Annotated in this window: 40 protein-coding genes and 3 pseudogenes; 15 read left to right on the forward strand and 28 right to left on the reverse strand. The window is 59.9% G+C overall.

Translation table 11 applies throughout. The annotated features are described in order from the left end of the window. Positions 1 to 416: 416 nt before the first annotated feature. From AAC645_RS18175 to AAC645_RS18190, 4 genes are all read right to left on the reverse strand, one after another. Positions 417 to 2,687: a molybdopterin-containing oxidoreductase family protein gene (locus tag AAC645_RS18175; protein ID WP_340317998.1), complete on the reverse strand. Its 2,271-nt coding sequence runs from the start codon at positions 2,685 to 2,687 to the stop codon at positions 417 to 419. Positions 2,688 to 2,822: 135 nt separating this feature from the next. Beyond that, complete coding sequence (locus AAC645_RS18180; RefSeq protein WP_340317999.1) at positions 2,823 to 3,155, reverse strand: hypothetical protein; 333 nt, start codon at positions 3,153 to 3,155, stop codon at positions 2,823 to 2,825. A 346-nt stretch (positions 3,156 to 3,501) separates the two neighbouring features. Further along, positions 3,502 to 4,689: a sulfotransferase family protein gene (locus AAC645_RS18185; protein WP_340318000.1), complete on the reverse strand. Its 1,188-nt coding sequence runs from the start codon at positions 4,687 to 4,689 to the stop codon at positions 3,502 to 3,504. Between the two features lie 160 nt (positions 4,690 to 4,849). Further along, positions 4,850 to 5,779: a DUF6473 family protein gene (locus AAC645_RS18190; protein ID WP_340318001.1), complete on the reverse strand. Its 930-nt coding sequence runs from the start codon at positions 5,777 to 5,779 to the stop codon at positions 4,850 to 4,852. Between the two features lie 363 nt (positions 5,780 to 6,142). On the opposite strand from AAC645_RS18190, the gene AAC645_RS18195 reads away from it, so the two are divergent. After that, on the forward strand, positions 6,143 to 7,060 hold the full coding sequence (locus AAC645_RS18195) for a LysR family transcriptional regulator (protein WP_340318002.1): 918 nt from the start codon (positions 6,143 to 6,145) through the stop codon (positions 7,058 to 7,060). Positions 7,061 to 7,086: 26 nt separating this feature from the next. Here AAC645_RS18195 and AAC645_RS18200 read toward each other — a convergent pair. Next, positions 7,087 to 7,350: pseudogene (locus tag AAC645_RS18200) on the reverse strand (hypothetical protein); the annotation flags it as partial. A gap of 206 nt (positions 7,351 to 7,556) precedes the next feature. On the opposite strand from AAC645_RS18200, the gene AAC645_RS18205 reads away from it, so the two are divergent. Next, positions 7,557 to 7,793: a hypothetical protein gene (locus tag AAC645_RS18205; protein WP_340318003.1), complete on the forward strand. Its 237-nt coding sequence runs from the start codon at positions 7,557 to 7,559 to the stop codon at positions 7,791 to 7,793. A gap of 106 nt (positions 7,794 to 7,899) precedes the next feature. Next, on the forward strand, positions 7,900 to 10,137 hold the full coding sequence (locus tag AAC645_RS18210) for a TonB-dependent receptor (protein ID WP_340318004.1): 2,238 nt from the start codon (positions 7,900 to 7,902) through the stop codon (positions 10,135 to 10,137). Positions 10,138 to 10,139: 2 nt separating this feature from the next. On the opposite strand, the pseudogene AAC645_RS18215 reads toward AAC645_RS18210, so the two are convergent. From AAC645_RS18215 to AAC645_RS18250, 8 genes and pseudogenes are all read right to left on the reverse strand, one after another. Next, positions 10,140 to 11,482: pseudogene (locus AAC645_RS18215) on the reverse strand (IS701 family transposase). Between the two features lie 486 nt (positions 11,483 to 11,968). Next, positions 11,969 to 14,515 (reverse strand): TonB-dependent receptor, encoded by a 2,547-nt coding sequence (locus tag AAC645_RS18220; RefSeq protein WP_340318005.1) that lies wholly within the window; start codon positions 14,513 to 14,515, stop codon positions 11,969 to 11,971. A gap of 406 nt (positions 14,516 to 14,921) precedes the next feature. Further along, on the reverse strand, positions 14,922 to 15,371 hold the full coding sequence (locus AAC645_RS18225) for a nuclear transport factor 2 family protein (RefSeq protein ID WP_340318006.1): 450 nt from the start codon (positions 15,369 to 15,371) through the stop codon (positions 14,922 to 14,924). A 72-nt stretch (positions 15,372 to 15,443) separates the two neighbouring features. Then, a complete protein-coding gene (locus AAC645_RS18230) occupies positions 15,444 to 16,391 on the reverse strand; it encodes an LLM class F420-dependent oxidoreductase (RefSeq protein ID WP_340318007.1) in 948 nt (315 codons plus the stop codon). A gap of 12 nt (positions 16,392 to 16,403) precedes the next feature. Beyond that, entirely contained in the window at positions 16,404 to 16,850 is a 447-nt protein-coding gene (locus AAC645_RS18235; RefSeq protein WP_340318008.1) for an SRPBCC family protein, read from the reverse strand. A gap of 85 nt (positions 16,851 to 16,935) precedes the next feature. Beyond that, on the reverse strand, positions 16,936 to 17,217 hold the full coding sequence (locus tag AAC645_RS18240; protein ID WP_340318009.1) for a DUF1330 domain-containing protein: 282 nt from the start codon (positions 17,215 to 17,217) through the stop codon (positions 16,936 to 16,938). A gap of 54 nt (positions 17,218 to 17,271) precedes the next feature. Continuing rightward, the gene (locus tag AAC645_RS18245) at positions 17,272 to 18,270 is read right to left on the reverse strand and encodes an NADP-dependent oxidoreductase (protein ID WP_340318010.1); all 999 of its coding nucleotides are present in this window, start codon (positions 18,268 to 18,270) and stop codon (positions 17,272 to 17,274) included. Between the two features lie 70 nt (positions 18,271 to 18,340). Continuing rightward, positions 18,341 to 19,255 (reverse strand): MBL fold metallo-hydrolase, encoded by a 915-nt coding sequence (locus AAC645_RS18250; protein ID WP_340318011.1) that lies wholly within the window; start codon positions 19,253 to 19,255, stop codon positions 18,341 to 18,343. A gap of 307 nt (positions 19,256 to 19,562) precedes the next feature. Here AAC645_RS18250 and AAC645_RS18255 point away from each other — a divergent pair, with 307 nt between their 5' ends. Beyond that, complete coding sequence (locus AAC645_RS18255) at positions 19,563 to 20,558, forward strand: AraC family transcriptional regulator (protein WP_340318012.1); 996 nt, start codon at positions 19,563 to 19,565, stop codon at positions 20,556 to 20,558. A 236-nt stretch (positions 20,559 to 20,794) separates the two neighbouring features. Here AAC645_RS18255 and AAC645_RS18260 read toward each other — a convergent pair whose 3' ends face one another. The 5 genes from AAC645_RS18260 to AAC645_RS18280 form a co-directional block, all read right to left on the reverse strand. After that, positions 20,795 to 22,156, reverse strand: a complete 1,362-nt coding sequence (locus AAC645_RS18260; protein ID WP_340318013.1) for a DUF6438 domain-containing protein — start codon at positions 22,154 to 22,156, stop codon at positions 20,795 to 20,797. A gap of 93 nt (positions 22,157 to 22,249) precedes the next feature. After that, the gene (tnpC, locus tag AAC645_RS18265; RefSeq protein ID WP_340318037.1) at positions 22,250 to 23,755 is read right to left on the reverse strand and encodes an IS66 family transposase; all 1,506 of its coding nucleotides are present in this window, start codon (positions 23,753 to 23,755) and stop codon (positions 22,250 to 22,252) included. A gap of 89 nt (positions 23,756 to 23,844) precedes the next feature. Beyond that, a complete protein-coding gene (gene tnpB / locus AAC645_RS18270) occupies positions 23,845 to 24,192 on the reverse strand; it encodes an IS66 family insertion sequence element accessory protein TnpB (RefSeq protein WP_340318014.1) in 348 nt (115 codons plus the stop codon). Next, positions 24,189 to 24,635 (reverse strand): IS66-like element accessory protein TnpA, encoded by a 447-nt coding sequence (gene tnpA, locus AAC645_RS18275; protein ID WP_340318015.1) that lies wholly within the window; start codon positions 24,633 to 24,635, stop codon positions 24,189 to 24,191. The genes tnpB and tnpA overlap by 4 nt, the downstream gene beginning before the upstream one ends. Before the next feature lie 24 nt (positions 24,636 to 24,659). Further along, positions 24,660 to 24,857, reverse strand: coding sequence for a hypothetical protein (locus AAC645_RS18280; RefSeq protein ID WP_340318016.1), 198 nt, complete (start codon positions 24,855 to 24,857; stop codon positions 24,660 to 24,662). Between the two features lie 208 nt (positions 24,858 to 25,065). Here AAC645_RS18280 and AAC645_RS18285 point away from each other — a divergent pair, with 208 nt between their 5' ends. The 3 genes from AAC645_RS18285 to AAC645_RS18295 are packed head-to-tail and all read left to right on the forward strand — an operon-like array spanning position 25,066 to position 27,328. Further along, the gene (locus AAC645_RS18285; RefSeq protein ID WP_340318017.1) at positions 25,066 to 25,311 is read left to right on the forward strand and encodes a DUF3489 domain-containing protein; all 246 of its coding nucleotides are present in this window, start codon (positions 25,066 to 25,068) and stop codon (positions 25,309 to 25,311) included. Next, positions 25,311 to 25,748, forward strand: coding sequence for a DUF2924 domain-containing protein (locus AAC645_RS18290; protein ID WP_340318018.1), 438 nt, complete (start codon positions 25,311 to 25,313; stop codon positions 25,746 to 25,748). The genes AAC645_RS18285 and AAC645_RS18290 overlap by 1 nt, the downstream gene beginning before the upstream one ends. After that, positions 25,745 to 27,328 carry a recombinase family protein gene (locus AAC645_RS18295; protein WP_340318019.1) on the forward strand — a complete coding sequence of 528 codons (1,584 nt, stop codon included), beginning with the start codon at positions 25,745 to 25,747 and terminating at the stop codon, positions 27,326 to 27,328. The genes AAC645_RS18290 and AAC645_RS18295 overlap by 4 nt, the downstream gene beginning before the upstream one ends. 418 nt (positions 27,329 to 27,746) lie before the next feature. On the opposite strand, the gene hxsC is transcribed toward AAC645_RS18295, so the two are convergent. Genes hxsC through AAC645_RS18315 form a run of 4 tightly spaced genes read right to left on the reverse strand, consistent with a single transcriptional unit; the run spans position 27,747 to position 30,949 of the window. Then, positions 27,747 to 28,916, reverse strand: a complete 1,170-nt coding sequence (hxsC, locus tag AAC645_RS18300; RefSeq protein WP_340318020.1) for a His-Xaa-Ser system radical SAM maturase HxsC — start codon at positions 28,914 to 28,916, stop codon at positions 27,747 to 27,749. Further along, the gene (hxsB, locus tag AAC645_RS18305; protein ID WP_340318021.1) at positions 28,913 to 30,376 is read right to left on the reverse strand and encodes a His-Xaa-Ser system radical SAM maturase HxsB; all 1,464 of its coding nucleotides are present in this window, start codon (positions 30,374 to 30,376) and stop codon (positions 28,913 to 28,915) included. Before hxsB ends, hxsC begins: the two co-directional genes overlap by 4 nt. Beyond that, a complete protein-coding gene (locus tag AAC645_RS18310; RefSeq protein WP_340318022.1) occupies positions 30,369 to 30,677 on the reverse strand; it encodes a hypothetical protein in 309 nt (102 codons plus the stop codon). The genes hxsB and AAC645_RS18310 overlap by 8 nt, the downstream gene beginning before the upstream one ends. A 26-nt stretch (positions 30,678 to 30,703) precedes the next feature. Next, on the reverse strand, positions 30,704 to 30,949 hold the full coding sequence (locus AAC645_RS18315) for a hypothetical protein (protein WP_340318023.1): 246 nt from the start codon (positions 30,947 to 30,949) through the stop codon (positions 30,704 to 30,706). Between the two features lie 701 nt (positions 30,950 to 31,650). Between AAC645_RS18315 and AAC645_RS18320 the strand changes: the two genes are divergently transcribed. Both AAC645_RS18320 and AAC645_RS18325 read left to right on the forward strand, forming a co-directional pair. Then, positions 31,651 to 32,805 carry a hypothetical protein gene (locus AAC645_RS18320; RefSeq protein WP_340318024.1) on the forward strand — a complete coding sequence of 385 codons (1,155 nt, stop codon included), beginning with the start codon at positions 31,651 to 31,653 and terminating at the stop codon, positions 32,803 to 32,805. Next, positions 32,802 to 33,350: a GNAT family N-acetyltransferase gene (locus tag AAC645_RS18325; protein WP_340318025.1), complete on the forward strand. Its 549-nt coding sequence runs from the start codon at positions 32,802 to 32,804 to the stop codon at positions 33,348 to 33,350. Before AAC645_RS18320 ends, AAC645_RS18325 begins: the two co-directional genes overlap by 4 nt. Here the strand turns inward: AAC645_RS18325 and AAC645_RS18330 are convergent. From AAC645_RS18330 to AAC645_RS18340, 3 genes are read right to left on the reverse strand one after another with little or no spacing between them, the layout of a single operon-like run. Next, complete coding sequence (locus tag AAC645_RS18330; RefSeq protein WP_340318026.1) at positions 33,301 to 33,861, reverse strand: ATP-binding protein; 561 nt, start codon at positions 33,859 to 33,861, stop codon at positions 33,301 to 33,303. The genes AAC645_RS18325 and AAC645_RS18330 overlap by 50 nt on opposite strands. Then, positions 33,861 to 34,280: a hypothetical protein gene (locus tag AAC645_RS18335; protein ID WP_340318027.1), complete on the reverse strand. Its 420-nt coding sequence runs from the start codon at positions 34,278 to 34,280 to the stop codon at positions 33,861 to 33,863. Before AAC645_RS18335 ends, AAC645_RS18330 begins: the two co-directional genes overlap by 1 nt. Continuing rightward, positions 34,258 to 35,313: an N-acetyltransferase gene (locus tag AAC645_RS18340; RefSeq protein ID WP_340318028.1), complete on the reverse strand. Its 1,056-nt coding sequence runs from the start codon at positions 35,311 to 35,313 to the stop codon at positions 34,258 to 34,260. Before AAC645_RS18340 ends, AAC645_RS18335 begins: the two co-directional genes overlap by 23 nt. A gap of 570 nt (positions 35,314 to 35,883) precedes the next feature. Here AAC645_RS18340 and AAC645_RS18345 point away from each other — a divergent pair. The 4 genes from AAC645_RS18345 (at position 35,884) to AAC645_RS18360 (ending at position 40,025) form a co-directional block, all read left to right on the forward strand. Then, complete coding sequence (locus AAC645_RS18345; RefSeq protein ID WP_340318029.1) at positions 35,884 to 37,335, forward strand: toll/interleukin-1 receptor domain-containing protein; 1,452 nt, start codon at positions 35,884 to 35,886, stop codon at positions 37,333 to 37,335. After that, positions 37,335 to 38,855: an argonaute/piwi family protein gene (locus tag AAC645_RS18350; protein WP_340318030.1), complete on the forward strand. Its 1,521-nt coding sequence runs from the start codon at positions 37,335 to 37,337 to the stop codon at positions 38,853 to 38,855. Before AAC645_RS18345 ends, AAC645_RS18350 begins: the two co-directional genes overlap by 1 nt. Before the next feature lie 274 nt (positions 38,856 to 39,129). Further along, a complete protein-coding gene (rpsU, locus tag AAC645_RS18355; protein WP_340318031.1) occupies positions 39,130 to 39,330 on the forward strand; it encodes a 30S ribosomal protein S21 in 201 nt (66 codons plus the stop codon). A 101-nt stretch (positions 39,331 to 39,431) separates the two neighbouring features. Then, complete coding sequence (locus AAC645_RS18360; protein WP_340318032.1) at positions 39,432 to 40,025, forward strand: alpha/beta hydrolase; 594 nt, start codon at positions 39,432 to 39,434, stop codon at positions 40,023 to 40,025. 314 nt (positions 40,026 to 40,339) lie between these two features. On the opposite strand, the pseudogene AAC645_RS18365 reads toward AAC645_RS18360, so the two are convergent. Both AAC645_RS18365 and AAC645_RS18370 read right to left on the reverse strand, forming a co-directional pair. Further along, positions 40,340 to 41,257 (reverse strand): annotated as a pseudogene (locus tag AAC645_RS18365) (IS91 family transposase); the annotation flags it as partial. A gap of 6 nt (positions 41,258 to 41,263) precedes the next feature. Continuing rightward, positions 41,264 to 42,166 carry a tyrosine-type recombinase/integrase gene (locus tag AAC645_RS18370; RefSeq protein WP_340318033.1) on the reverse strand — a complete coding sequence of 301 codons (903 nt, stop codon included), beginning with the start codon at positions 42,164 to 42,166 and terminating at the stop codon, positions 41,264 to 41,266. Positions 42,167 to 42,382: 216 nt separating this feature from the next. On the opposite strand from AAC645_RS18370, the gene AAC645_RS18375 reads away from it, so the two are divergent. Then, positions 42,383 to 42,541: a hypothetical protein gene (locus AAC645_RS18375; RefSeq protein ID WP_340318034.1), complete on the forward strand. Its 159-nt coding sequence runs from the start codon at positions 42,383 to 42,385 to the stop codon at positions 42,539 to 42,541. A gap of 249 nt (positions 42,542 to 42,790) precedes the next feature. Continuing rightward, positions 42,791 to 43,129, forward strand: a complete 339-nt coding sequence (locus tag AAC645_RS18380) for a hypothetical protein (RefSeq protein WP_340318035.1) — start codon at positions 42,791 to 42,793, stop codon at positions 43,127 to 43,129. A gap of 64 nt (positions 43,130 to 43,193) precedes the next feature. Here the strand turns inward: AAC645_RS18380 and AAC645_RS18385 are convergent, their stop codons facing one another. Then, the gene (locus tag AAC645_RS18385) at positions 43,194 to 43,694 is read right to left on the reverse strand and encodes a hypothetical protein (protein WP_340318036.1); all 501 of its coding nucleotides are present in this window, start codon (positions 43,692 to 43,694) and stop codon (positions 43,194 to 43,196) included. Between the last annotated feature and the right edge of the window lie 553 nt (positions 43,695 to 44,247).

Below are 44,247 nucleotides of genomic sequence, written 5' to 3' on the forward strand. Positions count from 1 at the left end.
CATCGGGCCCGAAATCATTCAAGCCGGTCCTCGCCGAAGCCGTCCTCAGCAATTCGGATGCGTTCATGGTTTCTCTCTTGGCTTTCTCTTAGAGGCGAAGTCGCCATTCAAAGTATAAATGTGAGCCGAAGATGACCCCAAGACGATGTTTGATCCTCTCATGCCCGCGTTTTCAATCCTTGCTGGCGGAGCGAGCGGTTGATCTGCGCTCATCCTCTGCGAAAACATCGACTACCCAAACGACGCCCAGACTCTGCATAATTTGTGCCGCGAGTTGCGCCAAATGTTCTGACAGCGGTCATGGTCGGCCTATCGGCTATTGAGAGACAATGTGCCGACCGAGCCATGATTGCCTGCGAGGCATAGCCCCGCCCAGTAGCCGCAACTGAACCAGTCGCGATAATCCTCCGCCGCCTTCAGGCTGACTCATGCCGCTGCACGTCGACGGGGACCGCGCTTTGCCGCGGCATGAAGTTGATGAACTCCAAGTCCTTGTCCAGGGACACCAGGCGACCGGAAAAGGCGTCGGGATCCTGCTCGCCCGGCAAATCCGGATTGCCCCAGCCGTGACACATCGAGATGACACCGGGCTGCAACCCCAAGTCCTTGCGAACCCGGCCAATCACCACACCGCCCGTTGGCGACGTCAGCCTGACGGCGCCTCCGTCCGAGACGTTGAGGCGTCCCATATCCTGTTCGTTCATGAAGATGGGATTTGTCGGATAACGACGGCGTGTCTGCGAGGCGCCGGTGTAAGCGCTGTTCATGACCTCGATCAGACGGCGGGGGATCAAGCGATACGGGTAGCCCGGGACCTCATCCTCGGTCCGCCGGACCACTCGAAGCTCGGCCTCGACGTCCTCCGGACAAAGATCGAGCCTCGCGCCATCGTCATCGGCCGCCGGTTCGATGATCGTCTCCGCCTCCTTGAAGCTCTGGCCGTGAGGATGCTTCTCCAGCTCATCATAGCTGCCGATGCCGGTATCCACCAGCCAGCGGATCAGATCCTCGGCCTTCGTGTCGTCGATCACCGCGATTTCAGGCCCAGGGATGTCGCGGTGGGCAAGGCCGTAATAGGGCCGTCGCATATGGAGCGTCTTGCCCATCCGACGCGCCAGGCCGTGGAAGAACTCCCAGTCCTCGATCACCCCTTCGGGGCGCTGAAGCAAGGGTTTGGCCATCTGCACGAACGTGGCCGGCGCCATATATTCCAGGCCGGCCATCATGTCATAATGCTCATAATGGCCGCTGGTGGCGATCTGATAATGGGCGAGACGCCCCGTGACGGTTTCGCGCGTATCGACAGATACGAACAGTTCGAGCTCACGGAAGACAGGTATCACCCGATCGGGTTCCGGCAGCGCCTTCACCAGATTGCCGCCCACCTGAATAAGGGCACGGATCTTCCCATCGCCATTGCCGATGATTTCGGATGGCAACCGCGAAGTCGGATATTCGCCGCCGATCGGCCCGATATCGACGGTGCGCAGCTTTGCCCCACCTTCCCAGGTCCGGTTGGCCGGAAATACCATCTCCCTGGTCGGAACGCCTTGATAATATCCGGTATTGCGCAGCAGATCGCCGGCACGACGATAGCCACCGCACAGCGCGGTGAACGTCTCGATCATGTGCTCGGCCAGATTCGAATTGGGGCCCATGTTGGGACCGGTGCCGGAGTGAGCCGACTTGCGCCGCGCACTGGTGAACATATCGACCACCTGCTCGAGCGTCTCGATAGCGACGCCGGTGCGCGCAGCGACATAATCCGGGCTGAACGCATCAACCGCATCCCGCAGCCGATCACGCGACATCGTGAACCGGGCGCAGAACACCTCGTCCGCTAGATTGCGTTCAAGAACCATGTGGATCAGCCCGGCAAACAATGTGGCGTCCTGCCCCGGATGCAGCTGCACATGGATATCCGCCGCCCGCGCGATCTCGGTCTTGCGGGGATCGACGACGATCAATTTCATGCCGGCCTGCTTTGCCGACCGCACATGCTTCATCGCGTTCGCCGGCGGCAGCCCAAATGATCCGTGCGAAGCAGCGGGATTGGATCCCACGATCATCAGCACATCGACATCCGGCCCCCTGTGCTTGCCCGTGGCGAACACTCCCATGCGGGCAGCCGTCACCCACTTGGCCGATTGATCGACCGTCATGCTGGAAAAGATATAGGGCGATCCGATCGCGTCCATCCACGCCTTGGCCATTGGAACGCTCAGCGCGTTGCAATTCGCACCGGTACCGGCATAGAGCGCAACCGACTCGACGCCATGTTCGGCGATGATGGCGATCAGCTTTTCGTGGATCTCGTCCATCGCGAGCTCGGCGCCAATGGGACTGAACCGTCCTTCCGCGTTACGACGCATACTGTTCAGCAGCCGATCTTCACCATTGTGGAATGCCTTGGTGGCCGCTCCCTTGATGCAGAAATAGCCCGCCGAAATCGGGTGATCGCGGTCACCGCGGATATCCGTTACCGTGCCGCCCTCTTCCGTGATCTCAAGCCCACACAGGGCGGCGCAGTTACGGCAATAGGTAACGTGTTTGGCCACTTCAGATCTCCTGTCCACGCTGATCGTCCCGAGCACCCGCAGCAGATGGTCCGGCCGCACCCGCTGCTCCAGATTTACATAGGAGAACAGCTCTCCCGGCCGCGCCACTGCAACGCTTATGAGCGCCATTGAGGGATCGTATTGCTCCTGGCACTTTCATTAACAATCCTTCCTCAAAGTCCGCGGCCTATTACGCATCTGCCCGGATGATGCAGGAGGGCGGTTGCAATTAATTCCTTTAAGCCCATACGTGGCTTCTGCTGATCAAAGGGTACTCGCGACGCCCACAAGTGCACAGGAAGCCACCAACGTTGCGACCTTGGCGAGTGATGCCGTCTCACCATAAGCAAAGATGCCTATTGCGACTGCGGCTAGCGGCACGGTTGCAGCTATGATTGGCATTAGAGAGCTTAGGTTAATTCCAGCATGGGAAATTCGTGCCAAAAGCCCTAGGCCGAGCAGAAAAGCCGCTGCCGCTGCGAGTGTAGGGAGTGGCTGCGTCAGCCCGCGGGTCAGCGGCAACAGAAATACGCCCGCTACCTGGGCGCCGATTGAAACAAGAAACATCAGTGCCATGCCGGGTGAAATGTTAGTCATATGCTGCTCCCCAATGCCTATTACGGTGATCCTCTACGAAACTCTTATTATATTCGACCAGCCGAGCCTATTTAGGCAAATTTCTGTCATTAGATACGAGACCTTTTCCAGGCCCCGACTCGTCTTGCGTTCGTCGCGCCAGTTCCAGGTGCATACCTGGCTCTCCAACCTCCACGTTCCTACGCGCTTTCATAGAAATCACGATAGCTTTCATCTAACGAACGTTCGCCTATACGCGCTGAAAACGGGAGCCTTTGCTTATCGCCTTGTCTGAGTGCCACCTAATTCGCAAAACACACCCCCCACGTATTGATTGCAAACGACAGCATCCGGCGAGCTAAGGACCTTAGACTTCATCTCGGTCTCGTCGAATTTCGGCAGCCTCGCAAACAGCTTGGTACCGCTCGCGATAGGTTCCCACAGCCGATGCCACACCCGTTTTGTCCAGACAAAAATCGCGGGGATCAAAGAGGCTGCGTCCGTGGGACTGATTGGGATTGGCCGTAATCTCGCGCTCCCACGCCGCCCGCGTTTCCGCAGGAATGGCCACATCGAATTTGTCGTAGATCCGCTCCAGACAGCCGATCGGGTCCCTTTTGACTTCCAGCATGTGAAGATCGAGAAATTGCGCTGGATTATAACGACGCCGGGCCCTCTCCATGGCTTCGAGGCCTTGAGACCAAAGTCCGACGACCTGCTGGGCTGTTTCGCTTGGCGTCAAATCGGGCTCGCGCATCTGCCGGACAAGATACATTAGGTTGGCCGTGGAGAGCATTGCATCAAAGGGCTCTCTATGTGTCTGCACCACGCAAGCGTCCGGGAAAACGGCGAAAATCGCATCGAGGCAAAAAAGATGCGTGGGGTCTTTTAAAATCCAGCGCCGCGAATCTCCGTTCGCGATTAGCGCGAGTGCCTTTTTGTAATATTCATAGGCGGAGCACTTGTCCGAATGAATCCACCAATTCTGATAGTCGGGAACATCCGCGGTTGCGCCAAATCTGTTGGAGCAGAATGTCTGATCGATAAGGTATAGACATTCGTCTGCCTTGTCCGCTGCCATGGGATGAATATCAAGCAGCGCCTGATCCATGGTGGCCGCGAAAGCGGAGAAGGCGGCATCAGCGCGCTGATAAGCCGGGTGCGATTCCCAAGTCTCGCGCGGCGGACGCGGCATGGGCCATTCCGCCAGCCAATATGGCAAATGTTGCACGTTAGGATCGCACGCGATCAGCCGATGTAATGCCGTCGTACCCGATCTGGTTAGGCCGATGATGAAGATCGGCCGTTTTATCGGCGTATCCTGGCTTTGGGGATATTGCTTCAAGCCCTTTTGGGTAACCAGCCTGCCAGTCAGTAGGCTCACCATCATGCCGGCGGTCACAGCTAGACCAGTCTCGCTCAGTCGCGGCCCCTTATCGATGGCCTCTAGATACAGGCGCATCGGCGCTAAATAGTGGCCGGAACCAAAGTCGTCAAAGCCCGTTGCGTTGCGCGCTTGCTCGTGAAACTCTCCCAATCGGTCTGCAAAAACCATTACCTCTCCTTCATCCCGCTTAAGAGCTACCACAGCGGCGCATGACGCGAAAATGTCGCACACAATATTTGGGGATCGCCTATGTCAATATTCTCTCTCACGTTGAATCATGCGCTACACTTCAGACGAACGGCCCATGATCAAAAGCCTTTGCCCCGGATCATCCGGCGGGGGCGATGGGAAGGTTCCTCACAACCCGTTCCAGAACGACAGCGGCATCCTGGTGCATTTCGGAAGAGGGATAATAATCGTTCACGGTGAACTTGAAACCCTCGGCGTAGCTTAGTATTGCTCCGCTATTAACTTCCACCTGCTCGCCCGTGAACCGGCTCATCAATGGGTGTGGGAAATTGCGAACGCTGGTACATTCAGCATACGCGGCGCACCGAGGCTTCAGCGCCTCGACGCTAGGCACATCGACGAAGTGCGGAAAGCCGCGCATAATCTCCAGGGTGCTGCGCGCATCGTAGTCTATGGGCTGGTCAAGAGGCCGATCTGAGAAATAGAACAGGATGACGGGTACCGTGATTCTGTCGAGCAACTCATGGTGACGCCTCAACCAGTTTGCGCGGCTTTCTGCTACATATTGCGGTGCCTTGTCGGGCTCCTCGTTGAAGATGCGTGTCCATGCTTCCATTGACGTGATCGGCTTCTGCGCGGCGATATCGAACAACGATTCAACGAAGCCGTAAGGCGCAAACGCAGAATTAGGCTCGGTACGGGCCGTCATCAACTGAAGAATGACGAAGCGTCCGCGATTCATAACGTCGATCAAGGCTGGGTTCATTAGGTAAAAGCCGGGCCCGGCACCGCCAAGGCCGAGGTTCAGAGACGGCACGCCGATGCGATCCGCGAGCACCTCCGGATAAGCATGTTCGATATAGACGCCCTTGGTGTGCGCTCCGCCGACGCAAGAGAAATAGTTTCCGTCGGCCATGTCCTCGGCCGGCACCAGCGGCGCCCGGAACTTAACGTCGGGCGCTTCCGGCAACTCGTAATAGCCATAATCAACGATCTCGTAATCACGCTTGGAATAATCCATGAACCATTCATTAGGGTGGTCGTCGGCCTTGAAATGATAGTTAACCACGACATTTCTCCCATAAGCGATTGTCACAATAAGGATATCTGAGGCAGGCGCGTGCCAATCGGCAGCTAAGTCACGAGGCACGCATCCCGCGCCCTCCGCGATGGTCGTTCAGTCATATTGAAGAGGTAGGTGCCTCCAGCCTTTTAACGCGCTTCGCTCTTCGGTCGCTTTCTGTGATATTCTATTGATCTTCATGCTGTCCAATGCATATGGAGTTAGAATGTTATGCGATTTATGCATAAGATGGACATGTGCAACGATTTTTGTGGTCCGTCGAACCTTCCGTAACAGCGGCCATTGCATGAGATAGCAACCGTTGATAACTGAGATGCATAACATTGTGCATTTCAGAAGGAGAGGTGGGTGGATCTTCGTACCCTGAAGCATGTTGCCATTTTGGCACGAACCCTGAACTTCACCAAGGCGGCTGAGGAATTGGGCATATCACAGCCCGCGTTGTCGCGTAGTATTCAGGCCGTTGAGCGGAATGAGCGGATATCGTTATTCGACAGAGATAAGGGAGGCGTTCACTTAACGGTTACTGGGCAGGCGTTTGCCACCCGTGCGAGCGCAATCTTGGCCGAGGTCGAGGGACTGCGGCAGCTGGCCAGAAAGTCGGCGGCCGGCGTGGAGGGAAAGTTATCGTTCGGAATGGGCCCCCTTCCGGCAAGCGTACTGCTACCCTCGGCACTTAACGAGTGCATGAAGGCGGCACCTGATCTCGATATAAACGTCAATGTTCACAGCGCCGACGCACTGTTTTCGTTGCTCGAGGCAGAGCAGATAGAGTTCTTTATCTACGCGGGAGGGCACTGTCCGAAACCGGCGATCGTGCAAGCGGACGTCCTCGGCCTTTTTCCGATGGGCGTACTGGTCCGGGCCGATCATCCACTCCTGTCAACTGCCCAAAGCGAAATCGGGAAATATCCTCTCATGCTCGCGGCGCGCGTTAGTGGGTTGCCGCTTATGCCGGCATGGTTGAAGCCCCACTTGCGAGAGGGTGGCAACATGATCGTCGAGGACAGCGCCGTGCTTTCCGATCTGGCGGAGCGGAGCGACGGGATTTGGGTAACGACACCCTTCCAGGCGCAAGAAGCGATCGAACAAGGCCGACTGCGTGAATTGCCGCTGGGCCCGGGGGAGCAAGAGACGACCTTGCAAATGATGATACATTCGTTGGCACGACGTTCGCTCTCGCCGGCCGCCACGCAGATGATCGAGCGCTTCCGCAATAAACTTAGTGACTTATGGCGCCGTACGGCCTTGTTGCCTAACTCTTGATGGGCATGATGCCCTCTTTGCCATACTCAGCCCCCCGTCATCGACATCGGCCGGGGGACGGCGCGGGTGTCGCCGCGGCGATCAATATGAAGATCGTGGCCGGTTGGTGTGCGTGTGATCGCCTCGCGGATGGCGGCGAGCATCCGCGCGTCCTTATCGGCGTGCGCGGGCAGCGGACCCCGCACGTCCGCGGCGTCCTGCTCCAGACAGATGTTGAGCTTGCCCGTACAGGTCGTCCCCACGCGACTGCAGCTTTCGCAGAAACTATGGGTGAGCGGCGTAATGAAACCGACTCGCGACCGATCTCCTCAACGCTCACATAGCGTACTGGGCCGCCGGCGCGCTTGAGCAGCGGCGTCAGCGTCCACCGCCACACGAGGTCTTCGCGGGTCCTTGACAGCGGCATACACCGGTCGGTGCAGTCATCATCAATCTCGCCGAACGGCATCGTCTCGATCAACGCGAGCGAAAGCCCCCCACCTTGCGTCCAGAGGGCATGATCGGCGATCTCGTGATCGTCGTGCGGGCCACGTGCGATCGCCTTGAGCGCCTCGCCATTCGCATGCTCGCGCCGAAGCTGAACCACAGTCTCTACAAACAACATCTGATCTCGCCGCCTGCAAAGCCGGGCCGCTACCTAGGTCATCCGAATAAGGAGGCCCTGTTCGATGCTGATCAGTTGCGCCGCCAGGCTATAGCTTTCCGGGCCGATAGAGACGTGGGCTATGCCTAGATAACATAAGTTCTACGCCAAGTATGCATTGGACAAACCATATTCCGAGTCGGATATCTGCGCAAATGCTTAACCAAAATAAGATTTTCGGGGGGGGGGGAGTAAAATGAACAAAAACATACTCTTTGTATCGGCTGCGGCGATTCTTTCGGCTTCTGGCGTCGCTTATGCCGAGCCGGTAGGGCAGGATCCGTCCGAGGGCGCATCGTCGACGCCTGCTGGGGACATCGGCGACATCGTTGTTACTGCTCAGCGTAAGGAACAGAAGCTGCAGGACGTGCCATTGGCCGTGACCGCAGTTAATGCAGACCAAGCCCAGGCGCTGGGACTGAGAAGTGTTTTGGACATAGCCAAGGTAACTCCGGGCGCGCGCTTCCAAAAAACAGCCGGCTTTTTTCAAGCTTATATTCGTGGCATTGGCACTCAATACGTAACCGTTGGTCTTGAATCGCAAGTGCCGGTGTACGACGATGGTGCATATTTAACGCGTAATCTCGGCGTTTCCGATCTTCTTCAGAATTTCGATATTGGCAGCATTCAGGTTCTGCGGGGGCCGCAAGGCACACTATACGGCCGGAACGCCACCGGCGGCGTGATCATTATCAATACAGCGGATCCGACACCTCGTGTCGAGGCGCGGCTGCGGGGTGAAGTAGGGAACATTGACCATCAATCGACCGATGCGATGATCAATTTGCCAATTACCGAAACTTTGTCGTTTCGGGGCACCGCGAGCTACCGCCACGACGGCGGATACGTTGAGGATATACCGACCGGAATCCGTTATGGTGGTGGCACAAGCTATAGCGTTCGCGGCAAGCTGCGTTGGCGGCCGAGCTCGTCCACCGATATTATTCTTGGCGGACAATATACAAAACTTCGCACACGCAATGACACGTTACGCTTGCACCCGGGATCTCGTGATACGTGCCTTGGCTGCATTATGTCGGGCGTCGATTACTCGGACACGTCCTTCTATAAGGCGAACAAGAACGCGGTGCTGTTCCCCGCGCGATCCGAGTACTACGGCGCGAACCTACGCATTCAGCAGGACGTGGGGGCGTTTACGTTGCAAAGCACGTCGACCTATCGGCGTCAGGACGTTCGTAACAACGCGTCGGATAGCGACCTCACAGGGCTCGATCTTTTCGTCTTCGATAATCGAAGATCCGGCGGCCGGACCTTCACGCAGGATTTTCAAGCGACATCTAATTTCGACGGTCCGCTCAATTTTCTGGTCGGTGCTTCGTATTACAACGATAGAGGGATATTCGATCCCGAGTTCAGGGGCAGCTTTTACTCGGCGACGCTTCCGACCCTCGGCGCGTACCCTTCCTTCGCCAATGTTGGTCGGACGAAATCATATGCCGCGTTCGCCGAAGCTTACTTTGACTTGACCGATGAGCTCAAAGTAACACTTGGCGGACGATACACAGAGGACAAGCGTTCCCTGGTCGGTGAAACCAACCCGGCCTTCGGGCAGATAGTGGGCGTTCCCGGTGGATTCACCTTCAAGGAAAATTCAAAGCAGAACGCCTTTACCCCACGCTTTGTCTTAGCTTGGGACAACGGTCCGACAAACGTCTATTATAGCTATACGCGCGGCTTTAAAGCCGGCGGTTTTCCTGGTCCGGCGGTGTTCCCCGTGAATGAAGTCCAGCCAGAAAAAATCGCTTCCCACGAAATTGGCTTCAAGCAATCAGCCCTTGATGGGCACTTAAGTCTGAGGGTGGCGGCTTTCTACCTTAAAAACAAGAATCAGCAGGTGCCGTTCCTGGATTTCAACTCTGGGGGAACGATCGTTACCAATGCCGGCGGGATGAAGAATTACGGTCTCGAGGTTGAAGGCCAGTACGATACGCCGCTTGAGGGGCTCACGATGGGGTTCTCGGGCGCCTGGCAGCATGCGCGATACCAAAACTACGTCAGCGCACCGCAGTTCTGTCAAACAGCGCCGGGTGTCCCGCTGTTTGCCTGTTTTGCGAACCTGAGCGGAACCACTCCGCCTCAGACCCCGGAATGGAGCGGTTCACTGAATTCTTCCTATGATTTTGCAATCGGGGAGTGGGCGGCGAATTTGGCTGGCCTCGTGACGTATCGTTCGGAGATCGACATTACGCCTGGCGCTGGTGGGGTTCTGAGGACTGATCACGCTGGATCGCTCGCTCTTGTTAATGTGTCAGGCTACGTCAGCCCCCCTGCTGGAACTATCCGCTTTGGTTTCTACGTAGACAATGTATTTGACGCGAAATACGTGCTCGCCGCAGAGACCTCGCCGTATGGCTTTAGCGAAGCCCCTGCTCCGCCCAGAACGTACGGCCTTCGGCTTGAGTACAACTACTAGCACTACTTTGGCACTTTAGGTTTTGCAGGGGCGCGAGAGGCTTTTCGCAAGGAGGGCATCGTCGCGGGGGCGGTCGTGCGAAGAGGTCAAGAATGGCTTGCCTGACAGCCGGCATGCTGGGTTGCGGCGGCGGGCCCGAGACTCTTTTTTTCCGTCCCGCTGCCTTGAGGCGGCGGGACTGGAGGAAGGCGTAGGCAATCATCGTCATCAAGCTATGTCGGTGTAATCCCGTCCAGGACCGTCCTTCGAAATGATCGAGGCCGAGTTCCTCTTTGAGTTGCTGATGGGCCTGCTCACAAATCCACCGGGCTTTGACCGCGGCGGCCAATGTTTTGAGTGAGGCATCAGCAGGCAGGTTCGAGATATAGTGTTTTCGTTCTCCGGTCGACCTGCGCTCACCGACAATCCAGCCTTCGTCACCGGGCATTCTGGAGACGCCCTTGTTGAAAATGCGGTGTTTGTGGCCGTCGGCGATGCGGACGCGCCGGGCGGCAAAATGGCAGACGAGCGGCCCCTTCGTGCCGCGCCGCCAGCTTAGCTTCCGCAACGTCTCGCCGGCCAACATCTCCTCGGCTGAGGCCGGCGACCTATCCGAGATGTGGTGCTTTCGCGGCTTACGGGCTTTCTCTGTTGAAAAGATCATGGCGACATCGGCTGGATAGACCATCTGCCGCCGGGACATGCCAACCGCCCAAAGGAGACCTCGCTCGCTCAGCGCATGGCGGAAGGGCGCGCTGGATCCGTAGCCCGCGTCGGCAAGCACGCAACCGAAGCGAACGCCAGACGCGATGACGCGGTCGATCTCCTCGATCGCAATCTCGGGCTTCGACAAGGCGACCTGTCGTTCGGCTGGTATCCGGGCGCGCGTCATGCGATCCGGGTCGCTCGTCCAACTTTCCGGCAAAAACAACCGGAGACCCACCATCACCGGCACTTCGCCCGATGCCAGTGTCACCGACACCAGCGATTGGCTGTTCGACGTCTTACCGAGCGAAGACGCATATTGTGGTGCAACACCGACCGAATGGCGCCCTTTCTTCGGGAGCGCTGTGTCGTCGATGACCAGAAATGCATCTTCGCCGCCGACCAGACGGTCCGCTTCTGCCAGCAAAGCCGCCTCCAAAGGAGCGCTGTCCCAAATGCCCGCCGCAACAAAATGATGGAGTTGATCGTAGCCTACATCGCCCCGAGTTGCCATCGGCTGCACGCTTTTGCGATCTCCCGGACCAGTCAACCCGGCAATATACAGGGGGCACATCCTGCGCCGTGCTGGATGCGATAGCCCCGTCAGAAACGGCTCCAGCCATCGCTCCAGATCAATCCGCCAGTTCTCGTCCACCGCCATCGCACGTGATCCGTCAGCCTACACTGACACACGAGAATCAACGAAGATTCCAGTCGGTTCCTTCAACCTGCCAAAGTAGTGCTAGGGTCGCATGGGCGGTCATGGCGCGCGGCGGCGTCTTCGAACGCGGGGGTGCGCCTATGCTGGCGGCAGCATAGATCAAGAGCTTAGCTGAGGAGATCAGCTTCAAGAGGTTGTGAGAGCGAAGGATGTGATGGCAAAACCGGTCGGACCGGGAACAAGGACAACCCAAGGACTGTCATAGGCGTAATAGCCTGCAAACCCGATCGGACCTTGTTCGCGGACCCCATCAGGGCCAGCAGCCTACACCGACTGCATCAACAGGCCTGATAGACGACTGCACCCAACGGCCAGATCATCACTTTACACTTGCAACGCGGGAGCCATCCACAGCCGACAGTCGGCTTCTCGTCGACCGTGCGAAACTATTCCAATCCCTATCGCATTGTGTCCGCTGAACGGCCATCATCGGAACCTTAAGGCGAGCGTCACGCCCCAGGTAGCCGGCTGCCCGGTAAAGCGCCCGATCGTGTCATAGTCGGTATAGATGTTGGTGAGGTAGAATTTGTTGAGAACATTCTTCCCGAAAAGCGTGGCGGTCCAGTCGCCGTCGAGCGCACCGATACCTACCCGCAAATCGACCGTCGTGTAGCCGTTGATCGTGAAAGTGTCGTCAAGCGGCCGCGATGAGGCGAAATCGGGTGTGACGATGATGCCCCTCGCACCGCCGATGTTGGTAATAGTGTGACTACGCATCGCCACCACGATACCTACAAATGGCACGAGATTTCCCATATTCCATGTATAATCGCCCATCAGGCGTAATTGATATTTCGGAGTATAGGGAATTGTCGATCCTCTATACTCCATTGGCCCACCCTGCGTGTTCAGACCCGTGAACCTCGTGATGTTGCTGTCCAGGATGCTGGTCGAGGCACTCAATGCCAATCCGGCGGTGGGATGCCATGTTGCTTGCAGCTCCCCCCCGATGATGCGAGACTTCGGTACATTCACAAGCCGGTCCAAAACACCAAATAGCGGATCAACGAGTTTCGCGCGAAGTTGCTTGTTCTTGTATGAATAATAGAATCCGGCACCGGCAAGTTCCAGCTTGTGGTCGAAGACATTCAACTTGAAGCCAGCTTCGTAGTCGGTGAGCCGTTCCTGCGTGACTGGGTTGAACTGCTCAAAGGTCGCTGCCGAGGCAACGGGAAAGCTGCCGGCCTTATAGCCGTTGGCAACATTGAGGTAGAGCAGGAAGCCGGGCCGGATCTTGTAATCTATGCCGACTCGCCAGGAAATATTGTTCTGGTTCAGCTTCGCGACATAAGCCCCCGTGCGATAGGTTGCGGGCGTTCCGTCGCTGGTGACGTTGTCAATCGCGGAGCACACTGGATCGAGAACGGGCACAGTGACCGGGGTAAGCCCGGGGACGGGGATGAAGCCGAGCTGATAGGCCGCGGAAATACCGTCCTCTATGCCCTTCAATGATCCCGGTGTTCCGGCATTTCCCTGGATATCGCCGACGCATTGATTCACGCGCCGGCGGGCATCGGTATAGCGAATGCCGGCCTTGAGAGTGATCTGACTGCTGATGTCATATTCGGCGTTGGCGAAACCCGCCAGGTTCCGCATCCGCTGCGTTGCGTTGTTGTCGGCGCCCGAGGTCGTATTGGGGTCATCGACCGGGTTGAAGGGATTGAATCCGAACGCCACAGCGGCAGCGCTGAAACCGAACAGGTTCTGCTGCTGCTCGAAGACGTTGCTCTTCTCGTAATTCACGCCCAGAATCCAGCGGAAGCGGGACTGGCCGGAGTTAGAGAGGCGGATCTCCTGGCTGAAGCTCTTGATCCGGCCAATATCCGTGATGAAGTCGTTGTTATAAAAGGGCGTGCCATCGGTTTCGTAACCGGCACGTTGCTTATAGTCGAGATAGGACGATATCGTCGTCAGATTAGCTCCATCGACGAACTCCCAGTTGGCACGGGCCGCCGCCTGCAGCAGACGGTTGTCTGCGTGGGGACGCGGATTGGGCGACCATTCGGCGGCCCGCGCCTTGTTTGGGGCGAAGGGAAAAGCCCGTAGCGCGGGAGGGGTCGTCGCCGCAATTTGGGATAGCAATGTCTGATATTGCGGCACTTGCGGATCGCTCCGGTCACGCCACCCGTTCGTACTGAAGTTGAAGCTTAGTCGATCGCTTGGCCTCCAATCGAGCAATATGCGACCGGCATAATATTCGGTTTGGCCGATGGTATCGCGGCCCGCCCGGTAGGCGGGCTGGCCCGGATTGGTCACGGTCCCGGTCACCCCCGGCAGCGCATGATCGGAATAGCTATATTGCCAGTCGTCTGCGCGCGCGCCGGTGACGGCTATGCGGCCCCGCAACGTGTCGGTGAGCGGCCCGCTGACATAGGCATTGCCCTCGAAGCGATTGAAGCGACCATAGCTGATATCGCCGCCAGCCTCGAACTCGCGGGTCGGCTTGGCGGCGATGAAGTTGATCGCGCCGCCGGTTGAGTTCTGTCCAAATAACGTACCCTGCGGGCCTTTGAGCACCTCGACCCGCTCAAGATCGAAGCTCGTGTGGGTGGTCAGCGCCGGGAACGGCAACGGCACCTGGTCCATATAGACGCTGGCGGTGGGATAAGCGGCAAGCGAGGTCTCGTAAAAGCCAACCCCGCGCAGCGTATAAACGGGGGTCGAGGTTTGCGACGGAGTGAAGCTGAGGCCGGGTATGGTGGCAGCGATATCCGCCAGCGTCGTGATGTGCTGCGCCTTCAACGCCTCCCCCGAAAGGGCGGTTATGGCGAGACCGACGTCGCTAAGCCGCTGCTCGCGCTTGTTGGCGGTGACGATGATCTCTCCGGGCTGCTCCTGATCCGGCGACGAGGTGGCGGATCCGGTCGGCGATGCCGCCTGAACAGCCGGGCGCTCGCTCTGCGCTACGGCAATGGTCGGAATCATCAACCCTGCCACCGCCACACTGTCGATCCACGCTGATATAGCCCTCACTTCCTCCCCCTTCCGCCGTTTTTCGGCATTTTCCATCCCACCGCGCGTTACCGATGTGGTCCAAGCCGTTGCTCCGCCAAACCGCCGGCAACGACCTTTTGAGTTTGCGCCTTCGACCATTGCCACAAGGCGCCATATTATCGTCCGCCGGCGTCCGCCCCGCCCTTCGCGCGGCTGGCCAACACAAGCATCTTATATGGATCCGCCCCGGCGGGGTGACCGTTCGATTGACGCAGCACGCAGATCAATTGACCGAACGCGTCATCGCGGCGCGGATCCAATAGGAGGATTTCTCCACCGCGAGGAGACTAGAGCCGCCCTCCCGCCGATTGCCAAGACAGGTGCCACCCAAACCCGATCCTTCGTCGCACCGGCCACCATAGGCCTGTTCTATTGCGCGCCCGATTCACCACCCCTGACCGAAGGGTGCAATGGCCGATGCCGAGCAGCGCAGGCTCTTGATCCGCCAGCCATCGGATGTACGGACGAACTCGTCGTCGTAATAAGCCGTCGTCCACATCGAGCCAACATCCCGCGCGTTGAAGGCGACGGCGACATGCCACCGGCCCTTCGCGCTATCGCCATTCAGCTCGATATGAGGATTGCCGAGTAGATGATAGGAATAGGGAAAAAGCGTGGCGTCATCGAACTGCGCCTTGATCGCGGCCGATCCGATGACCGGTGGAGCGCCGGTCGCCACGATATGCCAGGACGCATCTTCGGTGAAGAGCGAGCTGATCTCCGCGCCCGTATGGGGCTTCTCCGCGCTGCTGTCGGCCAGTTCGGTATAATAGGATTTGAGACGCGTGATCTCCTGAATATCCTCAATGCGTCCAATACGCTCTTCGATCGTCATAAACCGCTCCTCTTTCTGGGCACCAGCCCTTTGGCACGCGCAGGCACAGCCGGAAGTTCACTCGCCTCCCACTTATCCGGTAACCGATCTGCCCCGGGCGAACCCGGCACAGCCGCCGTCGTCAGCGAAATTCGGCAGAAGCTCCTCCGCGAACTGATCCACCGTCCGGCTCAGCACCGCTGCGTCATGAGAGTTCAGCGCGAAGATGAAGTGCGTCGCGCCCGCATCGCGGAACTGTCCCGCAATATCGGCTGCGCGCGCCATGTCGCCGCCCTTGACCGTCGAGCGCAGTTCCACCTCGGTGATCTCGGCGTCATCGAGCGCCACGTTGAACCGCATGCAGATTTCGACCGAGTCGGGATCCCGTCCATTTGCCCGGGCCAGTTCGCGAATGGCGTCCGCCTGCTCGCGCAGTTGTGCCGGCGTGATACCGGTGGGATGCCAGCCGTCACCTACGCGCACCGCCCGCTTGCTGGCGGCACGGCTCATGCCGCCAATCCAGATCGGCACCCGCCTGCCGCGATAGGGCTTGGGCGATGTACGTATGCCGCTGAATTGCCAGCGCTCGCCCTCGTGCCGGGCGTCCTCCTGGGTCCAAAGGGCGCGAATGACGTCGAGCGATTCATCGGTGATCGCCCCGCGCCTTGCCCAAGGGATGCCCAGCACATCGAACTCTTCCCGCACATTGCCGACACCGACGCCCAGAATGACGCGACCGCGCGAAATCTGGTCAAGCGTGGCGATGTACTTCGCGACGTCGAATGGACTGTGGAAAGGCAGGACGAGGACCGATGTGCCCAATTGGATGCGATTTGTGCGCGCAGCGATTGCCGACAACATGGCCAGCGGATGATAATAAGCGCCGTCACCGATACGTGCCCGGACATAATCGAGATTGATGAGGTGCTCGGATGTCCACACCGAGGCGAACCCGCGGTCCTCGGCTTGTACCGCCAGGTCGATGAGGCTTGGCGCGTCCGGAACTCCCCAGTTGTTTGGGATCGAGATTCCGATTTTCATGTTCTTTTACCTTCAAATCAAGGACGCGACGCAGTCTCGTGCCGGCAAGCCGAGGGCGGCGCGCAAATGATTGACCCGCTCGGGATAGTAGGCGGCAAGCTGAGCATCGAGTTCGGCGCCATGAGGGTTGTCCGGCGCGTTGCGCGTCATCCATTCCAGGCGGGTTGAACCCTCTCCGGTGACGCTGAGCGTCATACGGCCCGATGCGCCGATGGCAATCGGGCGACGGCTGTCTGTGATAAGGTAGTTGAGCCTATGGGCCTCGTCATCGATCTCGGTCAGCAGTTCGGTGGCCCACCAGTCGTCGAAAGCCACCTTGCGCGTAGCGCCACGGCCGGAGCCGGTCGCCTCGCATTTCCGCACCATCGGGTACCAGCGCATCAGCCCCCCGACATCGGAAACCAGCGCCCACACCTTGCCGACCGAAGCATTGACGATTGCCGTCGTTTTCACCGCCATGTTTCTCTCCCTCCTGCGGGCCCGATGCCATAGGGGCGCCGCGATTACTGCCACTCGGCTTTGGCCTGCCAAAGCAAGGCCTCGATCAGCCTTCGAACCCCGGAACCTTGGCCACGAAGAAGGTTTTCGCCGACTTGTGACGGAACGGAATCGCCGCCTGATATTCCGCGGAGTTCCACCAGCGATCCAAGGCTTCCTCATCGTTGAAGCGCAGGATGACCAGTCGGTTGGCCCCCTCCCCGCCCTCCAGGAATGCCGGCGCATCAGACGAAACCACGATTTCGCCTCCGACTTCGGCCAGTGCCACACGGGCCCTGCGGGAATATTCCATGTAGGTTTCCGGGTCCTGCTTATCGAGAACCGACACGACATATATGCTCACAGGATAGCCTTCCGCTGCCTGCGCCCGATCTGGGCGTCTTCAGATTCGGATGATCCGCTTGCCGAGATTGTCCCCGCGATAGAGACCCGCAATCGCGTCGGGACAGGAATCGAGGCCTTCCAGGATATCCTCGCTATAGTCCAACTTACCCTCGCGAACCCATGCCGCCATCTCCGCAATCGCTTCCTCGGGCCGGGGCATGTGATCGAAAACGACGAAGCCCTCGATACGCAAACGGTGGGTGAGAATGAGCCGTTCGAGCCGCGGACCGAGCGGCGGCGGATTCCAGTTCGCGACCGATGCCGTCCCGCAGATCACCACGCGCGCGAAATGGGCCAGTTGCTGGTGGGCCGCGTCGCTGACAGGGCCAGCGGTGTTGTCGAAATAGATGTTCACCGACCCGCCGCAAACCTCGCCGAGCTTGGCCTCGAAGTCCGTCGACTTGTAGTTCACGGCCTCATCGTAACCGAAGCGGCTCTTGCAGATTGCCATCTTCGCGTCGCTACCGGTAATGCCGATGGTCCGACATCCCTTCAGTTTCGCGATCTGCCCCACAGCCGAACCGCATGCCCCCGCGGCGGTTGAAACCAGCACCGTTTCGCCGGGCTGCGGATTCCCGAGCGACAGGAGAGCACGATGCGCCGTGAGCCCCGTCAAGCCCAGCACCCCAAGGCCCAGCGACAATGGCAGATCCGTCTCGATATAGCGCCGCCAGACATCGGCAGGCGTAATAACCGCATATTCCTGCCAGTTGAAGAAACCGACGAGGATCTCGCCCTTCACGTAGCCGTCGTCGCGCGATGCGATAACCTCCCCCACTGCCTGCGCCTTCATCACGTCGCCTTCGAACAACTCGGACATGTTGTCGCGCGTATCAGCGACCCAGCCCTTCATTGCCGGATCCACCGATAGGAACATATTGCGAACGAGAATTTCACCGTCGTTCAAATCGCGAAGGGGCGTCTCGACAATCCGGAACTGATCCGACTGCGGTATGCCGGGCTTCTTTGTCGCGAGCAGGACCTGGCGGTTGTTCATCGATTCAGTCTCTCCCTTCTGGTGCAGATCGCGGGCGCCCCTTCGAAAATCAGAGTCATCTTCCCGCCGTTCAATCAGAAAATTTAAACCCGCGATTGTCGCGCTCGACCCAGACCCAGTGCTTGCCGCCGAAATGGGCTGGAACGAGGCGCGCGTTCATGTCGCTGGCGAGGCCAAGAATCTCGGAGCGTGTTTTCGCCGAGAGCACCGGATCTTCGCAGAAGGCACTGCTCCAGTCGGGTCGATAGATTTGCATCGGGTGATGCAGCGTGTCGCCGACGAACAGCGCGGCAGCATCGCCGGACTGTGCGGTCATCACCATCTGTCCAGGCGTGTGTCCAGGCGCATAGGAAAGAGTGAGGCCCGGAGCGACCTGATATCCCGCGCCGACGATCTCGGCCAAGTCGGCGTCGAGGATCGGCTGAACACTGTCCTCAAAGACGTTTTGGTTGATTCCCGTACCTCGCGGCTCGGTCCGGCCCCAATTTGCCGGATCCCAGTGATCGCGATCGAGTTCCGAGAAAATGTACTTGGCGTTCGGAAAGGTGGGTCTCCATTCACCGTCCTCTCGCAGTGTGTTCCAGCCGACATGATCGACGTGGAGGTGCGAATTCACGACGATGTCGATCCGTTCCCGAGGAAAGCCGATTCTTTCCATCTCGCTCAGGAAGCCGGTGTCGAGTTGGTCGAAGAAATCGACCGCCGGCCGCGCCTTTTGATTGCCGACACCGGTGTCGAACAGAATCACCTTTTCGCCAGTATCGATTATCCAGCTCTGGACGAATGCGTTACAGGCCCCGTCGCGGAAGTACTTTGGCGTGAACTCCTCTTCGCGCGCAAGCCAGGCTTCCTGCTCGTAACCGACGAATAGGTAATCGGGCGGAAGCGGTCCACGCAACTCCTCGACGCGATACACCTTCATCGTGCCGACGCTAAAACTCTCCATGAGATACTTCCTTTCTTCGGCCAGCGCCCGTTTTGGCAATGTGCCCAGTGCCTAACCTCATCGTCGGCCAACGTGCGTCGGGGTAAACCGCGTCACGTCCAACAGCGGCATACAAGCGTTTCGGTAATCCGAGGCGTAGATTTCATTGACTCTGGACGTTCGCCGATTGACCGAACGCGCGTCCCACTGCCGCTCCCGCCGAAGGTTTGGATGGACGCATTTGTCTGGCCGGTGCGACACGCCCTTGTTCCAGATATGCATCCTTGCGGAGTCGAGGTTGTGGATCTAGTTCGTACCTATAATATTGCTGTGCAAAGCAGAATCGCTCGGAGAGGAGTGGTGGCACATGATCGAGCAAATGCCCTTCAGAAGCGAGGAGGGACTGCGCACCCCGCATGAGCTGGACAGGTTTTTCGCGCGTAACCTTTTCGCGATGGACATAGATTTTCTTGATGTGGCCGGCGAAGTCGACATGGGTTGCCGGGTCGTTCAGGCGGGATCGATCCTTGTTTCCAATTTTCGTACGTCGGGCGGCGCTACGATCCGCACAGAACGGACATGGCGTCGCATACGAGAAGACAGTGCGCAACTTTACATGCTGTGTTTTCCACTTGAGGGAGCCGTTTCGCTGACCCAGCATGGTCGGTGCAAGCTGTGCCTCCCGAACCAATTTGTCGTCTATCGCAGCTCTGACCCGGCGCGCGCGGACGCGCTGAAAAGCGAGTGCGGGGTGCACAATTCACTGTTCGTCACCATCCCCGCTCATGAAATGCAGGGGCTGTTCGCAAATGTTGACGACATGATCGCAATGCCCGTTCCGGTATCCGCGGGCATCGCCAGCTTCGCACGGGATGTCTTCCTGCGCCTGCTCTCGGAACGGCACCAATTCTCTTCGCGCAGCGCGGAAGAATTCGTCATGGCTGGTATCGGTGCAACGATCGACGCCATGGAGCCGAGCGCTGAGAAGGTTGAACTTAACAGCCTGAGCGGCCGAAGCGGAGCAAACGACATCCTGGCGTACATAGAGCGCCATCTTAGCGATCTTGACCTCAGTCTCGCGAAAGTCGCGCAGGCGTGCGGCATGCATCCGCGGCGTGTTCAGGCCTTGCTAAACGATCGTGGGATCATGTTTCGTGATTATGTCTGGAACCTACGGCTGGCGCGGGCCCATGCCAAATTAGGGGATTCCCGCTTCGCCGATCAGAATATAGCAACTATTGCCTATAGTGAGGGCTTCAAGAGCAACGCTCACTTCACCCGCAGCTTCAAGAAGCGCTATCACGCCACTCCGAGCGTAGTGCGTCTGGCACAGGTCGCTGGCGAAGCGACAGCGGAAGCCTGATTACGCACCGACACTGCAATGTCGGACTATCATCTTCGCGGTTGGCTGCAGCGCTGTCACCGCCACATGAGCCCGATTAAGGTTCCTCGCTCCGCAGGATGGCGGCCGCAGCTTCAGCCAGCAGGCCCACGTCCCGAGCTAGCAGCTCAACCGTAAGCGAGGTCTGAAGGCCGCGGAATGTCGATAATTCGTGGGAAGCTGCCGTTGGCAAGAGTCTGCGGCGCGACGTCCTTCGTCTACCGACGGTATGCCTCTGGATGGGCAGCCAGCCACTTGGCAACCAGCGGCATTTTCCGATGCTTAGCCTGCTCTGCCAAAGTCCTGACACCATCGACATCGTAGTGGCCAGCAGGACTTGCGCCAGCTTCAAGAAGGCGAAGGACGATGGCATCCGTCCAACTGCCAAAAACCATGCTTTGCCCGTCCTTGCTCATCGTTGTGGCATCTGCGCCGTGTTGAAGTAGGAAATTCAACAGGTCGAGACTTTCGACCCCATACAATGGTGTTCGTCCAAGGCTGTCGGGACTGTTGGGATTGGCTCCGCGTGCGAGCAGCCGCTCAGCGGTTTTTACGCGATCCGCTTCCCGCCCCTCGCAGGCGTAAGAACCTGCCAGTTCCGCTAACGCCGTCTTACCTTGAGGACTATCTGGGCTATCATCCGCGCTGCGCTGAGCCCCCACGTCAATATCCAGGCCTGCGTCCACTACAGCATCAACCAACTCGGGAGAGCAACCGGCAGCATATCGCGCAAATGCCTGTGCGGCGTTGGCTTTACTGATTTTTTCAACCCATCCCGACGCAGCCATGCGGCGGAACAACTTCGCTTGCCCGCGCTTGATGGCACTTTCTGTGATCAGGACACCTGCGGATTTGGTGGGCACGATTGGGGATGCGCTCCAACTGCCACTTGCTGTCGCATTGCCGTCCAGCGGCGCCCCATGATCGATGAGGCCGATCACAGTTTCTTCATCGCCGCCGCCGAATGCGGCTGATACGGCCAAATCAGCAGCTTGTTCTGAGTGAAAATCGAAGCCGTTCTGCTCAAGCCATGACAGCAAGCCTTTCGTGCCGCGCACCCATCTGTCCGTTCCGGCCACCTGATCAATTGCTTCTTCAAGTTCGGTGAGGGTGTGCGGCATGCCACTTTGCTCACCTACGTAGTCGGTCACGGTCTTTCGTGACTTCCCCGTGTCGAAGGTGACAACATACGATGGGCTGTCGGTGACGGGAGTGCGATAGGCCGCCCGTAAGCTCCAGAAACGGGCCGCTTGGAATTTCTGGATGAGCGCTGCGACGGCATCAGCAGAAACCTTGTCCTTATGGGTGCCAGGCAAGAGGACACCGTCAGATTGTGCGAAGCGTCGGTGGACCTCGTCAACGGGATCGACGGGTTCTGTGGCAGTCGTGAAAACCACGCGTCCGTCTCCGTAAATCGTGACCTTGTAGACCGGACAGGGGCCAAAGCACGCGGATCGCTCAAGCGTGATCGCAACCTTTGATTGGTCGATTGCTTTTGCTGCGCCAACCGCGGATGACGAGGCAATTGGCAAGCTGATTACCAGACATGCCACTAACGAGATTGGTTTCTTGATCGGCATAGCGCCCCCGTTGCATCGATCGGAGTATGGCGGCAGCACTGATCTGGAACAAGTGGCTCGGAATGTCCGCCTTTGGGCGAATTGCGACATTGCCTACGCGGCTTTGGCGATCGCCTGGAAGTCTGGGCGCCAGTTCCACGGCATGAGCTCGTCCCAGCGCGCGGCGGGCCAGCCACTGGCGATCTTCTCGATGACGTCAGCGATGTATGCCTGCGGTTCGACGCCGTTGAGCTTGCAGGTCTCGATGACGGTGTAGATCGCGGCGGCGCGTTCACCGCCGGCTTTCGATCCAGCAAACAGCCAGTTCTTCCGGCCGATGGCGATGGTGCGCATCGCCCGCTCGGCAGCGTTGTTGTCGATCTCAGCGGTGCCGTCGTCGAGGAACCGGGTCAGTGCATCCCAGCGCTTGCGGCCATAGGAGAGTGCCTTGGCCATTGCTGACTTGGGCGATAGGCGGCGCAAGGCATCGTCAATGGCACCGCGCAGATCCTCGATCTGTGACCGGCTTCGTTCTTGGCGCTGTCGTCGCCGGACGTCGGGTGGGCCCCCGCGTATCTCCTCCTCGATCCGGTAGAGCCAGGCGATCCGTTCGAGCAGGTCCGTGGTCAGCGGTGTCGGGCTGGTCTGGTGGTTCTCGAAGATCTTGCGCCGGAAGTGCGCCCAGCAGGCGACTTCTTGCACGCGGCCGCCCTCATAGAGCCTGTCGTATCCGGCGTAGCCATCGGCCTGGAGCAGCCCGGCAAAGGTCTTGAGCTCGGTCTGGGGGTGAATGCCGCTGCGATCGGGGGTGAACCGGTACCAGACCAACGCCGGCGTCGTGGCACCCGAGGGGCGGTCATCGACGACATAGGCCCAGAGCCGGGCCTGCGCGGTCTTCCCCTTGCCCGGCACCAACATCGGCACCGGCGTATCGTCGACGTGCAGCTTGCCGGCCTTGAGCCCTTCCTCGCGGATGCGCGTCACGATCGGATCGAGCAGGGCGGCGGCCTGGCCAGCCCAACCGGCGAGCGTTGAACGATCGAGCTCGATGCCCTGCGCGGCCATGATCTCCGCCTGCCGGTAAAGCGGCAGATGATGATCGAACTTGTTCACCACCACATGGGCAAGGGTCGCGAAGCTGGCCTTGCCGCGGGCCGCGGCCTTCACCGGGGCCGGCGCTTGAATGATCCTCTCGCAGCTCCGGCAGGAATACTTGGGCCGCACGGTGCGAAGGACGCGCCACTGCACCGGCGCGACGTCGAGCATCTCGTCACTGTCCTCGGCGAGAGGGCGCAAGGCACCACCACAATCGGGGCAGGTGCAGCTTCCGGCCTCCGGTTCAATCCGGCGCTCGGCGCGGGGGAGATGGGCTGGAAGCTGGCGAACCGGGACCGGACGAGCTGCTTCGCTGGCCGTCTCCGACTTCGCGACATCGGCGCTCGCCGCTTCGCCCTCCAACTCTTCAAGCGTCAGCTCGAGTTGCTCGATCTGCTGCGACAGCTTCTCCGACGACTGGCCGAAACTCATCCGCCGAAGCTGGGCAAGTTGGAAACGCAGCGTTGCGATCAGCGTGTCGCGCGCCGCCAAAGCGGCTTCCAGCTCGGCGAGCCGGGCGTCCATGTCGATAGGGCAAGAGGCTTGATCCGACACGACGATCTTTTAGCGAATTGCACCGCTCGGTGCCAGCAAAACCGAACAAATCTGCCGTTTTATCCGGCCAGAAGCGGCTCTGTCGTGCGCTCGGGCCGGCGCCAGTCGATACCCTCGAGCAGCATGGAAAGCTGGGCCGAGGTCAGGCTGACCTTACCCGCCTTCGTCGTTGGCCAGACGAAGCGGCCACGGTCCATCCGCTTGGAATAGAGGCACAGCCCTTGGCCATCGTACCATAGCAGCTTGACCAGATCGCCACGCTTGCCACGAAAGGCGAACAGCGCGCCGCAATGGGGGCTCGTCTCCAGTACCTGTTGTACCAGCACAGCAAGGCCGTCGAACCCCTTGCGCATATCGGTCGCCCCGCAGGCGAGGAATATCCTGGTCGAGGGCGGCAGCGCGATCATCGCTGCAGCACGGCAAGCACCCTGGCGAGGGCTTCGGCATCCACCGCAGTATCGACGGTCACCCGCACGCCGGAGGGCAACTCGATCCCGATCTGGCCAAAGCTGCCAGCGCAGGGTTGCGGCACCGCCGGCACAACTGACCCCGCCACTTCCACCTCGGCAAAGGCTGGCCCGGCCGATGGCAACGATGGCGGCACCATCCCGGTCAACTCGCCTGACATCGTCAGGCGCCGCCATGTGTAGATCAACCCGCTGCCGACCTCGTGCCGGTCGCAGGCCAACCGAACCGAGCCACCTGGGCCGAAAGCATCCCTCAGAACCGACAGCTTCTGCTCAACCGTCCAGCGTCGCCGCCCCGATACCCGGCCCACCACCTCGATCCGACTGCTCGTACGAGTGGTCGTATGACTACTCGTCCCGCCGCCCTCGCTATCCTGTGACATCGCCGCTCCCGCAAAGAGCGGCAATCAGCCTATGAAGGCATCGGCATGCAAGGCGGCCTCCCGGCCACGCTTACGCTCAACCCGATCCGCTCGTACGATCTGATCGTGGTGGGATTGAGTAGTCCCCTGCCCGTCCACGGCTTCGCTGGCGGCATCCTCGAGCTTCGCTGTCATCAGCGAAAATAGTCGCCTCACCAATTCCGCTCGTTCCTCAATGTCCATGGGCACCTCCCGTGGACACCACGGACGAGTAAGCGCGCACAGTCCAGACGCAGCTTTCCAGCTCGAGTATTCGCTCGACTTCGCTTCGAATCGGAGCATTGGTGCTATTACTGAATCGCGGCCCAGAGGTGAGGCCGCTGCCCTGATCGGTCGGACCGACAGGGCTCTGGGTGGTGGGGCGCAATCACGTGCCTCGAGGAGAACCACCATGGAAGATAATCAGCAGACCAACAGCAACGGCCCCGAAACCGCTGCCCCGCCTCGCCCGTCCAAGGCTGCTACGGTCGCCAAGCTACTCTCGCGCAATCGGGGGGCAACGTTGGCGGAGATCACCGAAGCGACGCACTGGCAGCCGCATAGCGCGCGCGCCTTCCTGACCGGCATCCGCAAGAAGAAGACGCTGCTGAAAGAAACTCGCCGCTCGGGCGAAACCTCCTACCGGCTGGCCGATTGATGGCGAGCCTTGCGGATCAACTGGCTGGGCTTGCGACACTGTCGCAGGCCCAGCTCCGCAGCGAGTGGCGCAAACACCATAAGGGTCAACTCATGCCGAACGGCCTCGGTCGCGATCTCGCCAGCCGCGCGATCGTCTGGCAGATCCAGGAGCGGGTGCGCGGGGGCCTGCCACCCGCCATCGCGCGCGAGCTGAAGCGCCTGGCGAAACAGCTTCGCGAGACCGGGGATATCGATCTGGTGAGCGACATCCAGATCAAGCCCGGCACCAAGCTGGTCCGGCGCTGGCACGGCGCCCTTTACGAGGTCCTGGTGGTCGAGGGCGGCTACCAGTTCCGCGAGCGCCATTACCGCTCGCTGACCCCAATCGCGAAGGAGATCACCGGCACCGCCTGGTCGGGTCCGCGCTTCTTCGGCCTGCAGGAAAAAGTCCAATGAACCAGCGGAGCGATAAAAAGGTTATCCGCTGCGCGATCTACACGCGCAAATCCGACGAGAAGGGTCTGGAGCAGGAGTTCAACAGCCTTGATGCGCAGCGCGAGGCCTGCGAAGCCTATATCGCCAGCCAGCGCCATGAAGGCTGGAAGCTGGTCCCCGACTATTATGATGATGGCGGTCTCTCGGGCGGTACTATGGACCGCGCTGCCCTTCAGCACCTGCTGGCCGACATCCGCGCAGGCAAGGTCGACTGCATCGTCGTCTACAAGATCGACCGGCTGACCCGCAGCCTCGCCGATTTCGCGCGCATCGTCGAGGTGCTCGACAAGAGCAAGGCGTCCTTCGTCAGCGTCACCCAGTCGTTCAATACGACCAGCAGCATGGGCCGGCTGACGCTCAATGTCCTACTGTCCTTCGCCCAGTTCGAGCGCGAGGTGACCAGCGAACGTATCCGCGACAAGATCGCCGCCTCCAAGGCCAGGGGCATGTGGATGGGCGGCGTGCCCCCGCTCGGCTATGTCGTGAAGGACCGCAAGCTGATCGTCATCGCCGAGGATGCTGCGACGGTTCGGATGATCTTCGAGCGCTATCTCGAGCTCGGCTCCGTCCTGGCGCTGGCTGCCGACCTCAATCAGCGCGGGGTGCGCAGTAAACCGCGGATGGATCGCAATGGCGTCGCCAGGGGCAATGCGCCGTTTAGCCGCGGCGCGCTCTACCTGATGCTCCAGAACCGCATCTATCGGGGCGAGATCTGCCATAAGGGCAAGGCCTATCCGGGCGAGCACGACGCGATCATCGAGCAGGCATTGTTCGATCAGGTCGCCGCGCTACTTGCATGCAATCGCAACGACCACTCCGATGCCCATGATGGCGAGACCAGCCTGCTCGTCCACAAGGTCTGGGACGGTCATGGCAGGCGGATGCGCCCTAATCACGCGTCCAAGAAAGGCCGGCGCTATCGCTATTATGCGAGCGACAATCGCGAGGCCCGGTTGAAGGAGCGCTGCTACCGTGTTCCAGCCGGCGACCTCGAGGCGATTGTCCTCACCCAGCTGCGCACGCGGCTCGACCCGGAGAGTGGTCCCACCTCCCTCCTCACGCTCGACACCGCCCCGCTGAGCGAGCAGCGCCAGGTCGTTGCCGACCTTCTCGAGCGGGTTGAGGTACATCCAGATCGGATCGACATCGCCTTTCTCGAAACGGCGGGCCAGCCAGCTATGGTGTCTGTCCCAGCGACGCTCATTCGCCAGGGAAAGGAAAAGACGCTCGCGCTGCCACCCGCAGATCGGGCGATCGGCGCACAGGATCCATCGCTCATCAAGCTGCTCGCCAAAGCGCAGATCGCGCGCGAGGCACTCGCATCGGCCGGAGATCGCAGCATCGAGCAGATGGCCGCCGAGATCGGCGTGAGCCGCGACTATTTTGGCGTGCTGCTGCGTGTCTCTTATCTGGCTCCGGATATCGTCACGGCCATTTTGGACGGCAGTCAGCCAATACAGCTCAATCGGCAGCGGCTCGCGCGAGCGACCAATCTGCCCGTAGATTGGCAGGAGCAGCGGGAGATGCTCGGTTTCACATGAAAACAGCGATGGGCAGCTTTGCGCGCCCCACCTCGGCGCTTGGCGGGATTCGGCACAGCCAAGAACCGACATCTCGTCGACGGCTATGATCGTCCGCAATGTCGGACGGTGCCGACTGTCCGGAGTCGGGACCGCAGTACCGATAAGCTGCCGTTGGCATTGGCAGCTCTGCACCCGATAGTGTTGAAGAAGTCGGCTTCGAGAGGCGATGGCGCGCACCCTGGCGGGTGCCATCGTCTCCCCGTTTCTGTCATGCGAGTGCTGGCTTCGATGCAACACTGCCCGACCGAGGTCGCCCCTTAGATTTCCTTTCGATTCTGCTTCATGTCAGCGCAAATGGGGACGCGCTGGTCAAGAGATCCTGCTGGGCTGCAAGGTGCTCAAAATCGTGAGGCATCGTCGTGACTATCGCCCGCCGTCACGCCGCATTTTCGAGGAGGGGGCGAATCGCCCGGCTATATCGGAGCTTTGCCGATGCGAAGAATCCTCCGCAGGCAGCCTTGACATCGCAGTCCTCGCATTCCGGCATATATTCGTTCTTCCAATCGCTGATCGAGCGACGCGCGAAGGGTCGCAAAGACCGATCGAGCACGCATAGCTGACTGTTGTAAATCGAGACGTTCATTCCGGCGCGATCGAGAATGCCGACCGCCTCCAGCAGTTCAGCTTGATAATCGATCGGATCGATCCAGATGCGATCGAGGTTCGCCCGCGCGAAGCCGGTTATTTCAAGCCCCATCAGGGCAATGTGATCGACGAAAAGCAGATTGCGTGCCAAAAACCGGGCGAGCGCAGTCAATCTGGGCACCGTTTGGTGTTGAAGTACGACCCTCACTTCCACGCGGACACCGTGTTGTTTCAGCGCCAGGATACCGCGGATAGTATCGTCGAACGCTCCGTCGGCCTGGACCACATGATCGTGGACGTGTGGCAGGTCTGCATAGATCGGGATACCCATCATCAGGTCGTGGTGTCGGACTGCTGACAGGTCACGGGCGAGCGTACCTGTCGCGAACAGCCTGCCATTCGACAGGATGTGAAGCGCGGTGTTTGGAAGGTGAGACTTCGTAGCCCGGACAAGTTCAATGAAGCGCTCGCCGAGTAGGGTGGGCTCGCCACCAGTGAATCCAATCTCACCGGCGCCGCGGTCAATCAACGGAAGGGCTTCGAGCACTTCGTCAACGATCCAGCCGTCGTCGACGTTACGCGGCGGTTGTGAGCACATCAGGCAATAGTTGTTGCAGCGCTCGGTGAGCATGAAATGGTTATAGGCCGTGCCCTTGCGGAACAATGTGCGCAGCCCACTGCGAGAGGGATCAAGGCGCACCACATCGCCATCGGCCAGATAGCCGAACTCTTCAGGCAAGACGGCCACGGCCGCGCCTTCCGGAACCTGCCAGATATGCTCGGCTGAATTCAGAAGATACCAGCCGAACCCGCCCGGGAGATCGCCCGCCGAATGGATGTAAGCCTCTTGCGCTTTGAGTGGTGCCGGTCGTCGCGGATCACTGCTGAGCCGTAGGACAGCCGACCCCCTCGCGTTGGCGGCTTCGTTGTACTCCACCGATCGACCACGGAGCGTGATCATACGATATTCGCCCAGCGCTCGAAGAGACGTCGCACGTTTGGATCAGCCTCCATGCGGGAGATCAGGCCACGAAAGAGCTCCATGTTTCGCGTACAAAATGCTGACAGAGGCTTCTTCCCGACAAAATCGCCCTGTGTTGCATGGTGAAAAACCGGGTCGGCGCCGCACCACGGTTCGAAAGCGCACCACGAACAACCTGGCACACTAGCAGAGAATGAGGCTTCGAGCGGATCGAGCAATGCGTCGCCAAGCATGATTTCGGCAAAATCGTGATCGTGAACGTTGCCAAGCGCAAATGTCTTGTCGTCCATCTCCGCGAGCATGCGGCTTTCATCGGAAGCGTACACGACGCCATCGTAGTTATAGACGATGGCGCCGATCGCGATGCCTGCCGGGCTCATAAGGTCGACGTAGCTCGTCTGCATGGGGGTGAGCATCTTTTTCAGCACCATGGCAGCATATTGTTCGATGAATTCGAACCCGCCCAGGTTGAGCTCAATGATGTAGTCCAGACCCTCGAAGTAGAATTGGAGCCACTTTGATTGGTCATAGGATTGATAGAACTTCGTCTTGATCGCGAACCCATAAGGCGACAGGGGCCGTAGGAAGATGCTGCCGAAGTCAAGCCGGATATACTCGTCGATAATTTCGCGCACGGAAGACAGGCTGGCGGCGGTCGTAGTCATCAGGGCGCCAACGCTGTGATGTCCCAGTACCCGGCGGGCCCGGCGAATACCATCGAGCGCCCGCTCGTAGGAATCTTTGCCCGGCCTTGGTCGATTTCGGTTGTGTAGGTCGGCCGGCCCATCGAGCGATGTTGAGATGAGGATGTCGTGTTCGCGGGCGAACGCGAGTGCGTCATCGTCAAGCACCGCGAGATTCGTCGCTATGACAAACGCGAGGTTACGCTTGGCCACCTCATTGCGTTTGTTGGCCTCGCCGACAACGAATTTGATCACGGGAAGGTTGAGCAGCGACTCGCCGCCCTGGAACTCGATCTTGATCGTAGGTGAAGGCGATCGGAAAACGAGGTCGAGCGATTTGAGCGCTGTTTCTTCGCTCATGTCGAACTCCCGCTTGCCATCGTTGGCACGCGAGACTTGGCAATACGGACAGCTGTGCTCACAGCGGAGCGTCGTGACGAAGATGTGCAAGCCGGTAAAGTTGGCGAGCGGTGACAATTTTGTCCGAACCTTCAGCGCCAGAAGGTCGAGCGCAACATCCGTATCGGCATCGATCAGGAAATGCCGCGACTTAAGCTCATCATAGAGAGGATCCGCCGATGCCAAGTGCCCCTTAGCGAACTGCGCGATCTCCGAACGCGACACGACGATATATTCGCCCGCCATGTTGGTGGCGACGTACGTATCACCCTCGAGAGGAGTGAAGCGCCAGGGCAGCATCTTGTAAGGTGCCGCCTGCGAAGCATCGAAATCCGCAAGGTCGCGGAACTTAGCCATTCTGAAGGCCGGTTTTCGAGAATGCTAGACCAAGAATAGCGTCCCGATACGGGGAGGTGCGCTGTTCAATGGAAATCCGAAGGTCGTGGTCAACCACTTCGCGCCTGAGATCGCGCTCGGCGGTGGCCATGTCGGCTTTGGGATGGGCAGGTCGAATGACGCACCTGAGCACATCGCCGCTGGCATCAATCGCCACGTCATATCGAGCCATAAGGGCATAGGCGGCCCTTTTGACGGCTTCGGCTGAAAATACCGCACGGGAAAGGTCCACGACGATGACGTCGCCCTGATCACTAGCCATGTTGAAAACGCGCCTGCGCGCAGAGCTCAGAACGAGCTGGACGAATGCGAAGCGTGGCTCGCGTGTGAGCTATGGCTTGAGTGCGACTGGTGCTGGGCCATCTGAACACCAGCTTCCGGCTTCGCCAGCGTTAGTCCATCAGCCGATGCCTGAGCAAGGTTCCGATCGCTGACGGTTTCCGCGAGCTTGATGCCAATCGAAGCATCGGCTTGCGAACCAGCGAGAAGCGTTGCCATCGATATTGCGAACGGCTTGAGAAATTTGCGGTCCATTGGAGCCCCCTCCGATTGTGGTGCAAAATACCCATCACTTAATCGCCCTCGAGTCAATTCGACCGCGTAACATTATCATCCAGAATGGACGATCATAACGAAGGAATGCTGATGCTGTTGATGTTTATATCCCGATCTGAGCTCGCAAGCAGCCGTGTGACGGCACGGAGCGGGATGCCCGCGTGATCTGCTCTGCAACGGCAGCTATCGATACTGTCTGCTTGTAAGCTGCCAGTCGTTAACAGCCCAGCTTCGGCCGTTTGATCCGATGGATACGGTGGCTGGTCATGGGCCGCTTGCCGACTGGTAGCTTTCAGCCTCGATTGTGGCATAGCAGTCGCTCATCTGGTTGAACTGAAGACATTTACTATGCGTGGTTTTGGGGCTGTGCCACGAGCCGGTGACCAATGCGCACCGCAGGCCGGGGAAAGCGATCACTTCCACCCGGTTCGATTATTTTCCGGATCCTACGGAATGAATTTCCACCAGCCCGTTAACGGCCAGGAGTTCACCTTCAAATATAATCATCGGTTCGACAGTTCGTCGAGGAGCGCGGACTGGAAATTGGCTCAAGCTGATCGCAACTGAGGACCGAACTGGTCGGGCCGGCGATCAGGGCTAGGCGCGGCGCTGTCGCCGATGATAGGTTCTACCGAGGAAAGAGGCGGCGCCCGTCGCCATGAATATCTAGGGGGGAAAGAATGCCGAACAACGGCACGATCGCGATCTGGTGCGTTCCGAGGGCGAATTCGGCCGCGACCGATCTCGAGGCACATTTCAACTATTGGCGGATCGCCGGCGAACCAGGCTTTGCTGCGAAGTCTGCCAAGCATGTTAAGGATTTCATCGAGATCGGGCTGCTCGTTACTGACATCACCCAGATCGAGAAAATCTGCATCTTCGTGCCGACCACGGTCCAGCGCGCCGCGGTCGAGGATTGCGCGCCCTATCTCGCCCACTCGCAATTCGCGCAGGGCATCTTCAACGAGGTGTTTCAGATCACGGCACCCGTCGCGGGCGGCCCGGGCTGCATCGTCCTGCACGACACCCCGACATCGGTCTTCTGCCGCGTCCACAGCTTTGCGCAAGGCTCCCAAGGCATCGAGCCGAACGAGTTGACGATCGTCGAGCAGCACGACGGGACGGTCTTGATGATCGGGCCCGATGCGATGCTGGAGGCGTGCAACCATGCAGCGCCCCCGGCGCCGTCCTATTTCCGGCTGCGCATTCATCTGAAAGCCGGTCGGGAGGAAAATCCTTTCGTCAAGGTGATCCAGCCCCATGACCGGCGTTTCCAAAGCGGCTATGACGAGATCGAATATATCGACTTCCGGATGAACGAGGCGCGCACCCTGCCCGCGGGGATCGAGCAGCGGATGCGCAACGACCGCGCGAAAGGCGGCGACGTCGCCTTCAAGCTGGTAGCCTTCCTCACCGCGGTGCCGGTTCATTCCGAGCTCAGCGTCTCGAACACGCCGTCACACAAAATGCGGCTGCTCGAGCAGAGTTGGAACGGCTATGTCGCCTCGGGCATTCCCGACGGCATGGTGGTCTATCACTGGAAACGCCAAGCCCCGATCAGCGACTTTTCGGCGTTCGTAAAGCTTCAGACGCGGCGCAGCAGCCGCAAGATTTTGGTGATCTATCTGGTGATCGCCTTCTTGTTCGGTTTAACCGGCAATCTTGCGGCAACGGGCATCCAGGCCGGCTGGGAGTGGTTCGGGGCCGACGTGCCCGCGCCGGTGGCGCCGCCACCTAAGGTCAACTTGCTTCCCCCTCCCGCCGCACGGCTCACCCCGCCCGCCGAGGGAGAGGCTAGGCGCGACGGGACAATTCAGGTAGAAAACAAGTCGTGATCATCGACCCCCAGACTTTCGGCGCCGGATCGCCCTGCCAGCCTTCCGTCAAGCTCGACGCCGCGGAAGCGCGCGCGCTTTCCTTCCTGCTACCCTTGTCCGAAGATTACCCCAGCATCGCCCGCTGGTTTGCGCACAAGGTGGTGCCCGGGGTTCGTCGGGGAAGTCGACTGTTGCTGCCGGTCGAACGGGATGGCGCGATCGTGGGGCTCGGCATCGCCAAGAAGGAGGCCGATGAGCGCAAGATCTGCACGGTGCGGGTAGCACCGAGTCATGTGGGCCGCGGGATCGGCGTGCGGCTATTCGACGGGCTGCTCAAATGGCTTGATGATGACCGGCCGCATCTGACGGTCAGCGCGGCGAAGCTGCCCCAGTTTGAGCGCATCTTCGACCACTATGGCTTCGACGTAACCTCGGCGCATGAAGGTCTCTATGTGCCGCGCATGACAGAATTGGGCTATAATGAGCCTATAATGACGTCGCTGACCACGCCCATTATCCTGATCGGGCCGGACACGTCGCATCGAGAAGCGCATCTAGCGTGAAGCGTGGTCCGGCGTCGGCTATGACGAGGCCGATGCTCAGAGCTTTGGCATAAGCGGTGACAGTCTCGCGTTCGGCGGCGATTTCAAGGTTGATCGCGGCTAGGTCACGCAGCGGTCGGCGGCGTTCTGAATTTGCCCGCCGCGCCGCTACGGTCTCCGGAGAAGCCTCAAGCAGGATTAGTCGATGGGGCTTCAGCGCCGCGATCGCCGAGGAGGGGACGCGGACCAGCTCATGGTCGTTATCGATCACACCATGCGCATCGACGAGGACGTCGCGCTCTTCGCGGCCTGCCCGAAAGGCTGCTAACGCTGGGCCGAGCAGCGCCTGATTGTCAACGATCGCTCCGGTCGCCGCGGTGCGCAGCGTTTCAGCGCTGCTATTTCGGGCTGCTTTGAGCAGCCCGCTGGCGCTTATGAACAACGTGTCGGGATGAGTGGCGACATAGGCCTCGCAGGCGCTGGTCTTGCCGACGCCCGATACGCCAAAGACCAGTACGCAGCGGCCGGCCATTACAGCATGGCAAGTTGGCGGGGCGGCGGACAGCCGGCTGCAGCGGCGGCGACATACATATAAGATTGGGGCGGAGTAAAATTGTCGAACCAGTCGCTCGGGCAGATCGGCTCGTCATAGAGCCTGAGCGCGCCGATCTGAAGGGCGAAGCCGCGTTGGCGACCCTCGAAATAGGCGTCGAAGAAATCCTTGGAAATGCCTGATCCGCTCGCGGTTGATGCCCACAAAGCTTCAGGCTCATCCTCGAGAATATCGGCGATGTCGAACTCACCGACTAGGCGGCCGACGGGCCGGGTGCAGTAGATCAGAATGGTGCGGATGTCGCGGCGGGTGAATATTCGGCGGCGGAATTCGAAGGTCTTGGTGCCGCGCCGGATATTTTCGACATGCTCCGGCTTAATCGACAATAAGACGCGCATTGACTTCCCCCAGTTCGAGTATGCGATCGAGCTGCTTGTTCTTGAGCGCGCGAAGGTCCCAGCGCGGCTGTTCGCTGACCACGCCGCCGTCGAGCAACTGCCCGCGCGTGGTCCGCTTCGAGAAGGCCGCATTATAAGTCATTTTGGCCACATAGAGCCTCTTCCACGAGGTCCATTGGTCACGTAGTTCGTCCTCGGTGAAGACGGAGCGCGGTTGGGTATAGGCGAGAAAGGCGTCGATATCGGCGAAATCCTTCTTGGCCTTGACCTCTTCGACCACGCATATCGAACTTACCACCGATCGGAAATAGGCCGGCCCCTTTCCGTCGGTCGTCCGGTAGAAAATGACGATGTCTCCCGGCGCCATCCGGCAGAGCGAGAGCCGTCCGATATAGACCTTGTGAATTGTGTTCGTGTGCGAGACGTCCTGGACGAGTTCAGCTGGCTCGTTGTTGAGGATGGAATCCGGCAGAAGCCGGGTGTGATATTCGGGGTAGATCGCCAGCAGCCAGGCCTTCTGGCCCTTGCGATGGACAAAAGGATAGTCCTTCAACAGATCGCCGGTGAAGTCGGTCAGCGAGCGTACGAGCACTTTCTCAATGCCATCAGTGGACGTCTTGGTAGCCTGCTCGACAAAGCCATAGCGCTTGAACAGCGCGATCAGCTGCTCGTGCAGCTCAAAGACGGTGACATAGATGCCGTTCGCGCCTGCGGCGATAGCGGTGTCGAAGATCTTCTTGATCACCCGCTCTCCCAGCTTCGTGCCCTTGCCGTCGATCTTGAGCGTCCCGACCTTCATCCAAAAGCGATCGGGCAGCGGCGGATCGACATCGTCGACTGGGCCCTTCTCGTCCTTGAGATAGATCATCCCGCTCAAGTCATCTGTCTCGCCGTCAACGACGGCATAGACTGGCTCGTTCGATTTGCTGGCGAACCATTTCGGAAAGCCGTTATAGCCCGCCTTAAGGCTGTCAAAGAAGGGATCAGCGAGCGACAAATCGCTGAACGTGGTGAGCTTCAATTGGCGTGACATTGTTTGGCGGCTCCCCCCGAAACCATCGCATTATACAGGCTCATTAGCGTTGTAAGCTGCGGCAGGAAAGATCGTGTAAGATCGGGGCTGTGCGATCGCGCTGCGGCGGCCAGTCTAACGCCCCTCCGCCGATCATCATAGTCCGTGAACCTTCGGGCGATGCGATAGCGGCCTTCTTCATATTCGGATGGCCGACGTGCCGCCGCGTGCTCTCTTTAAGGGCGGGCGTTTCGGGCCCATCGCCGAGAGGTCGATCGCTCGATCCTTCGACGCCGGGCGGAGTTCATGCGCCAAAGTTGGGTTCGGGCAAGACCGATGATATGATGACGACCGTGACAGGCGGGCCGGAGCGCCTCCTCGACCTGGATCTGATCCGGGGCATTGCGCCTAGGCGCACAGCGGAAAGAGCGGCTTGGTAGCTTGTGGGCCGTAGCAGACCGTCGGCTTAGCACCGCAAGAGAGAAGGCGGACCTTCGTCTAGCGCGCTTCGCGTGGGGCGAGCAGGGGTTTTGCAACCACCCTGGAGACACCCGCGGTGGACGGGAGTCGTTTCGGCGGTCATGATGAACCATGGCCGATGCCGAGACTCCTTCCCTGTCCGATGACAATGCGATCGCGCTCGCGAGGCGCACGGTGTTCATCAGCCATGCCAACCCCGAAGACAATGAGTTCACTGCCTGGTTGGGTACCCGCCTCATCGGCGCCGGCTACCATGTCTGGAGCGATCTGCTCCGCCTCATCGGCGGTGAACCTTTCTGGCGCGATATCGGCGATGCGATCAAGGACCATGCCGCGGTCGTCGTCCTGGTTCTCTCGCGATTGTCGGTGCAGAAGCCGGGCGTCCTCGACGAGATAGCGCTGGCGGTCGCCACCGCGCGCAAGCTGAACAACCCGAAGTTCATCATCCCTGTGCGTCTCGACGACCTTCCCTTCGATGAGTTTCCCGAACAGGTGATCAGGCTCAATGCGATAAACTTCAATGGCAATTGGGCCGAGGGCCTTCACCAGTTGCTTGAGGCGATCGACGAGCGCGCGATCCCCAAGATTGAAAGCGCACATGAGCAGGGCATCGCTGAGTTCCGCAATTTCCGGCTGCGGCAGAGCGCGGCGATCGCGCAGGAGCCGGAGTTTATCGAGGGGAGTTGGCTCAAGATCGAAACCTTGCCCGGCACCGCCTATCTCAATCGCTATGCCGGCGACCCCAAGGCGGTCGCCAAGGTGCTCGGGCAATTCAAGATGCCGGTGATTGCTTGGGACCGGCTTGGGCTCGGCTTCGCACGCGCCAGCGAGATCGTCGGGGCCGAGGCACCGGACCTGGCGGTCGAACATGGCTACGTGGTCGACCTGCAAAGGTTCGTCGCAGGCCAGGCTGACGATGCGCCCAAGCTACGCAGCGTCGATGCGCGCCGGATGATCGCCAACTTGTTGCGCCAAGCCTGGGAGGCCTTTGCGGCAGACAAGGGCTTGCTGCCCTATGAGTTTGCGAACAGCACCGGGTGGTATGTTCCGCGCGGGCTCATCGAGAAGGACACGATCGCTTTCGATGATCGCAGCGGCAAACGACGCCGCAAGCGGCTGAGCGGCCGAAGCGAGAAGCGCGGTGTGTATTGGAGCTTCGCGGTGACAGTCCATCCCGTTGTCGGCCGGCGATGGCTATTCGAGCTTAAGCCCCAAGTCGTTTTCACCGAGGATGGCCGCAAGCCGATCGACAGCAAGCCTAAGATGGCGCGGCTGCGTAAGAGCTTCTGTAAGAACTGGTGGAACGACCAATGGCGGATGCTGCTCAACGCCTATGTCCGCTTCCTCGCCGATGAGGATGGCACCGTCCGGATTCCGCTGGGTGGCAGCGCCGAGCTCACCCTCGCCGGCGAGCTAATGGTATTCGAAGCGCCGACTCGGATCGTCGGGGACAGCATCGACCCCGCCGAGGCGGAAGCGATCGAAACCGAAACTGCGGCCGACACGCTCGACGATGGCGACGAGCGCCCCGATCTCGACGATCTTGGCGAGCGGGAAGCCTGATGGTCCCGCTTAAGCTCCTCCAGCTTCCAGAACCGCTGCTCGGCTTCGGCTATCAGCAGCGCATGGAGCATCCCAAGGATGGCCTGTTTCTGTTCGGGCCCCTCCAGGATGGTGCGCATCCCGCCGAAATGCGGATCGGTGTCATCGGCACAGCCGCGGGTCTCGCCCATTTCAGGACATGGGCAAAGCGGATCCGCGGCCACATCCCCTCCGCCAATCCGGATGCGGCGCATCACGCCAGTTGGCCCGGCTTCGAAGCGGTGTTTGATACGCGCTGGCCCGAGCGGCCGATCACCGAGATCTCCGTCGATGCCGCCGCGTTGGCGAACGCCATCCGAATTGAAAACCGGCATGAAGCCATCTCGAAGGCAGTCGGGATCTTTGAAGCCCCGATCCGGCGTCATCTCCGACAGGAGGAAGCGCCGCCGACAATGTGGTTCGTCGTCATCCCCGAAGATGTCCACCGCTTCGGTCGCCCAAAATCGATTGTGCCTCGCGGCGAGCGGGTCAAGGGAGATGCGCGGCTCAGCCGTCGCGCCGGCAAGTTCGTACTCGAGACGGGCTCGCTCTTTGCCGAAGAGGTGGAGGCCGCCGAAATCTATCGTTTCGAGCTCAACTTCCACCACCAGCTCAAGGCGAAGCTCCTAGACCAGAAGGCCGTGATTCAGATCGTGCGGGAGACGACGCTCGATCCCGACGCCTTTGTCGATGACAACGGCCGGGTAGTGCGCGCGACCCAGGATCCCGCGACGATCGCCTGGAATCTGTGCACCACCGCCTTCTTCAAATCGAGCGGCAAGCCCTGGCGGCTCGCCGATGTGCGACCGGGCGTCTGCTATGTCGGCCTCGTTTTCAAGAAGGACGACACCGCGCTAGGCGGCGCTAACGCCTGTTGTGGCGCCCAGATGTTCCTCGACAGCGGCGATGGGGTGGTATTCCGCGGCGCGGTCGGGCCGTGGTATTCGGAAGCGGACAAGTCCTTCCATCTGACTCAGGCCAAAGCCGCCGAGCTCATGACCCTGATCGTTGAGGCCTATCGCGACATGCACGGCATGCCGCCGGTCGAGTTATTCATTCATGGCAAAGCGCGCTTCAGCGATGAGGAATGGGCGGGATTCTCATCAGCTGTTCCGGCCGAAACCAGCCTTGTCGGCGTTCGGATCCGACCGACGAGCGAACTCAAGCTTTTTCGGCTTGGCAAGACCGCTGTTCAGCGCGGCACCGCCTATATGGTGGGCGATCGCCTCGGTTACCTTTGGACTAAGGGCTTCATCCCGCGACTTGCAACCTACCCCGGCTGGGAGGTTCCCAACCCGCTGCTTGTGGAAATCCACCGGGGCGAGGCTGAGCTCACTCGGGTCATGATTGACGTCCTTGGCCTTACGAAGATTAACTTTAACGCCTGTGTGTTCGCTGACGGATTACCGGTCACCTTGAAGTTCGCTGACGCGGTGGGCGATATTCTGACAGCCGCTCCAGTTGGCGATTTACCTCCCCTGCCATTCCGGCACTATATTTGACGGAAAGTAGCATTAATTCGCGGTTATATGCCCGGCCGGTGGCGACCGCTTTCAGGAAATAAGCGCGGCCTGGCGAACGACCGACATGGCGCGCATAGCTGCCGATCCGCCGGTTGTAGTCCTCGCCAGCCCTCGCCGCTGTCCGGGGTGAGCGCCCCCGCAGCAACGCCATCTCTGCGGTTTACCGGGAGCCTGTTCCTTGGCTTACAGACCCTCTGGCTGTAGAGCCGCCCGAAGTTGATCCCGAGCCACACCATCTGGAAGCCGAGCTAGCATGCAAATCATTGTCCGCGACAATAACATCGATCAAGCGCTTCGCGCCTTGAAGAAGAAGCTGCAGCGCGAAGGTGTTTATCGGGAAATGAAGCTCCGTCGGCATTATGAGAAGCCGTCGGAAAAAAGAGCGCGCGAGAGAGCGGCAGCAATAAGCCGTGCGCGCAAGGCCGATCGCAAGTGCGCTGAACGCGACAAATGACGAATTGAGCGTTTCCGCTGCAGTCTCTCAAAGCTGAAAGGATTACCGTGTCGCTCGACGGTCCCCGCCTCGCCCCTCTCTCCGGCTCGAGGCCGAATGCCTTGATCATTTTGATCCACGGCTACGGATCGAACGGAGACGACTTGATTTCGTTGGCCCGCATGATCCAGCCGGCGCTTCCTGGCGCCGCGTTCGTAGCGCCCAATGCACCGTCGCCGGTCCCTGGGATGGCCGGGGCCTACCAATGGTGGCCGATAGAGACCTTCTCGATGGCCGAGCGTGCTGCCGGCGCCTCCGCAGCCGCGTCGGGTCTCGACGCCTTCATCACCCAAGCACTCGCACAGGCCGACGTGCCCAGCAACCGCGTCCTCCTCGTAGGCTTTAGCCAGGGCACGATGATGGCGCTGCATGTTGGTCTGCGTCGCCAGCAGCCTCTCGCTGGCATCGTCGGCATCTCGGGCATGCTCGTCGCGGCTGAACGGCTGCAGGCGGAAATCAGAAGCCGCCCACCCGTGCTGCTGATTCACGGCACTGAGGATGACATTGTGCCGTTCAACTCTATGGACCTGGCGTCGACAGCGTTGACCGCTGCCGGCGTCGCCGTCGAAACCCACGTCTCCTCCGGCGTGGGGCACAGCGTCAGCCAGGATGGGCTCGCCGCTGCCACCGCATTCGCCGTGCGCGCTATTAACTGAGCCCGGTGCCTTCCGCTCCGATCAATCGTCAAGGGGAGCGCACGGGCTAAAAGTACTGAACGTATGGCTGCATTCGGTGCCCGCCGCAGCATAGTCGAATGGCTACGTTGAAGGCGAAAGCCGCTCCTTTCTGAGACTTCCCTAGGAGGCATCGATCCTAGCCTTTGCCGAGGTGGACAGGCGACGTATTCCCAGCGCACGGGCCGTATCGACGGGTAGCGGCCGGATCTTCTGCATACGTGCGCGGCGAACGTCGATGGCGAGCTCGAAGCTGGCATCCGCCTCCTCCGCGATCTGCCTGCGGGCGGCCGCCATCGCCTGAACTCATCGGCGGTCAGCGTCATCACCTGCTGCCGGTCGCTGCTGTTGCGGCGATAGTCTTTGTAGCGGAAGGTGACGCCGTCCTCGTCGAAGCGGATGAGCCGACTGTTCGAGATGGCGACCCGATGGGTGTAGCGCGATAGATAGGCGAGGACGGCCTCGGGCCCGGCGAATGGCGGCTTGGCGTACACCACCCACCGCTTCTTCCTGACCGGTGACAGGTGCCGCAGGAAAGCCCGGCGCTCAGCGAGATGCGCGATGGCGCCGAAGAAGCCGAGTTGGCCGCCCTCGTAGAGAGCGAGCAGCCGGGTGAGGAAGAGACGGCGAAACAGCGCGCCCAGCACCCGCACCGGCAGGAGGAAGGCAGGACGTGCCGAGATCCAGCGCGCGCCGTCCAGCGAGAGACCGCCTCCCGGTACGATCATGTGGATGTGCGGATGGTAGGTCAGCGCGGAGCCCCAACTATGGAGCACGGCGGTGATGCCGATGCGTGCTCCCAGATGCCTCGGGTCGCCGGCGATGATCTGCATCGTCTCTGATGCGGTGCGGAACAGCAGATCATAGACGAGCGCCTTGTTCTGAAGCGCGATTGTGGCGACCTCGGCGGGCAACGTGAATACGACATGGAAATAGCCGACCGGCAGCAGGTCGGCCTCGCGCTCGGCAAGCCAGGCGCGTGCGGCCGCGCCCTGGCACTTGGGGCAGTGCCGGTTGCGACAGCTGTTATAGCCAATCCGCCAATGGCCGCAGTCTGTGCAGGCCTCGACATGGCCGCCTAACGCAGCCGTGCGGCAATGCTCGACCGCCGACATGATCTTGAGCTGGTGAAGGCTCAGATGCCCAGCATGTGTGGCCCGATACACAGGCCCTGCAGCTCGAAAGATGTCGGCGACCTCGAGTGAAGGTCGCATCCTGCCTCAGCCGCCAGACGAGGTTCCCGACGGCAGCAGCAACTTATCGAGCGGACTGGTCACCGCCCGGACCGTCTTGGTTGCCACCTGCGTGTAGAAGGCCGTGGTATTGAGCTTGGCGTGGCCGAGCAGCGCCTGGATGACGCGGATGTCGACGCCGTCTTCGAGCAGGTGCGTCGCGAAGCTGTGCCGCAGCGTATGCATACCGACACGCTTGCCGATATCGGCTGCCTCAGCGGCTTCGACGACGACGCGATACAATTGTCGCGTGCTGAGCGGCACCGTCATGTTCTGGCCGGGAAAGAGCCAGCCGTCCGCGCGCATGATGCCCTGCTGCTGTCCGGCTCTCCACCACTCTCGCAGCAAAGTGAGCAGGCCTTCCGGCAACATGGCGTTGCGGTAACGTCCACCCTTGCCCCGCTCGATACGGAGCAACATCCGCTTACTGTCGATGTCGCTGACCTTGAGGGCGGACACTTCGGACACGCGCAGCCCCGCGCCATAGGCGACCGACAGCGCCGTCTGGTGCTTCAGGCATGTCGTGGCGTCGAGAAGCCGCTTCATCTCCTCCATGGTCAGCACCACCGGCATTTTGCGCTGATGGGAGGTGCGGACCAGTTTGCGGGCGAGCTCGGGCCGGTCGAGCGTGGGGGCGAAGAAGAGCCGCAGCGCGGCGACGATGCTGTTCATCGTCGGTGCCGGAACACCAGCCTCGCGCTGGTCGATCTGGAACTGGCGAACATCCTCGGCCGTCGCCGTGTGGGGTGAGCGTCCCAGGTAGGTCGCAAACCGCCCGACGTCGCGGATGTAATTGCGCTGCGTCTCGCGCGAGAACCGACGCATGGTCATGTGGTCGACAAGGCGCTGGCGAAGCGGGCTCAGAACAGAAACGGGAACAAGGTCGTTCATCTTGAGGCTCCTCAGTCAAAGGAACCTCAATGGTCTGCCGGGACTTACGACCGCTCAACTCAGGCGCAACGTCCGCCGTCTCATCTTAACCTCACCGCGGGCGCCACTCCCGCGCAGCGGGTTCGTGCATCGGCCCACTGTCCGCCGTTTAGGCCCGTCGCAGCATTTCCTAATAGCGGACATGCACCACGTTCAAATATCGGTTACGTTTGCGACATGGCTAAGCAGAAGCAGACCTTTCACAACCCCACCGACACGACACTTTTCCTCAATCTTGAGCTATCCACCGCGCGTTTCAGGCTCGACCCGGGCGAAGAGTTGATCCTGCATTACGATACGGACGATGGGCCACAGGACTGGCACGGCTCAGTATGAAGGATCGAGCTTGTCCGAGGTCAGGATGGGGTCGAGTTGGTGATTTGGACGATGGAGCAGGAGATGTTCTATCCTGATGGGCGCGCTGCGCCTCAAGACTTTGGCCGCGCAACACGTCCGTTATCGTCTGATGGAGCCTGAAAGCGGACCGGGCGCTTTCCACCCCATCTCCGCCCCAGGCAACAAAATGGATCGAACGGCAGGAGTCGCCCCACTTGCAGACATGCGTGCGAGGTATAAAAAGGTGAGATGCGAGGTGTCAGTAACATCGCTTTAGGATGTGCGGCGGCAGCCTACATCGTCCTGATTGCGGCAGGTGCAGCAGCCGCCATCTGGGCAGGAGGCGCGCAGAATGAGTTGCTTCGCATCGCAACTCGATACCCTGACGCTCTTTGCGTCCACGCTAAAACTATGTTTTCGTTTGCCGACATGAAGATCGAGCAATGCGTCGCTCGCACCGTTGCGGAACGGTGGGACTTTCTGTCTCAAGTTTCGACGGCGGGCGCAATTGCGTCCGCGACCTTAGTGATCGGCGGCGTGCTGCTAAAACGATTCGTGAAAAAGTTGATCGAGGCGAACGGCAGCTAGCCGCCCGTTTCCACCGTTTTGGGTGAACCTGAGCGAGATGGCTGCTCGCTGCCGCTGCGGAAGTTCAAAGTTTGTTGGTTACGGTCTTCAAATAGGAGAGAACCGCTTCCACCGTCTTGACCGACGCGAGATGCAATCGGCCGTCCAGATGCCCCAGCCCCATCTTTTCAGAACTGGCCCAATCGAGATATGCGACGGCTTGTTCGGCAGGTTGCCCCCCCCGTAGCAAGCTCACAATGTGGAGAAGATACCCATCATATTCATCAGCACACGCTTCGTCCCACGTACCATCGGCATTGGCGAGGCCAATCGGGTCCCAATGCTTCCATCCGATCTCGCGAAGCCGGGACAACTGCATCTTCGGATACGTCGACATAGCCCAAAGATAGCGGGAGAAGCACGCGCGTTGTAACATTTCCGGCCGTTCGCACCATTTCGGATCAATTGCCCGCTGTGACCCAATTGCAGACCTTCCCGAGATCGGGCAGCCTTCCCCGATGGTGACCCCCGCGATCCTGATGTTGGCAAGTAGTGTTACTGCCGAACCGTGCGACCTCGCCGCCATCAAGACGGCGCGCGCATCCTATGAAGCGCTTAGCCGCCGCGCCGTTCAGGTAATCGCTCTAGCGGTACCGAAAAGCAGCCGATCGGGAGCCCGCTTGAAAACATTGGTAGACCCATCGGCGTCCTTCGCCCTTGGTGCCGGAGACGTTGGTCGTCCGCTCGGGAGCGGCATTGCTGGCGTTAGCGCACTCGCTAGAACCATGAACGCAGATCGTTTCCAGTATCAAGGCTGGGACTACATGGATGGCCCTGCGGAGGCCTGCGCCAGTCAGAAGGTGACAATCGATTTTCTGAGCAGTGCTGATCATAGTATTTCGCGGGTTGAGTTTACGTTCGACCGAGGTCGCATGGCCTCAGGCAAGGGTTGGCAACGCTCGTTGGAGAGCGGTCCCATTCCTCAGCAAGACAGTTCCTCGAAGGGCCGCTAACCAGCCCACCTCAGCCATACCTCACTAGAATGAATGGAACGGCAGGAGTCGACCCGATTCTGTTGAAAAACTGCCTTGAAGTGGTGTTGAGGGTCTGATTCAATCTTCGCGACGATGCGGAGACGA

It is taken from the genome of Rhizorhabdus argentea (genome assembly GCF_037861105.1).
Taxonomy (GTDB): Bacteria; Pseudomonadota; Alphaproteobacteria; order Sphingomonadales; family Sphingomonadaceae; genus Rhizorhabdus; species Rhizorhabdus argentea.

What these genes read in the sequence shown, in the direction of transcription:
- hxsB (WP_340318021.1), bottom strand. Translation starts at nt 30,376, where the DNA reads ATGGCTAAGTTCCGCGACCTTGCGGATTTCGATGCTTCGCAGGCGGCA.
- AAC645_RS18310 (WP_340318022.1), bottom strand. Translation starts at nt 30,677, where the DNA reads ATGGCTAGTGATCAGGGCGACGTCATCGTCGTGGACCTTTCCCGTGCG.
- AAC645_RS18235 (WP_340318008.1), bottom strand. Translation starts at nt 16,850, where the DNA reads ATGGCGGTGAAAACGACGGCAATCGTCAATGCTTCGGTCGGCAAGGTG.
- AAC645_RS18225 (WP_340318006.1), bottom strand. Translation starts at nt 15,371, where the DNA reads ATGACGATCGAAGAGCGTATTGGACGCATTGAGGATATTCAGGAGATC.
- AAC645_RS18285 (WP_340318017.1), top strand. Translation starts at nt 25,066, where the DNA reads ATGGAAGATAATCAGCAGACCAACAGCAACGGCCCCGAAACCGCTGCC.
- AAC645_RS18205 (WP_340318003.1), top strand. Translation starts at nt 7,557, where the DNA reads ATGATCGGCGATCTCGTGATCGTCGTGCGGGCCACGTGCGATCGCCTT.
- AAC645_RS18290 (WP_340318018.1), top strand. Translation starts at nt 25,311, where the DNA reads ATGGCGAGCCTTGCGGATCAACTGGCTGGGCTTGCGACACTGTCGCAG.
- AAC645_RS18335 (WP_340318027.1), bottom strand. Translation starts at nt 34,280, where the DNA reads ATGCGCGTCTTATTGTCGATTAAGCCGGAGCATGTCGAAAATATCCGG.
- AAC645_RS18375 (WP_340318034.1), top strand. Translation starts at nt 42,383, where the DNA reads ATGGCTAAGCAGAAGCAGACCTTTCACAACCCCACCGACACGACACTT.
- AAC645_RS18370 (WP_340318033.1), bottom strand. Translation starts at nt 42,166, where the DNA reads ATGAACGACCTTGTTCCCGTTTCTGTTCTGAGCCCGCTTCGCCAGCGC.
- AAC645_RS18280 (WP_340318016.1), bottom strand. Translation starts at nt 24,857, where the DNA reads ATGGACATTGAGGAACGAGCGGAATTGGTGAGGCGACTATTTTCGCTG.
- AAC645_RS18320 (WP_340318024.1), top strand. Translation starts at nt 31,651, where the DNA reads ATGCCGAACAACGGCACGATCGCGATCTGGTGCGTTCCGAGGGCGAAT.
- rpsU (WP_340318031.1), top strand. Translation starts at nt 39,130, where the DNA reads ATGCAAATCATTGTCCGCGACAATAACATCGATCAAGCGCTTCGCGCC.
- AAC645_RS18255 (WP_340318012.1), top strand. Translation starts at nt 19,563, where the DNA reads ATGATCGAGCAAATGCCCTTCAGAAGCGAGGAGGGACTGCGCACCCCG.
- AAC645_RS18315 (WP_340318023.1), bottom strand. Translation starts at nt 30,949, where the DNA reads ATGGACCGCAAATTTCTCAAGCCGTTCGCAATATCGATGGCAACGCTT.
- AAC645_RS18330 (WP_340318026.1), bottom strand. Translation starts at nt 33,861, where the DNA reads ATGGCCGGCCGCTGCGTACTGGTCTTTGGCGTATCGGGCGTCGGCAAG.
- AAC645_RS18295 (WP_340318019.1), top strand. Translation starts at nt 25,745, where the DNA reads ATGAACCAGCGGAGCGATAAAAAGGTTATCCGCTGCGCGATCTACACG.
- AAC645_RS18210 (WP_340318004.1), top strand. Translation starts at nt 7,900, where the DNA reads ATGAACAAAAACATACTCTTTGTATCGGCTGCGGCGATTCTTTCGGCT.
- AAC645_RS18260 (WP_340318013.1), bottom strand. Translation starts at nt 22,156, where the DNA reads ATGCCGATCAAGAAACCAATCTCGTTAGTGGCATGTCTGGTAATCAGC.
- AAC645_RS18350 (WP_340318030.1), top strand. Translation starts at nt 37,335, where the DNA reads ATGGTCCCGCTTAAGCTCCTCCAGCTTCCAGAACCGCTGCTCGGCTTC.
- tnpC (WP_340318037.1), bottom strand. Translation starts at nt 23,755, where the DNA reads ATGGACGCCCGGCTCGCCGAGCTGGAAGCCGCTTTGGCGGCGCGCGAC.
- AAC645_RS18385 (WP_340318036.1), bottom strand. Translation starts at nt 43,694, where the DNA reads ATGGCGGCGAGGTCGCACGGTTCGGCAGTAACACTACTTGCCAACATC.
- tnpB (WP_340318014.1), bottom strand. Translation starts at nt 24,192, where the DNA reads ATGATCGCGCTGCCGCCCTCGACCAGGATATTCCTCGCCTGCGGGGCG.
- AAC645_RS18185 (WP_340318000.1), bottom strand. Translation starts at nt 4,689, where the DNA reads ATGGTTTTTGCAGACCGATTGGGAGAGTTTCACGAGCAAGCGCGCAAC.
- tnpA (WP_340318015.1), bottom strand. Translation starts at nt 24,635, where the DNA reads ATGTCACAGGATAGCGAGGGCGGCGGGACGAGTAGTCATACGACCACT.
- hxsC (WP_340318020.1), bottom strand. Translation starts at nt 28,916, where the DNA reads ATGATCACGCTCCGTGGTCGATCGGTGGAGTACAACGAAGCCGCCAAC.
- AAC645_RS18380 (WP_340318035.1), top strand. Translation starts at nt 42,791, where the DNA reads ATGCGAGGTGTCAGTAACATCGCTTTAGGATGTGCGGCGGCAGCCTAC.
- AAC645_RS18175 (WP_340317998.1), bottom strand. Translation starts at nt 2,687, where the DNA reads ATGGCGCTCATAAGCGTTGCAGTGGCGCGGCCGGGAGAGCTGTTCTCC.
- AAC645_RS18230 (WP_340318007.1), bottom strand. Translation starts at nt 16,391, where the DNA reads ATGAAAATCGGAATCTCGATCCCAAACAACTGGGGAGTTCCGGACGCG.
- AAC645_RS18340 (WP_340318028.1), bottom strand. Translation starts at nt 35,313, where the DNA reads ATGTCACGCCAATTGAAGCTCACCACGTTCAGCGATTTGTCGCTCGCT.
- AAC645_RS18180 (WP_340317999.1), bottom strand. Translation starts at nt 3,155, where the DNA reads ATGACTAACATTTCACCCGGCATGGCACTGATGTTTCTTGTTTCAATC.
- AAC645_RS18345 (WP_340318029.1), top strand. Translation starts at nt 35,884, where the DNA reads ATGGCCGATGCCGAGACTCCTTCCCTGTCCGATGACAATGCGATCGCG.
- AAC645_RS18245 (WP_340318010.1), bottom strand. Translation starts at nt 18,270, where the DNA reads ATGAACAACCGCCAGGTCCTGCTCGCGACAAAGAAGCCCGGCATACCG.